Source organism: Stutzerimonas stutzeri SDM-LAC (genome assembly GCF_000235745.1).
Taxonomy (GTDB): Bacteria; Pseudomonadota; Gammaproteobacteria; order Pseudomonadales; family Pseudomonadaceae; genus Stutzerimonas; species Stutzerimonas stutzeri_H.
Genome location: NZ_AGSX01000013.1, coordinates 1 through 56738, shown reverse-complemented (window position 1 = coordinate 56738; position 56738 = coordinate 1). Strand labels below are relative to the sequence as shown.

Sequence of the window (56738 nt, the reverse complement as noted above, 5' to 3'; positions counted from 1 at the left end):
AGGAGACGATACCTTGAGTCAGAAGAACCCGGCGGCCGACCGCGCGCCCAGTTACCTTGCCGACGAGCATGGCCTACGCACCTGGCTGCTGACCACGGACCATAAGCGCATTGCGATCCTCTACCTGATTGGTGTCACGGCATTCTTTTTTCTAGGCAGCCTGGCTGCCGCTCTGGTGCGTATCGAACTGGTGACTCCCGACGGTGATCTGTTGAGTCCCGACGGTTACAACCGCACGTTCACCCTGCACGGTGTGGTCATGGTGTGGTTCTTTCTGATTCCGTCGATCCCGGCGGTCTTCGGCAACTTCCTCATTCCGATCATGATCGGTGCCAAGGACATGGCCTTTCCCAAACTCAACCTGTTCAGCTGGTACCTGCTGGTGGGCGGCGGCATCTTCACGCTGTATTCGCTGCTGGCTGGAGGTGTGGATACGGGCTGGACCTTTTACACACCGCTGTCGACGATGTTCAGCAACGGGCATGTGGTAGCGGTGATCCTAGGTGTATTCATCGTCGGCTTCTCGTCGATCCTGACGGGGCTGAACATCATCGTCACGATTCATACGCTGCGGGCGCCAGGCATGACCTGGTTCCGAATGCCGCTATTCTGTTGGTCGCTGTATGCCACCTCGGTAATTCTGGTGCTGGCTACGCCAGTGCTGGCTATTACGCTGCTGCTGGTGGCGGCGGAGTACCTGTTCGGTATTGGCGTGTTCGATCCCAGCCTGGGGGGCGATCCGCTGCTTTTTCAGCACCTGTTCTGGTTCTACAGCCATCCGGCGGTTTACATCATGATCCTGCCAGCGATGGGGGTAATGAGTGAGCTGATCACCGCAGCGGCGCACAAGCGTATTTTCGGCTATTCGTTCGTGGCGTATTCCAGTTTGGCAATCGCCGTGATCGGCTTCATGGTGTGGGGCCACCACATGTTCGTCGCCGGGCAATCGATGTACGCCAGTATGGTCTTCTCGCTCCTCAGCTTCTTGGTGGCCATTCCTTCGGCGATCAAGGTCTACAACTGGACCGCCACGCTCTACAAAAGCAACCTGACTATCGACGCGCATTTTCTCTATGCGTTGACCTTCATTGGCCTGTTCGTCATCGGCGGGGTCACGGGATTGTTTCTGGCGCTGCTGGCCGCAGATGTCCACGTGCACGACACCTACTTCGTGGTAGCCCATTTTCACTACATCATGGTTGGCGCGGCGGTGGCCGGGTTCTTCGGCGCGCTGCACTTCTGGTGGCCGAAGATAACCGGGCGGATGTATTCACAGCTGTGGGGCAAAATCGCGGCAGTGATGATCTTCTGCGGCTTCAACCTGACGTTTTTCCCGCAGTTCCTGCTCGGTTATCTGGGTATGCCGCGGCGCTACCACAGTTATCCGGAAGACTTTCAGTTCCTTCATGTGCTGTCGTCCGCGGGTGCTGGGGTGCTGGCGGTAGGTTACGTCATGCCGTTCTGCTATTTGTTGTGGTCGTTGCGTTACGGCCCGTTGGCCGATGACGACCCATGGGATGCGGCAGGGTTGGAGTGGCGCACCTCGTCACCGCCGCCCAAGCACAATTTCCTCGAAACCCCGATCGTCGACTTTGAAGCGTACGACTATCCACCTGAGGCAACCCATGGCCGATCGTGACGGGTACCTGGCCGAGCCATACCAGACAGCCGCCCAGCAGCGGGAAGCTAGTTTCTTGGGGATGTGGTTGTTCCTTGCGACCGAGATCATGATGTTCGGTGCGCTGTTTCTGGTCATCTACTACTACCGCCTGCAACACCCCGCGGCAGTCAATGAGGCGGTGCATCATCTGCACTCGATTCTGGCGGGTTTCAACAGCGCGCTGCTGCTCACCGGCAGCCTGTGCATGAGCCTGATGGTGCAGGCTTCGCGCTTGGGTAACTACCGTCGCGTGCAGCAATTTCTCTTGCTCAGCGCGTTCTTCGGTCTGGCATTCCTGGCGGTGAAATTCTTTGAATACGGCTGGGAATACCATGAAGGTTTGCTGCCCGGCATAGGCCACGAATCGCCGCTCGAGGCTCCCGCGGCGCGGCTGTTCATGAATATCTATTTCTTTGCCACCGCGCTGCATGCGGTCCACGTGACCATTGCGGTAGTGATTGTGCTGGGCATGGTGGCGCGTATTCATTTCGGCCATATGAAGTTGCCGGAGCGTGCGATCACCCTGGAAATGGTCGGCTTGTATTGGCACATGGTCGATGTGATCTGGATTTTTCTCTATCCCTCGCTCTATCTGGTGGGGAGGGCAGCATGAAAGCGGGCAAACTGGTGTTGATCTATGCCGGACTGCTGGCGCTACTGGCAATCAGCGTCACGATAGCCATTCAGTTTCCACAATGGGCGATGGTCGCTTTGATCTGTGCAGCCGGGCAGGCCCTGCTGGTGCTGTTTGGCTTGGCCCAGCTCGGCACCCATTCGCCGCTGGTTCGCTTCTTTGCGCTGGGCGCTGGGTTCTGGCTGGTGTTCATGTTCACCCTTTCGATAGCCGATCTGCTAACGCGCGGGGCGAGTTGATCGCCGTGCCGCCTGCGTTGGATCACTGAAAGTCCCGGCTGCGCACGTCGAGCCCGGTGAGCATCGGGGTGAGATCGCTGAGACGCCCGGCGATGACGTGCCGTACACCGTTTGCCGATTCCAGATGCCCATCGATTCGAAGCATCTGCGACTGTATCAGCACACGTCGTTGCCGCTTGGCCAGGTCGTGCCAGACCACTACGTTGATCATGCCGAACTCGTCTTCCAGCGTGACGAAAATGACCCCGCTGGCCGTCTGTGGGCGCTGGCGACCAATGACCAGGCCCGCGACGCTGACAAGGCGACCATGTTCCACCTCGGTCAATTCTCGCGAACTGCGGCAACGTCGGCTCCGGAGCTGATCACGCAGCAAGGCCAGCGGGTGAGGGCCAAGCGTTGTTCCAAGCGTGGCGTAATCGGTCATCAGCTCTTCCCCAACCGATGGCGCCGGCAGGGGCACCGGCGCCTCCTGGGTCGAAATCTGCTCAGCGAACAACGGCAGTTGGGGCTCGAAGCCGGCCACGGCCCAGCGAGCCTGATGTCGATGTCCGACAATCCCTTTCAGCGCTCCGGCGTCGGCCAGCTGTTCACGCGCCCGGGCATCCAGTCGCGCGCGCAGGCATAGATCGTCGATACCGGCGAAGGCTTGCTGCTGACGAGCCGCCTCGATGCGCTTTGCATCCTCCTGACGAAAGCCGCGCACCAGGCGCAGCCCCAGACGGATTGCGGGTTGCTCGGTCTCGGTCGGCTCGAGACTGCAATCCCAGTCGCTGTGGCGAACATCCAGCGCGCGGATTTCGAGGCCGTGACGGCGGGCGTCCTGGAGAATCTGATCGGGATTGTAAAAGCCCATCGGCCAGCTGTTGATCAAGGCACAGGCGAAGGCGGCAGGTTCATGACATTTGAGCCAGCAGCTGGCATAGGTGAGCAGGGCGAAGCTGGCCGCATGTGATTCGGGGAAGCCGTAGCTGCTGAAGCCTTTGATCTGTTCGAAGATTCGTGCCACGAATTCTAGGGTGTAGCCGCGGGCAAGCATGCGTTCACTCAATTTCACGCGGTGCGGCTCAAGACTGCCGTGCCGCTTCCAGGCGGCCATGGCGCGGCGCAGCTTGTCGGCTTCATCGGCGGTGTATTGGGCGGCGACGATTGCCAGCTCCATCACCTGTTCCTGAAACAGGGGTACGCCAAGGGTGCGCTCGAACACCGGCTTCAGCTCTTCGGACGGATACTCCACCGGCTCTTCTTTATTGCGCCGACGCAGGTAGGGGTGAACCATATCGCCCTGAATCGGCCCGGGCCGTACGATGGCTACCTGAATCACCAGATCGTAGAACGTTCTGGGACGAAGCCGCGGCAGCATGGCCATTTGTGCGCGCGACTCGATCTGGAAAACGCCCACGGTGTCGGCGCGGCTGATCATTTCGTAGGTCGGACGGTCTTCCTTGGGCAGTGTGGCAAGGGTCCACTGCGTGCCGCGATAGCGAGCTATCAGATCGAAGGAGCGGCGCAGCGCACTGAGCATGCCGAGCGCCAGCACATCGACTTTGAGCAGGCCGACCACGTCGAGATCGTCTTTGTCCCACTGGATCACGGTACGGTCGGCCATGCTGGCATTTTCGACCGGCACCAGGGTATCCAACGGATACTCGGAAATGACGAAGCCGCCCGGATGCTGTGACAGGTGACGAGGGAAGCCGATCAATTCACTGGTCAGCACCAGGACCCGGCGCAACACCGGGCTGCTGGGATCGAAGCCCGCTTCCTGTAGCCGTGCGTCATCGGGTACATGCTCACTCCAGCGTCCACAGCATTCGGCCAGGGCATTGATCTGATCAGGCGGCAGGCCAAGCGCCTTGGCCACGTCACGCAGTGCGCCAGTGGCGCGGTAGGAACTGGCCACCGCAGTCAGTGCGGCGCGATTGCGGCCGTAGCGGCGAAACACATACTGGATCACTTCCTCACGGCGCTCGTGCTCGAAGTCCACGTCAATGTCCGGTGGCTCATTGCGCTCGCGCGAGAGGAACCGCTCGAACAAAAGCCGGCTATGCGAAGGGTCGAGTTCGGTGATGCCCAGTACGAAACACACCGTCGAGTTGGCTGCCGAACCCCGACCCTGGCACAGGATATGGCGTTCACGGGCGAAGCGGACGATATCGTGGACGGTGAGAAAGTAACTCTCGTAATGCAGCTCTGTAATCAGCTGCAATTCATGCTCAACCAGCGCACGTGATTTTTCCGTCACGCCTGCAGGCCAGCGCCATCTCATTCCGTCTTCTACCAGTTTGCGCAGCCATGAACTGGCATCGTGACCGCTGGGCACCAGCTCGTGTGGGTACTGATACCTGAGCTCGTTGAGGCTGAACTGACAACGCTCGGCGATACGCAGCGTCTCTGCAAGCAACTCTGGCGGATAGAGCTGGGCCAGTTCCTCGCGCCGACGCAGGTGGCGTTCGCCGTTGGGAAACAGGTAACGTCCGGCCTCGGCTACAGGCAGGTGATGGCGGATCGCAGTCATGCAATCCTGCAGAGCGCGCCGGCCGCGGGCGTGCATATGCACATCGCCACAAGCCACCGCGGGTATGCCCACGCGCGCGGCCAGTGCCTGCAATTGATGCCGGTGCGCTTCATCGTTCGGCCCGCGATGCAGTTCGATACCCAACCAGAGGCGTCCTGGAAAGCGTTCGTGCAGCCAGAGACCTTCGGCGTCAGCATCGGGCTCGTGGGTGAGCCAGATGGCCAACAGTCCCTCCAGAGGCTCGTTCAGGTCATCGCCCAGCAGCTGGTATTGGCCTTTTTCGGCGCGACGTCTGGCGCAGGTAATGAGCCGGCACAAGCGCTGATACCCAAGCAGGTTCTCGGCCAGCATGAGCAGCTTCGGACCGTTCTCGATCTGCATCTCACTGCCGACAATCAGCGGCAGGCCTGTTTCCTTGGACGCCTGCCAGGCACGGACGATGCCGGCCAGCGTGCATTCATCGGTGATTGCCAAGGCTTTATAGCCTTGGAGTGCAGCGCGTTCGAACAGCTCTTTGGCACTGGAGGCGCCCCGTTGAAAGCTGAAGTTCGAGAGGCAGTGCAGCTCTGCGTAATCGGGTGTCATCCGAACCAGCCGTGCAACATCAGCGGCCCTCCCGTGACTGAGCGAAAGGCCCATCCGCGTTGGCCCGCCCGGGTTTCCACCAAATAGTAGTCGCGGCGCACATCGCCTCCGTCCCACCAACCCGATTCGATACGCTCAGGCCCTGACAAGATGCGCAATGAGGCTTCGTGGAGCGGTTTCGACTCTGCCAGCAGCCAGCCGGGGCGGGGGCCTCCCGAAAGTGGCGCTTCCAGGTGGGACGCATGCTGCGGTCGCCAGGCGCATTCGGGGCGATGGTCGGCACGAGCAGCAAGCCCCTGTACTGCATCGTCGCCCAATCGGGCTCGCAACCGCTCGCGCAACTGTTCCCATGGTAATGACTGCTGCGGTCGCTCATCGAAGAGTTCGCGATGTTCGGGCACGAATGTCGGCAACTGCTCTGCAATCAACCGTATTGCCAGCACCGGTGCTGGAAGCTGCAAGTGCTCCAGGCGACCGCGAGTCAGCTCGAACAACATGGCCGGGTCTCGCTCCGCGCCGAGCAGGCCGACCGGTAAAAGGCTTTCGGGCAGACTGCGGTGCTCCAGGTGCAAGGTAAAGCGTTGAACCCCGCTGTCGCGGCCCGCGAGGTAGGCGGCGAGATCGACGGTCAGGCGGCGCAGCGGGAATAGCAGCGCCTGGTGGGACTCGACCTCGAAGTTCAGCTCGATACGCGCATCAAAGCGGTCAGGCGGACGATAGAAATTCATGCCCAGCGGGCGATGCTCCAGCAGGGTATCGAGATGTCTGAGCGCCTCTGCGGGAAAGCGCTTCGCCAGTCCGTCCCGAGGCAGTGCCAGCAATTGCTTGAAAGTACGTAGCCCCATTCGCGCCAGGGCACTCGAGACATCGCGGGGCAAGCCGAGACGATCCACCGGAAGGTCAGCCAGTACCTGATGCAGCTTTGGGGTATCCGTTACCGCCAAACCGTCGTGCACGTTGGCCAGTACCCTCGCAGCTGCAGGATTGGGTGCCAGGGTAATGCGATGCCCAAAGCCCAACGCACTCAGCTCTGTCCTCAAGCGCGCTTCAAGACGAGGCCAGGGGCCGAACAGGCCCAGACTCGACTGCACTTCCATAAGTAGACAGCGTGGGTAATGCAGGCTGACCTGCGAACTGAAGCCGTAGGCCCAGGCGGCGAGGAATTGCTGCCAACGTTCGATTGAAGCCAGGTCATATTCGGCCGTCTCGAATCCCCGAGTTAGCGTTTGGGCGGCTATCAAAGATTGCCCTGCCTTTAGCCCCAGTAATCGTGCCGCCGGATTGACAGCCTGTAGCACGCGGCGCTGTGGCGTACCGCTCAGTAGTGCCAGTGGCGCGTCGGCATCGGTGCGGCTACGTAGCACACCGTCCATGGCTAATTGCGGCAGCAGGATGCAGGCCCAGAGCATCGTCACTGCCATCCCACGGCAGAAATCGGCTGGACGGGTGCCAGTCCGCCGCGGCATTTGAGTACACGCACTTGAGCTGGCTGAGCTTCGACTGCCAAGCGCAGTGCCGCTGGAGAGGGATTTACGGCTTCGTGCAAAGAGCGATAGGCGAAGGCCAGTGTCTGTCCGGTCTCGGCGGCCACCTGCAAACGACGCAAGGCACGATCATCGGCTTTCTGAGGCCAGCACAACACAGCACCACAACTCCCTGAACGCAGACATTGTTCCGCCGCCCACAAGGCGTCCCGTCCTTGCGCTTGAACAAGGCTGAGTTGGCGTAGGTCGACGCCAGCAGCGAGCCAGGCATGAGGGAAGGGCAAATGGGGCGGAGCGATCAGTACCACCCGTTCGCCAGCAGCAGTCAGACGTGCCAGGGTGGGCCATAGCAGACGTAACTCGCCAATCCCGGTGGTGGCGATCAGCAGCTCGCTTAGGGCTGCATCCGGCCATCCCCCGCCGGGCAGAGCAGCGTCGAGTGTGGGATGTCCGGTTGGCTGGTTACTAGTCGAGACGACGCTGGGCTGGCCGCGCCATAGGCGGCGTGCATCGAGCAATCGATCAAGGGAGACAACGGAGGACATGATGAACAGCAAATCCAGAATACTGTATATGGATACAGTATTCTGCTTTGCCCGAGTGCGGGTCAAGTCGATGTGATGAACGTCATCGACTCGAGGTCAATACGATCAGCTCACACCAAAACGTTCAGCGCTCCCATCACGCTTAGCGCGGCGCCCATGGGGAGTGCCATGCGCTCACGCCAGGCGAGCATCAGGCCTACCAGTAGCCCAGCGCACATCAGCTGGCCAAAACAGACTATCAGGCCTATCGACACTCCCAGCGCTTCCACATCCAGCATGACTATGACGATCAGCAATGCGCCTGCCAGCAGGCGCAGCCCACGCTGCCGTAGTGGGCTCGGTGCGCGATCGAACAACTGACGATGATGACGAGGCATCGCCAAGCACAGCGCAAGCATGCCCACGTAAGCCAACGCAAATGCGAGTAGCGTCATGGTGAAACCTCCTGCATGCGCCGTTCACGGGCCGACCGCGCCTCGTGCTGAGCAGCAGCTCGCCAGGCACACACCAACCCGACGGTCAGCAATACCAGGTCGATGCCGAAGAGCGTTATATCGCCCCGTGTCAGGCTCGCAACAAGGTTGCCTTGCGGAGCTACGATGCCGTTCAGTGCGGGCAGTCCAAGAGCAAGAATCGCCAGTACTGCAAACAACTGACGGGTGGTCCGTGCTGGTTGGCCAGGCCTGATGCATGCGAAGGCTGCCACTGCCAGCCAGCTCAAGGCGAAGCACCAACCTTCGACTGCCGCCCGGTCGGGCAGGGTGTCCGGCAACAGACGGTTGGCCCAGAGCAGTGTCAGCGATGCGATGGGCAGTCCGAAAAAGACCGCTCCGTTGAGGGCACGAACTACTTTTAGCCCTTTGATCTGCCGAGCTTCACGCTTGCGCAGCCAGACCGCTGAGCCAGCGATCAGCATTGCGCAGCCGGCCAGTCCCATCAGTCCGTAGAACAGTCGAACAATCTGCCCACCGAATTGCGCCATATGCAAACCGACCATCCACATATAAGCCTCGTAGCTGGTGGGTGCCTGCTGTTGCTTGAGCATTTCGCCAGTGGTTGCGTCGTAATTCAGGGTGTCCTGTGGTGAGCCGATGCGTGAAGGGTCAAGCCGGCGAATGCTGACCACTGCCGAGGCGTCGAACGGGTGCTCGACGATCAACCAGCCCGGCTCGCCGCCATTCCAGCGTTGACGGGCATCGTTTATCAAACCATCCAGAGAGGTCAGTTCACCGGCGGGCTTGTCCATCTCGTTGCGGTGAAAGCCACCTTGGACCTCTTCGAAAAAGACCAGCGGGTTACTGTCATAGGCCACCATCGCTCCAGCTGGCATGTAGGTCGCGACAAAAATGGCGACGCCGGTATAGGCCAGTACCAGATGGAAGGGCAGGCCGATCACTCCGAACAGGTTGTGCGCATCGAGCCAGGCACGCTGGCCGTTGGCTTGCGGCCGGAGAGTGAAGAAGTCCTTGAAAATACGCCTGTGAACGATGATTCCTGATACCAGCGCAACGAGCATGAACATGCCGGCCAGGCCGACGATGTACATGCCGATCGTGCCCGCCTGAAGGTTGTAGTGCAGGGTGAAGAAGAACTCACCACCGAGGGTTTCCGGCATGGGTTTGCCGGTGGCGGGGTCGAAGACGGCACGCCCACGTTCGCCCGTACCGTCTTTTTCCCAACCCAGCTTCCAGTAAGGTTCGCGGTCGGTAGGACCGTGCAGCCAGTAGGCATGCAAGGGGCCCTCAACATTGGCATCCAGCCAGCGCCGAACGTTGTCAGCATCGATGCTGCTGGCTGCGGGCACGTGCAACGCCGGACGCATCCAGCGCTCGATTTCCTTGTCGAAACAGGCCAGCGTGCCGGCAAACAGAATCACGAATAGCAACCAGCTGGGCAGCAGCCCGCCCCAGGTATGCAGCCCTGCCATCGATTGACGTAAGGTCACGGTCGGCTCCTCCATTCATCAGGCAGAAAAGCGGCAAGGCAGAGCAGTGCGGTCAGCGCTCCTAGCCACAACCAGGCCCGCAAGGCGCTGCGGGCCGCAAAGGTATAAATGACAGCGGCTACCCAGACGGCAAAACACAGCAGACTGGCAGTGACCACGCGATCCGCTCGTGCCAAGGGCAGGTAGACGGATAGAAAGGCGGTAGAGCCGAACGCCAGCGCATAGCCGCCGAACAGCGCGGCCGTGATGCGGCCGGCCAGGTCTAATGAAAGGAGGGGGTGGTAACGCTTCATGACAGGGACGATCCGCGGATGGTAGGCGCTCATGTTAATGCGAATCTGTGCGATTTGTAATAAGCAAGTGCTCTGCCTGCCTGCCGCTGCGATCCGGTTGACGCATGGGACTTGCTCACCAGCAACCGGCCGTCTTCGCTTGTGCTAGCAAAATCAGTCGATTAGGATTCGCGCCGGGTAAACGGTGCAAGGCGAGTACTCGGTTCGCCGTCCCAATCTATTGAAGCAAAGAAGCCCGGCCTAAAATCGACCGGGCTTCTTTGTTTTCCGGCCTTGATCCAGTACCAAAGCGCTCGTCAGCCAGACCGCTGCTTATCAAAAGAGGTATGCCATGCGTGAACGTTTGTTGGCCGCAGAAAAGGTAAAGGCCATCGAATGGCAGGGCGGACAGTTGCGTTTGCTCGACCAGCGCAAGCTGCCACTGGAACAGCTTTGGCACACCTGTGATTCTGCTGCAGCAGTGGCTACGGCGATCCGGGAAATGATCGTGCGCGGCGCGCCCGCCATCGGTATCAGCGCCGCCTACGGGCTGGTCATGGGACTAAGGGCCCGGCTCGCCGAACGTGAGGACTGGCGTGCGGCACTTGAATCCGACTTCGAACTGCTGGCGGCCGCGCGTCCAACCGCCGTCAATCTGTCTTGGGCGCTGAACCAGATGCGCGAACGCCTCGACCGTCTGAAACCCGGCGAAGATCCGCTGACCGCTGCCGAGGCTCAGGCGGCGTCCATCCATGCCAGTGATCGCGAAGCCAATCTGACCATGGCACAGTTCGGCGTCGACCTGATCCGCAAGCATCAAGGCAATTCGCAGAACCTGCTGACTCATTGCAATACCGGTGCGCTGGCCACTGGAGGTTTCGGCACCGCGCTCGGTGTGATCCGTGCGGCGCACCTCGAAGGCCTGGTCGAGTGCGTCTACGCCGACGAAACCCGCCCCTGGCTGCAAGGCTCCAGGTTGACGGCCTGGGAACTGGCAGGCGAGGGCGTGCCGGTCATGCTGAACGCCGACTCGGCGGCGGCGCATCTGATGAAGACTCGCGGCATCACCTGGGTGATCGTAGGCGCCGACCGGATCACCGCCAATGGCGATGTCGCCAACAAAATCGGTACTTATCAGCTCGCCGTGCTGGCGATGCATCATGGCGTACGGTTCATGGTAGTAGCGTCCAGCTCGAGTATTGATATGGGACTGGAATCAGGTGATGACATTCCCATCGAGGAGCGGGCCGGCCGTGAGCTGCTGGAAGTCAACGGTCAACGGCTCGCGGCTGATGTCGAGGCATTCAACCCGGTGTTCGATGTCACCCCTGCTGACCTGATCGATGCCATCGTGACGGAGAGAGGCGTTGTGGAACGGCCCAACGCCGCGAAACTCGCCGCCTTGATGAGTCGTAAACGGCTGCACTAAATAGCGAAAAGACGAACGGAGCGGCTGGAGACTGAACGCTGGACGAAAAGTGGATCGAGTCACGCTGAGCGGGAAGCGCGAATTCAAGGCTTTCTCGTTAAGCCTCCAAGCTCCAGCGGCGCCTCCGTGTGATACCATTCCGCGCTTAATCGCAGGACCCTGCTGACTACAAGGAACCAGGCTTCCATGGGCGAACTGGCCAAAGAAATCCTCCCGGTCAATATCGAAGACGAACTCAAGCAGTCCTACCTCGACTACGCCATGAGCGTAATCGTCGGTCGAGCGCTGCCGGATGCGCGCGACGGATTGAAGCCTGTTCATCGCCGTGTGCTCTATGCCATGAGCGAGCTGGGTAACGACTGGAACAAGCCGTACAAGAAATCCGCCCGTGTGGTCGGTGACGTGATCGGTAAATACCATCCTCACGGTGACTCGGCGGTTTACGACACCATCGTGCGGATGGCGCAGCCTTTCTCGCTGCGCTATATGCTGGTCGACGGCCAGGGCAACTTCGGATCGGTGGACGGCGACAACGCCGCGGCTATGCGATACACCGAAGTGCGGATGGCCAAGCTGGCGCACGAATTGCTGGCCGATCTGGACAAGGAAACCGTCGACTGGGTGCCCAATTACGATGGCACCGAGCAGATCCCGGCGGTCATGCCGACCAAGATTCCGAACCTGCTGGTCAACGGTTCCAGCGGTATCGCCGTGGGCATGGCAACAAACATCCCACCGCACAACCTCGGTGAAGTCATTGACGGCTGCCTGGCGCTGATCGAAAACGCCGATATCACCATCGATGAACTCATGCAGTACATTCCGGGGCCCGATTTCCCCACCGCTGGCATCATCAACGGCCGTGCCGGCATCGTCGAGGCCTACCGCACCGGTCGCGGACGCATCTATATGCGGGCCCGCTCGACCATCGAAGACATCGACAAGGTGGGTGGCCGTCAGCAGATCGTCATCACCGAACTGCCTTATCAGTTGAACAAGGCGCGGCTGATCGAGAAGATCGCCGAGCTGGTCAAGGAAAAGAAGCTTGAAGGCATCACCGAACTGCGCGACGAGTCCGACAAGGACGGTATGCGCGTGGTCATCGAACTGCGCCGTGGTGAGGTGCCTGAGGTCGTTCTGAACAACCTCTACGCTCAGACCCAGCTGCAAAGCGTGTTCGGCATCAACGTGGTGGCGCTTATCGATGGACAGCCGCGCACGTTGAACCTGAAGGAGCTGCTTGAGGCTTTCGTCCGCCATCGCCGCGAAGTTGTAACCCGCCGGACCGTCTACGAGCTGCGCAAGGCGCGTGAGCGTGGGCATATTCTCGAAGGGCAGGCAGTTGCACTCTCGAACATCGATCCGGTTATTGCGCTGATCAAGGCGTCGCCAACCCCGGCCGAGGCCAAAGAAGCGCTGATCGCCGAAGCCTGGGAGTCCAGCGCCGTCGAGTCGATGGTCGAGCGTGCTGGTGCTGACTCGTGCCGTCCTGAAGGCCTCGATCCGCAGTACGGTCTGCGTGATGGCAAGTATTACCTGTCGCCGGAGCAGGCCCAGGCCATTCTTGACCTGCGCCTGCACCGCTTGACGGGCCTCGAGCATGAGAAACTGCTCAGCGAGTACCAGGAGATTCTCACCCAGATCGGCGAGCTGATCCGCATCCTGACCAATCCGGTGCGCCTGATGGAGGTCATCCGCGAGGAACTCGAAGGCGTCAAGCGCGACTTCGGCGATGCGCGCCGTACCGAGATTCTCGAGGCGCGCCTGGACCTGACCCTGGCGGACTTGATTACCGAAGAAGAGCGCGTCGTTACCATCTCACATGGCGGCTATGCCAAATCGCAGCCGCTGGCGGCCTATCAGGCGCAGCGTCGCGGTGGTCGCGGCAAGGCGGCCACAGGTGTCAAGGAAGAGGATTACGTCGAGCATCTGCTGGTCGCCAATAGCCACACCACCTTGTTGCTATTCTCCAGCAAGGGCAAGGTGTACTGGCTCAAGACCTACGAGATTCCTGAGGCCTCGCGCGCATCACGCGGTCGGCCACTGGTCAACCTGCTGCCGCTGACCGAAGGCGAATACATCACCGCCATGCTGCAAGTGGATATCGAGGCCGCGCGTCAGCAACAGCTGAACGGCGACGACGATGTCGAAGATGCGGAAATCGTCAGCGAAACCGATGAGGCGGAAGAACTCCTCGAGGGCGACGAAACCGACGAGTCAATAGACGAGCCGACCGGCACCTATATCTTCATGGCGACCGCCAAGGGCACCGTGAAGAAGACCCCGCTGTCCCAGTTCAGCCGCCCACGCAGTGTCGGTCTGATCGCGCTCGGCTTGGAAGAGGGCGATACATTGATCGCCGCTGCGGTGACCGACGGCGCGCGTGAAGTCATGCTGTTTTCCGACGGCGGTAAAGTAATCCGCTTTAAAGAGAAGCACGTGCGCACCATGGGCCGCACCGCCCGTGGCGTTCGCGGCATGCGCCTGCCGGAAGGCCAGCGTCTGATCTCCATGCTGATCCCAGAGCCTGATGCGCAGATTCTCACCGCGAGCCTCAATGGCTACGGCAAGCGCACCGTGATCGACGAGTTCCCACGTCGCGGCCGTGGCGGTCAGGGCGTTATCGCCATGGTAACCAACGAGCGCAACGGCCCTCTGGTCGGTGCCGTTCAGGTGCAGCAAGGAGAAGAAATCATGCTGATTTCCGATCAGGGCACGCTCGTTCGCACCCGTGTCGATGAGGTTTCATCACTGGGTCGTAACACTCAGGGTGTCACGCTGATCAAACTGGGCAAGAACGAGCATCTGGTTGGCCTCGAAAGGGTTCAGGAACCCTCCGAGGAGGACGTCCTGGACGATATCGAAGCGGTTATCGACGAGGATGCCCTGGATAAGGAAATGCCCGTTGTCAGCACCGAGCCAAGCGAAGATGACTTGCTCGGCGGCGGGGGAGACGTTCCGCCAGACGTAGTGCCTACCGACGACGACAACTGATCAAACGACGGCGCAGCCCCTAAAGGCTTCGCCGTCGTTTCGTTGCAGGCCCTGCTGCAGATGAAGGAATGGCAAGCCCTGGACCTGGCCTTAGGCCGCGGACGGAGCGAGCAAGGTATCGACCGTTTTGAGAGAACGAAGATGAGCAAACGCGCCTTTAATTTCTGCGCCGGCCCGGCCGCGCTTCCCGAGGCGGTGCTGCAGCGCGCCCAGGCTGAACTCCTCGATTGGCAAGGCCGCGGCTTGTCCGTGATGGAAATGAGCCATCGCAGCGACGAATACACGGCGATCGCCGAGAAGGCTGAGCAGGATTTACGCGATCTGCTGAGCATTCCCTCTAATTACAAGGTGCTGTTTCTGCAGGGTGGCGCCAGCCAGCAGTTTGCCGAGATCCCGTTGAATCTGCTGCCCGAGGGCGGCGTCGCGGATTACATCGACACGGGCATTTGGTCACGCAAGAGTATTGAAGAGGCCAAGCGTTTCGGCCATATCAATGTCGCTGCCAGCGCCAAGCCTTACGATTACTTTGCGATTCCCGGCCAGAACGAGTGGGCGCTCAGCGACAGTGCGGCCTACCTGCACTACGCCAGCAACGAAACCATTGGCGGTTTGCAGTTCGACTGGATACCGGAGCTTGGCGACACGCCGCTGGTAGTCGACATGTCTTCTGACATCCTCTCGCGTCAGCTGGATGTTTCCCGGTTCGGCCTGATCTATGCGGGCGCGCAGAAGAACATCGGCCCATCGGGCCTGGTGGTAGTGATCGTTCGCGAGGACCTGCTCGGTCGTGCACGCTCCAGCTGCCCGACCATGCTTGATTACAAGGTCGCCGCCGACAACGGCTCCATGTACAACACGCCTGCGACCTTCTCTTGGTATCTCTCCGGCCTAGTATTTGAATGGCTGAAAGAGCAGGGTGGCGTTGAAGCGATGGAGCAGCGCAATCGCGCCAAAAAGGAGCTGCTCTACGGGGTAATCGATTCAAGCGACTTCTATTCCAATCCGATCTCCACTAACGCTCGCTCCTGGATGAATGTGCCGTTCAGGCTGGCCGACGAGCAATTGGACAAAGCATTTCTGGCTGGGGCAGAGGCCCGGGGGTTGCTCAACCTGAAAGGTCATCGCTCGGTCGGCGGCATGCGCGCCTCCATCTACAACGCGGTGGGCCTGGATGCCGTCGAGGCGCTGGTGGCCTATATGCGCGAATTCGAGAAGGAGCGCGGCTGATGAGCGATGTCGACCGGCTGAAGGCGCTGCGCGTACGCATCGACAGTCTCGACGAGAAGATTCTCGAGCTGATCAGCGAGCGCGCCCGTTGTGCTCAGGATGTGGCTCGGGTCAAGACCGCATCACTGGCCGATGGTGAGGAGGCGGTGTTCTATCGCCCCGAGCGCGAAGCCTGGGTGCTCAAGCACATCATGGAGCTGAACAAGGGGCCGCTTGATAACGAGGAGATGGCGCGCCTGTTCCGCGAGATCATGTCGTCCTGCCTGGCCCTGGAACAGCCGCTGCGCGTCGCCTACCTGGGGCCGGAAGGTACCTTTTCCCAGGCGGCAGCCCTTAAGCACTTCGGTCAGGCTGTGATCAGCAAGCCGATGGCAGCGATCGACGAGGTGTTCCGTGAGGTAGTCGCCGGTGCAGTCAATTTCGGCGTGGTGCCGGTGGAAAACTCCACCGAGGGTGCGGTCAACCACACCCTCGACAGTTTTCTAGAGCACGACATCGTTATCTGCGGCGAAGTCGAGTTGCGTATTCATCATCATCTGCTGGTGGGCGAAACGACCAAGACCGACCGGATTACCCGCATTTATTCCCATGCCCAATCGCTGGCGCAGTGCCGCAAGTGGCTGGACGCGCACTATCCGAACGTCGAACGGGTCGCTGTTTCCAGCAATGCCGATGCGGCGAAGCGCGTCAAAAGCGAATGGAACTCCGCAGCGATCGCAGGCGATATGGCGGCGCAGCTTTACGGCTTGACCAAGATTGCCGAGAAGATCGAGGATCGTCCGGACAACTCCACGCGCTTCCTCATCATTGGCAGCCAGGAAGTCCCGCCTACTGGCGATGATAAGACCTCGATCATCGTTTCCATGCGCAACAAGCCGGGCGCGTTGCATGAGTTGCTGATGCCGTTTCATTCCAATGGTATCGATCTCACGCGGATCGAGACCCGTCCTTCTCGCAGCGGTAAATGGACCTACGTTTTCTTCATCGACTGCATTGGCCATCACCAGGACCCGCTAATAAAAGATGTTCTGGAGAAGATCGGCCGCGAAGCCGTCGCGCTGAAGGTGCTGGGTTCCTATCCGAAAGCGGTACTTTAAAAAGCAGCTGGAAGCCGGAAGCTGGAAACTGCAAGCCATGAGCAACGCCGAGTGCTTCAGGTTTCAGGTTCGGGCTCAGGCTTTCAGCTCCAGCGGAGCTGAACATGTCCTGTGATTTCCTCGCCCTGGCTCAGCCAGGTGTGCAAAAGCTGTCGCCTTACGTGCCGGGCAAACCGGTGGATGAATTGGCACGTGAGCTTGATCTCGATCCCGCGACGATCGTCAAACTGGCGAGCAATGAAAATCCCTTGGGTCCGAGCCCTAAAGCCATCGAGGCGATCAGGGCGCAACTCGACGAGCTGACGCGCTACCCCGATGGCAACGGTTTCGTGCTCAAGCAGAAGCTGGCCGAGCGATATGATGTCGGTATCGAACAGGTAACGCTCGGCAATGGTTCTAACGACATTCTCGAGCTGGTCGCGCGCGCCTACCTCGCGCCCGGCCTGAACGCGGTGTTCAGCGAACATGCTTTCGCGGTTTATCCAATTGCGACTCAGGCGGTGGGCGCTCAAGCCAGGGCTGTCCCAGCGCGGCAGTGGGGGCACGATCTCAACGCCATGCTGGCTGCGATCGATGAGAATACCCGCGTCGTGTTCCTTGCCAATCCAAACAATCCCACCGGTACCTGGTTTGGTGCCGATGCGCTCGACAGCTTTTTGAGTCGCGTCCCGGAAAAGGTTCTGGTTGTGCTTGACGAGGCCTACATCGAGTACGCCGAGGGCGGCGAACTGCCCGATGGCATGGCGTTCCTGGCGGCCCATCCCAATCTGCTGGTGTCCCGAACCTTCTCCAAGGCGTATGGGTTGGCGGCGTTGCGTGTGGGTTATTCGGTCTGTTCGGCAGAGATTGCAGGCGTGCTGAACCGAGTGCGTCAGCCGTTCAACGTCAACAGCCTTGCGCTAGCGGCGGCCTGTGCTGCGCTCGATGATCACCGCTTCCTGTGCGAGAGCCGGGCCTGCAACGCAGCCGGTATGCTTCAGCTCGAAGCGGGCTTCAGACAATTGGGGCTGGAGTGGATTCCGTCGAAAGGCAACTTCATTGCAGTGGATATGGGGCGTGATGCGGCACCGGTCAACCAGGCGCTGCTGCGCGACGGTGTGATCGTCCGTCCGGTGGCCGGCTATGGCATGCCGACCTTTCTACGGGTTTCGATCGGTACGCAAGCGGAGAATGCCCGCTTTCTGGTTGCCTTGCGCAAGGCGCTTGGACATTGAGCAGAAACGTGAGGCCACTCCCTGACGGGCCGTTGGTGGAACGACTGGCGGTCATCGGCCTGGGGCTGATTGGCGGGTCTTTCGCCAAGGGCCTGCGTGAGGTCGGCGCGTGCGGCGAGGTGGTCGGGTTCGACCTGGATCCGCGTTCTCGAGAGCTGGCCGTCGAGCTTGGCGTCGTGGATCGCTGTGCTGACAATCTCGAGGAGGCCTGTCGGGGCGCGGACGTGATTCAACTAGCCGTGCCGATTCTGGCGATGGAGCGTTTGCTGGCTGAGCTAGCCACACTTGACCTTGGCGAGGCCGTGTTGACCGATGTCGGCAGTGCGAAGGGCAACGTGGTGCGCCGCAGCCGCGAGCTGTTCGGTGCAATGCCGCCGCGTTTCGTGCCTGGCCATCCGATAGCCGGCTCGGAACAGAGCGGCGTGACGGCTGCCCAAAGCACGCTTTTTCGCCGGCACAAGGTCATCCTGACGCCGCTAGAAGACACCGACCCCGCTGCATTGTCGCTGGTGGATCGGCTGTGGCGCGCATTAGGGGCCGATGTCGAGCACATGGATGTCCAGCATCATGATTCAGTCCTCGCTGCTACCAGTCATCTGCCGCACCTGTTGGCATTCGGTTTGGTGGACTCGCTGGCCAAACGCAACGAGAATCTTGAGATTTTCCGCTATGCGGCGGGCGGGTTTCGCGATTTCACCCGCATCGCGGGCAGCGATCCGGTGATGTGGCATGACATCTTTCTCGCCAATCGCGAGGCGGTGCTGCAGACCCTGGACGATTTTCGTGCCGACCTCGACGCGCTTCGCGCCGCGGTCGATGAAGGAGACGGGCGTACCATGTTGGGCGTGTTCACGCGCGCCAAGGCTGCCCGCGAACATTTCAGCAAAATACTGGCTCGCAGAGCCTATGTGGACGTTATGCATTCCAAAGACCTTATCTTCCTCGCCAACCCGGGCGGTAGCCTCAGCGGCCAACTTCGTGTACCCGGCGACAAGTCCATTTCCCACCGTTCGATCATGCTCGGCTCGCTCGCCGAAGGCACTACCGAAGTGGAGGGGTTTCTCGAAGGCGAGGATGCCCTGGCAACCATCCAGGCATTTCGCGACATGGGCGTGGTCATCGAAGGGCCGAATCAGGGGCGCGTTACCGTCCATGGCGTTGGCCTGCACGGCCTGAAGCCGCCACCAGGCCCGATCTACCTCGGCAATTCCGGTACCTCGATGCGCCTGCTGTCCGGGCTGCTGGCTGCTCAGTCCTTCGATACCACTCTGACGGGGGACGCTTCGCTGTCCAAGCGACCGATGAATCGCGTGGCCAAGCCTTTGCGCGACATGGGGGCAGTGATCGAGACAGCGGCCGAAGGGCGCCCGCCGCTGACCATTCGCGGCGGCCAGACACTGTCCGGCATGCATTACGAAATGCCGATGGCCAGCGCCCAGGTTAAATCCTGTCTGCTCCTGGCCGGCCTTTATGCCGCAGAAAAAACGTCGGTTACCGAACCGGCACCAACCAGGGATCATACCGAGCGGATGCTGCAAGGCTTCGGCTACCCGGTGAAGGTCGAAGGCAGCACCGCCACGGTCGAACCCGGCCACACGCTGAGCTCGACGCAGATCGAAGTGCCCGCCGATATCTCTTCCTCTGCGTTTTTCATGGTTGCCGCCAGCATCGCGCCGGGCTCTGACATTATGCTCGAGCACGTCGGGGTCAACCCAACTCGGACCGGTGTTATCGACATCCTTCAACTGATGGGGGCCGATATCCAGCTGACCAATCTGCGTGAGGTAGGCGGTGAGCCGGTTGCGGATATCCGGGTGCGCGCCGCTCAACTCCGGGGCATCGATATACCTGAAGACCTCGTCCCGCTCGCAATCGACGAATTCCCGGTGCTATTCGTCGCGGCGGCCTGCGCTGAAGGGCGGACGACATTGCGCGGCGCCGAGGAACTGCGGGTCAAGGAGTCCGATCGTATCCAGGTGATGGCCGATGGTCTGCAAACACTTGGGGTGAAGGCCGAGCCGACCCCTGACGGGATTATCATTGAGGGCGGTGCAGCCTTTGGTGGCGGCGAGGTCTGGGCCCACGGCGATCATCGCATCGCGATGTCCTTTAGTGTCGCTGCGCTCCGAGCCAGTGCGCCGATCCGCATCCACGATTGCGCCAACGTGGCTACATCGTTCCCAAACTTTCTTGCACTGGCCGAGCGGGCTGGGATGCGTGTAGGTGTGGAGGGTAATTCATGATCAGCCAGGTCCCGGTCATAACCATTGACGGCCCGAGCGGCTCCGGCAAGGGCACAGTTGCGGCGCTGCTGGCGGCCAGGCTGGGATGGAATTTTCTCGATTCCGGTGCACTTTACCGTTTGCTTGCCTTCGCTGCGCGCAACCATGGTGTCGACCTAACCAACGAGGAATCGCTCAAGGTTCTGGCCGCTCATCTGGATGTGCAATTCGGTGCGGATAAAAGCGGTCATGGAATGCGGATCGTACTTGAAGGTGAGGAGGTCACCCAGGCGATTCGTAACGAACAGGTTGGCGCCGGGGCTTCGCAGGTCGCGGCGTTGCCTGCTGTGCGCGAGGCGCTGTTGCAGCGTCAAAAGGCGTTCCGCGAACCGCCTGGACTTGTTGCTGATGGCCGAGACATGGGGACCGTGGTTTTTCCTGACGCGCCCTTGAAGATATTCCTCACCGCCAGTGCGGAGGAAAGGGCGCGCCGACGCTTCCTGCAGTTGAAGGCCAAGGGTGATGATGTTAATCTCGCGAGTCTTCTCGATGAGATACGGGCGCGTGATGAGCGTGATACCCAGCGTGAAGTGGCTCCGCTGAAGCCGGCAGACGATGCCGTACAGCTGGATTCGACCGAGCTATCCATCGAGCAGGTGCTAGGACAGATTCTGAGCGAAGTCGCCAAACGCGATTTCGCCTGAAGAGCGACCGCCGAGAGGCGGCCTGACGGTCTCTCGATTTCGAGGGCCGTTAACAAGGAGGCATGTGGGAGACCAGAGCTAGTCCCGCAGGCCTTTTTTTATATGAATGAACCCACGTTATCTGGGATGTGGAGATTGGGCGGATCGTCGCCCGAAAAACAGCAGGAATACACATGAGCGAAAGCTTTGCAGAACTTTTTGAAGAAAGCCTAAAAACCCTCGACATGCAGCCGGGTGCGATCATCACCGGCATCGTGGTCGACATCGACGGTGACTGGGTCACTGTTCATGCCGGTCTGAAGTCCGAGGGCGTCATCCCGGTCGAGCAGTTCTACAACGAGCAGGGCGAGCTGACCATCAGCGTGGGTGACGAAGTTCACGTTGCGCTGGACGCGGTTGAAGATGGCTTCGGTGAAACCAAGCTGTCCCGCGAAAAAGCCAAGCGTGCCGAGTGCTGGATTGTTCTGGAAGCGGCTTTCGCAGCTGAGGAAGTGGTCAAGGGCGTTATCAACGGTAAGGTTAAAGGCGGCTTCACTGTCGACGTTAACGGCATCCGTGCGTTCCTGCCAGGTTCCCTGGTTGATGTCCGTCCAGTGCGTGATACCACTCACCTGGAAGGCAAAGAACTCGAGTTCAAGGTCATCAAGCTGGACCAGAAGCGCAACAACGTTGTGGTTTCACGTCGTAGCGTCCTGGAAGCCGAGAACAGCGCCGAGCGCGAAGCGCTGCTGGAATCGCTTCAGGAAGGCCAGCAGGTCAAGGGTATCGTCAAGAATCTCACCGACTACGGCGCATTCGTCGACCTGGGTGGCGTGGACGGCCTGCTGCACATCACCGATATGGCCTGGAAGCGCATCAAGCATCCTTCCGAGATCGTCAATGTTGGCGACGAGATCGACGTCAAGGTGCTGAAGTTCGACCGCGAGCGCAACCGCGTCTCCTTGGGTCTGAAGCAACTGGGCGAAGATCCATGGGTTGCCATCAAGGCCCGTTACCCGGAGAACACTCGCGTAATGGCGCGTGTTACCAACCTCACCGACTACGGCTGCTTCGCCGAGCTGGAAGAGGGCGTTGAAGGTCTGGTACACGTTTCCGAAATGGATTGGACCAACAAGAACATCCACCCGTCGAAGGTCGTACAGGTCGGCGACGAAGTGGAAGTCATGGTTCTGGACATCGACGAAGAGCGTCGTCGTATCTCCCTGGGCATCAAGCAGTGCAAGTCCAACCCGTGGGAAGACTTCTCTGGCCAGTTCAACAAGGGCGACCGCATCTCCGGCACCATCAAGTCGATCACCGATTTCGGTATCTTCATTGGTCTGGACGGCGGCATCGACGGTCTGGTTCATCTGTCCGACATCTCCTGGAACGAAGCTGGCGAAGAAGCCGTACGTCGCTTTAAGAAGGGCGACGAGCTGGACACCGTCATCCTGTCGGTCGATCCGGAGCGCGAGCGCATCTCCCTGGGTATCAAGCAGCTGGAAGACGATCCGTTCTCCAACTACGCCGCCGTCAATGACAAGGGCAGCATCGTTCGTGGCACCGTGAAAGAAGTTGACGCCAAAGGCGCCATCATCGATCTGGGCAACGACATCGAAGCGACCCTGAAAGCGTCCGAAATCAGCCGTGACCGCGTTGAAGATGCGCGCAACGTGCTGAAGGAAGGCGAAGAAGTCGAAGCCAAGATCATCAGCATCGACCGCAAGAGCCGCGTTATCAGCCTCTCCATCAAGTCGAAAGACGTTGAGGACGAGAAGGACGCGATGAAGGAACTGCGTACCAAGCAGGACGTAGAACCAGCTGCCGGCCCGACCACCATCGGTGATCTGATCCGCGCGCAAATGGAAAACCAGAACTAAGTTCTGTAATCCAGTTGAAAAAGGGCGACTTCGGTCGCCCTTTTTTGTGCCCGTGTCCCGTCCTGAATAAGGTTTACACCTTCGCCTTAATTTCATCGGAGAAAGCTTGTGGCAGAAGGTGCGCGACATCATCAGAGAGGCTGATTAGTCTCGAGCAGCACCGCCTGCCAGCGCCTGGTTCACCTCTAGCCAACCGGCTACTGCTTCCTCTCCCGCTTGCTTGAATGCCCGTTCGAGGAGGCGTACCTGCTCCCGCCTAAGTGCCTGCTCCAGCTTGGCGCCTTCGGCTGTGAAGCGCAGCATGCGCTTGCGCTTGTCGTCATCGGCCGTCCTGCTTTCTACCAAGTGCATTTCGATCAGCTGTCGTAACGGTATATTCAATGCCTGCTTGCTGACCCCAAGATAGCCGAGTAGCTCCTTGACGCTGAGGTCTGGATAGCCTGCGATGAAAAACAGGATCCTGTGATGCACCCGGGACAGTCCGCGTCGAGCAAGCATCTCGTCCGGCCTAGCCGTAAAGGCCTGATAGCCGAGAAAGAAGCTCTCCATGATCTGGCGCTGAATTGTGCTTTTTTTTAGGTCAGGCATATTGACGTATTCACGATCGGAGGCGTAATTTCGGTCAAGTAGTTTGACTTATATTTCTTATCCCTGCATCTGGTGTCCCATGGCTTTCTCCGAACGCGTCGACCGCCTGAAAAGCTCGCTGATCCGTGAAATTCTTGCCGCTGCGCAGCGCCCGGAGGTGATGTCGTTTGCCGGAGGACTGCCGGCTGAATCGATGTTGCCGAAGCTCGATTGGGCACAGATGCCGGCGAGCATGGGTCAGTACGGCATGAGCGAAGGCGAGCCTGCATTGCGTGAAGCCATCGCCGCGGAAGCGCGTGCGCTCGGCATCGCCTGTTCTGCCAGCCAGGTGTTGATTGTCAGCGGCTCCCAGCAAACCCTGGACCTGGCGTCCAAGCTATTCATTGACCGCGGCACCGAAGTGCTGCTTGAGGCGCCGACTTACCTGGCTGCGCTACAGGTATTTCAGTTGTTCGGTGCCGATTGCCTGGCTGTACCGCAGGAAGCCGATGGACCATCGTTGGTCGCGCTGCGCCAGCGGCTGGAGCAGCACAAACCTGCCTTTGCCTACCTGATCCCGACGTTCCAGAATCCCTCGGCGGTTCGCTATAGCGAAGAAAAGCGCGACGCGGTAGCGGCGCTCCTCGATGAGTTCAATGTGACTCTGATTGAAGATGAGCCCTATCGCGAGCTGGTCTTCGACGACGGCAACGCTCGGCCCATCGTCAGTCGCATGCGTAAGGCAAGTTGGATATATACCGGGACGGTTTCCAAGACACTGCTACCGGGGCTGCGTGTTGGCTATCTGATAGCAACGCCAGACCTGTTTCCTTATCTCTTACGTCTGAAGCAGTCAGCCGACCTGCATACCAATCGCGTCGGTCAATGGCAGGCGCTGCAGTGGCTCGGCAGCGATCAATATCGGTTGCATCTGGCTGAGCTGCGTAGTTTCTACCGGCTGCGCCGTGATGCGATGCAGGCCGCGCTGACCGAGCATTTCGCCGATCTTGCCGATTGGCTGATTCCGCAGGGTGGACTGTTTTTCTGGCTGCAGCTGAAACAACCGATCGACACCCGAACGCTGCTCGATTCCGCACTGGCGCAAGACGTGGTGTTCATGCCTGGCGAGCCATTCTTCGTCGACCCCGTGCAAAATCTCGGATATCTGCGACTCAACTTCAGTCATGTTGCGCCAGAGCGCCTTGATGAAGGTCTCCGCCGCCTGGCGTGTGTGATCCGCGAGGCGCTGTTGGTCGAAGCGGCATAGTTCAGGTGCGGTGGTGCACCGCTGGAGGCAAAGATGACATACAAGGTGTACGGCGACCTACGGTCCGGCAATTGCTACAAGGTGAAGCTGATGCTGCACTTGCTGGGCCGAGCGTATGAGTGGATTCCCGTGGATATCCTGCGCGGTGAAAGCCGCGAACCTGCGTTTCTGAAAAAGAATCCCAACGGCAAGATACCGGTCCTCGAACTGCAAGACGGAACCTGTCTATGGGAATCGAATGCGATTCTCAACTTCCTTGCCGATGGAAGTGAGTTTTTGCCAACCGATGCTCGGTTGCGGACTCAAGTCTTGCAGTGGCAATTCTTTGAGCAGTACAGCCATGAACCCTTCATTGCTGTCGCGCGCTTCATCAAGGTCTATCTGGGATTGCCCGATGATCGCCTTGATGAATATGCGGCCAAGCAGTTGGACGGCCATCACGCACTCGATGTAATGGAGCAACAACTGCTACGCACGCCATATCTGGTCGGCGAGCACTACTCGATTGCTGATGTCGCACTCTATGCGTATACCCATGTAGCTGGGGAGGGTGGCTTCAGCCTGGAGCGGTACCCCGCCATCAATGCCTGGCTACAGCGTGTGGCTGGTCATCCACGCCATGTCGGGATGTTTGAATAAAGCAAAGACGAAAAGCGGCTGAGTGGCTGGAGGTCGGACGAAAAAGCAGCAGCAATAGCATCGCAGGCACCTGGAATGCACATGCTGCTCGCCTCTCGCCTCTCGCCCTTTTTATCTGACTAGACCGAGAAATTCGCCACGGGTAGCTGCATTTTCGCGGAATTGCCCAAGCATGACCGAAGTGACCATCGAAGAGTTCTGCTTCTCGACGCCGCGCATCATCATGCACATGTGCTGCGCTTCGATGACGACCGCCACGCCCCAGGCGCCGGTAACCGTCTGAATCGCCTCGGCGATTTCTCGTGTGAGGTTTTCTTGAATCTGCAGGCGGCGGGCGTACATGTCGACGATCCGGGCGACTTTCGACAGGCCGAGCACTTTACCGTTTGGCAAATAGGCGACATGGGCCTTGCCGATAAAGGGCAGCATATGGTGTTCGCACAACGAGTAGAGTTCGATGTTCTTCACCAGCACCATTTCGCTGTTGTCGGAGCTGAACAGCGCACCGTTGGTGACTTCTTCCAGTGTTTGCTGGTAGCCCTTGCACAGGTACTGCATGGCCTTGGCAGCGCGTTTGGGCGTATCGAGCAGGCCCTCACGGTTGACGTCCTCACCCAGCTGGCTGAGGATTTCGGTGTAATGTGTTTCCAGAGACATTTGACTACCTGTCAGGCTTGCAAATAAGCGCGAGTGCGAAGGTTAGGGGCTCGACGGCTGGGCTGCAAGCAGTACGGGTCGCGGTGAGGCTGGTCGAGGGAGACAGCGGCGCCGGGTTACTCGTCGCGACCTTCGAGCATGGTTCGCTTGAGGATCACATACACCGCGCCGGTTCCGCCATGTCTCGGTACGCAAGAGGCGAAGCCCAACACCTGAGGGTGCTGGCGTAACCAGGTATTGACGTGGCTTTTGATCAGCGGACGCTTGCCGTCTTTTCGCGCGGCCTTGCCATGGGTCACGCGCGCGCAGCGAACCTCAAGCCTGCACGCTTCGGCGAGAAAATCCCAAAGCAACTCGCGGGCTTTCTCGACGCTTAGCCCATGCAAGTCCAGGCTGCCCTCGAACGGAATTTGGCCGGCTTTGAGCTTGCGCATCTGACTCTCCTGGACGCCATCGCGCACCCAGTACAGTTCATCTTCAGCCGCTACATCAATTACAAACTGGTCTGAAAGCCCGTCGATCCGGGTTTCGCCGGCGCTGATCGAGGCATTGGCACGCAGCGTGGCGATCTGCGCTCTGTTGCCGCGTGGTTTGCCAGTCTCAGCCCGATCATGCTCAATCGGCTTGACGCCACGCACAGCTGATCTGAACAGGGAAAAATCATCTTCTTGCATGAGGCCTCCGCATTAGCCGGCCATGTTATCGCAAAGCTTCTGTCATGAGCCGCTTCCCTTCTCCGCCGCGGTAGGGGAGGGAGGTCTTTGCACTTCAACGTCTTTTTTTCAGACGCGGCGACAGGCTCAACCCGCTCGGTCCCTGCATGCGTCGACGAGCTCGGTATCGGATGAATGCTCCAAGCAGCAGCAGAACCACGCCTAACGTCGTTAGTGTCACTGCGGCTTCTTTATCCAAGGACATGCTGGCAAAGAGTTCAATACCGCTAAACAGTGACGCAACGCCAGTGGCGGTGATAAGCACGCCAGAGATGGTCAGTAGCAGACCGAGTGCTGCGCCAAGGCGCGATCCCCAGCTTCGATGTTGGCGAGGGCGAAGGCGGCGAGCATCGAATCCATCGGTTCGTTTCATTCCGGTTAGCTCCTCAAAAACGGCTGTCTGGCCGTTACAAACATAGGCGAGGCTGGCAAGGCGAAAGCAGCCGAAGAAGCGGAGTCCAGCTGTACTGCATGATCATTCTGCAATTCTTAAACGACCCGCTTGCCAAGGCAGGTCGTATCACAAACTGCCTGTCCAGCCTGGTACGTCCGGCCAGTCTATTCAGTGTCAGCGAAACGCTTTTCGGTTGGGCTGTGGGTTACACCAATGCGCTGGCATCAGCCACGCAAACCGCGAAGTTGTCAGCGAGGATGGTCATCTCCATCCGGTGCACCTCTGCGGCTGCGATGGTCCCGTCACCCATGGGTAAATCGCGGGTGGCACAGGCGTTGTCAACGAGCGTGCAGCGATACCCATAGTCCTTCGCCGCACGCACAGTCGTGCTCACGCTTGAGTGGGTCATGAATCCGCAAACAATAAGGTCGAGGCGACCATGCTGCTGCAGCAGTTCGTGTAGTTCGGTGCCGGCAAATGCGTTGGGCAGCGTCTTGCCAATTACGGTTTCGCCTGGAAGCGGCGCTGCTTCCGGCATGATCTGGCCGCGCAAGCCCTGTGGGTCGAACAGTCCGCCTGGAATGCCCAGGTGGTGGACATGCACGATGGGCGCACCGGCCGTACGGGCTGCTGTCACCAATTTGCTGATCTGCTCAAGCGCCGAACCCAGATTCGGTAATGCCAGTGTCCCTGTCCGGTACTCTTCCTGAACGTCGATGACGACAAGGGTCGCATTGGCCAGAGTTGCCGGTGCATAACTGCGGCCACTGAGCTGAAGCATGGTCTGTGGCTTGGACATGACTGACTCCTTGTTCTGAGAGGGGCATGATTGTGGCGCCAGTCGCGCGAGATGTGAACAGCCAATAGATGATGAATTGGTCATATAGATCGGTGTTCTGGGCGTTATGCCACCACAGTAACCCTTCAAAGCCCGCCAAACGAGGGTCCCTATAAGCTAGACTTTCGCCCCCTTTTAGAGGAGATGCCCCGTGACTGCTTCGCCTTCCCGTCTGCGTACCTTGCGTGATCATATTCGCTGGGCTGTCAGCCGCTTCCATGCCGAACACCTGTTTTTCGGCCACGGCACGGACAACGCTTGGGATGAGGCGCGTCAACTAGTACTCGGCGCCCTGTGCTTGCCGTGGGAAATGGCCGACAGCTATCTCGATTGCCGGCTCGAAGACGATGAGCGCGAGCACTTGCAGGCTTTGCTGCGCAGACGGATCGAACAACGCGTACCGACCGCCTATCTGCTTGGGCAGGCTTGGTTCTGCGGGCTGCCATTCATCGTCAATGACAACGTGTTGATTCCGCGCTCGCCGATCGGGCAGTTGATCGAGCGGCGCTTCGAACCTTGGTTGGCGAATGAGCCGGCACGAATTCTAGACCTGTGTACCGGCTCCGGTTGCATCGGCATTGCCTGTGCCTATGAATTCCTCGACGCCGAAGTGCTGCTGGCTGACCTGTCTTTCGAAGCGCTCGAAGTCGCCAACTGCAATATCGAACAGCATGGTCTGGAGGATCGGGTCTACACCGTACACAGCGACGGATTCGATGGTTTACCTAAGCAGCGCTTCGACCTGATCGTTTCCAATCCGCCCTATGTCGACGCCGAAGACTTCGCCGATATGCCCGCCGAGTTCCATCATGAGCCGGCGCTGGGATTGGCCTGCGGCGACGATGGACTCGATCTTGTACGGAGAATGTTGGCGGAAGCGGCAGACCATCTGACGGAGACCGGTACTCTCGTCGTCGAGGTCGGCAACAGCCAGGTGCATGTCGAAGCGCTTTATCCGGAAGTCGACTTTACCTGGCTCGAATTTACTGAGGGCGGGCATGGCGTATTTCTGCTCTCCGCGAGTCAGTGCCGGGACCATCAGGCGCTGTTCCGCGAGCGGCTTGTACGGTAGAAGGTGGCCGAACGGGTCAGCAGCGTCAGCGGGTTGCGATCCAGATCAGCAACCCGGCCTGAAACAGTGAGAACACGATGAGGCAGGCGATGGTGAAGCGGAGAGTGCCGTCCTCGCGGCGCAGCTTGTTCAGGCGCTCATGAGTATCGCGGATCCGATTTTCCTGTTCGAGTAGATTGCGGTCAGCCTGCTCGAGCATCGCTGCGGCATCTTGCAACTCGATAATTTGCACCTTTTCGGTATTCCAGTCAGGCCGTAGTGCACTGACCCTGGGTGCGCTATAGGTTGCCTTGAGTTGTTGAGGTTCGGCGTACAGGACGTCAAACCCCTGACTCAGCAGGCAATGGTCGCGCCGCAAACGAGCGTCTTCGCCGGTTACATCCTTGACTGGCAGGGCACCGCCCTCTACCAGATAGTGCGCCCACCGCTTCTGAGCCCACAGCACGCCCTGCGCCAGCAGAAAACGCCCGAGGCCGCGGTTTGCCGGTTCCACCCGCAGGCCGGAATCAGGTCCGAAGCGCAGCTCCTTGGCGCGATGGTCCGCCCATATCTCCAACACATTGTGTTGCTTCGCGGTCAGTTGGCCCGGTTGACGTACAAAAAGCTTTAACAAGCTCTGTTGTTGCGTGTGCCGCTCGACTTGAGCCAACTCTACGAACCTAAGCGGGCGCGCCCCTGTGTCGCGATCAGTCGGCAGTGGGGACAGGCGAAGCAGTCGGAAACGATCCGGCGCCAGCTCGACCCAGGGGTGCGGCTGTGGCGAAGCGGGCGCCTGGCCCTCGTTGTCATTGGTTGCGGTTGGGCTGTCGGTCATCTCGGTGTCCATGGGCCTGAGCGGTAGACGTTGCAGCAGGCAAGGAGCGTATCGGCCGAAGAGCGATTAGCTGGAGGGTGGCAATATGCCATGCACCTGCAGGAACGTCGTGATCTGCTCCGGCAGTTCATTAGCGATAGGCAATTCAGGTTGGTTGTAAGTGCCGGTCTGCGCCGCGCGCTCCGGCGGCGTGATGCGCAACACGTGCCCCATGCCGTTGATCAGCGCCAGCTCGGCATCTGCTCTGGCCCGTTTCAATGCGTGCGCATCTTCGCGGTTGACCTGGATGTCATGGGTGCCCTGAACAATCAAGGCAGGTGCTCTGGTATTGGCAAATGCAGCGGCAGGATCTTTCTGGAACAGAGAGATCAGGTAGGGTTGAACGCTCAAGCGAAAAAGCACCTGCAGCGGGTCAGGCACCTGTCGGTGGATTCTTCCGGCGTTCAGTTCATCGATCAGGTAGTTCGCGCTTGCCAGAAGCGCCGGTGGCAGACGGCCCTGCAACTGCTCTCGCAGCAGTGTATCGATGGGGCGGCCGCTGCCTGCGAGGCTGATCAACGCGGCAGGTTTCGTGGCCGGCTCGGCCAGGCTGGCAATCAACGCGCCTTCGCTATGGCCAATCAGCACGAGCGCTGAAAACCGTGGATCGGCTTGTAACAATCGTGACCAGGCCACTGCATCGTCCACATAGTCTTCGACCTTCAACTGGCTTTCGTCCGGTGCTACCGGTTGGCTTTGGCCGACTCCACGCTTGTCGTAGCGCACACTGGCGATGCCGCGTTTGGCCAATGCTTGTGCCAGCCGCTTGAGGCTGTCGTTGTGACCCAGAGGGTTGTTACCGTTGCGGTCGGTCGGCCCCGATCCGGCTATCAACAACGCAACCGGCAAGGATGCGTCGGTCTTTGGCAATAGCAGGCTGCCATAAAGACGGCCGCCGGAAACCTGCACGGTCATCCGCTGATTCAGCAGCGTCTGGGCGTGGACAAAGGATGGGAGCATGACAAAAAACGCGAGCAGTAGAAGGAAGCGCATAGGCAAAAAACATCGGCGAAACGAGTCGGATACGTAGCGAGCCCGCGAGCGAGCGGGGTCGCAGTATGCGCCGCCTCCTCAGGCAGCGAAACCTGCAGCGGCTCGGGTATACTTCCGCCCCCTCTTAAGGTCTATTGCGGAGCGCCCTGCATGTCCGGCAATACATACGGCAAGCTGTTCACCGTCACCACCGCTGGCGAAAGCCATGGACCGGCACTGGTCGCGATCGTCGACGGCTGTCCGCCAGGCTTGGAGCTAAGTGCCGCTGACCTGCAGCACGACCTCGACCGACGCAAGCCTGGCACCAGCCGGCACACCACTCAACGCCAGGAGGCCGACGAGGTCGAGATTCTTTCTGGCGTGTTCGAAGGGCGGACCACCGGTTGCCCGATCGGTCTGTTGATCCGCAACACCGATCAGAAATCCAAGGATTACTCGGCCATCAAGGACCAGTTCCGTCCCGCTCATGCCGACTACAGCTATCACCATAAATATGGCCTGCGTGATTATCGTGGAGGTGGTCGCAGCTCAGCACGCGAAACAGCCATGCGCGTCGCAGCCGGTGCCATCGCCAAGAAATACCTGGCGACACTCGGCATTCAGGTGCGCGGCTACATGAGTCAGTTGGGCCCGATCGAAATCCCTTTCAAGACCTGGGACAGCGTGGAGCAGAACGCTTTTTTCAGCCCAGACCCGGATAAGGTCCCGGAACTGGAGGCTTACATGGATCAGTTGCGTCGTGATCAGGATTCGGTTGGCGCGAAGATCAGTGTCGTCGCTGAAGGCGTTCCGCCGGGGCTTGGGGAGCCGATTTTCGACCGTCTCGATGCTGAGCTGGCACATGCCCTGATGAGCATCAACGCAGTGAAAGGCGTGGAGATCGGCGCCGGCTTTGCCAGTGTGGCCCAGCGCGGTACCGAGCACCGTGACGAAATGACGCCAGACGGCTTCCTGTCGAACCATGCAGGTGGTGTTCTGGGAGGCATTTCGTCCGGCCAGCCGATCATCGCGCATCTGGCGCTCAAGCCTACGTCGAGCATCACCACGCCAGGACGCTCCATTGACGTTGACGGCAATCCGGTTGAGGTCATCACCAAGGGTCGCCATGATCCATGCGTAGGTATCCGAGCCACGCCCATCGCCGAAGCGATGATGGCCATCGTTTTGCTGGACCATCTGCTGCGTCATCGCGGGCAGAACGCCGATGTGCTGGTGGGTACGCCGGTGTTGGGGCAGCTCTGAGCCTGCCGCTGGAGGCCTGAAGCCCAAGAGCGAGCCGAGTGCTCGCTCTGGCGTCATGTTTTCCAACTGCTGGCTTGTTGCTTATGGCGGCTTCCATTCCCTACTGGCGTTTGTCCGGGTTCTATTTCTTCTACTTTGCGCTGCTCGGTTCGGCGGCGCCGTTTCTCGGTCTCTATTTCGACCACCTCGGCTTTTCTGCCGAGCGCATTGGCGAGCTGGTCGCGATTCCCATGCTGATGCGTTGTCTGGCGCCGAACCTGTGGGGTTGGCTGGGCGATGTCACAGGTCGACGTCTGGCGATTGTTAGGATTGGCGCGCTCTGTACCCTGATTTCGTTCAGCTTGATCTTCTACAGCAAGAGTTACGCATGGCTGGCGCTGGTGATGGCGCTGCATGCGTTCTTCTGGCATGCAGTGTTACCGCAGTTCGAGGTGATCACTCTGGCCCACTTGGGGGCGCAAACCGCTCGCTACAGCCAGATCCGCCTGTGGGGAAGCATTGGTTTTATCGCCGCTGTGGTGGGGCTTGGCGCGCTGTTCGAACATCTGAGTCTCGATATTTACCCAATAGCGGTTCTGACAATCATGATCGGGATCGTGATGAGCAGCGCTTGGGTGCCCAATGCGGCGCCGGCGGAGCATCCTGAGCTGGACGGGCAGGGTGGCTTTTTTCGCCAGCTCTGCCGTCCGGGTGTATTGGCGTTCTTCGTATGCGTCGGCCTGATGCAAGTCAGCCATGGCCCGTACTACACTTTTTTCACCATTCATCTCGAAGCGCTCGGCTATGGCCGAGGCACCATCGGTCTGCTTTGGGCGCTGGGCGTTGTGGCAGAAATCCTGATCTTTCTGGTGATGGCACGGCTGTTGGCGCGCTTTTCGTTGCGCCAGGTTCTCGCCGCGAGCTTCGTGCTGGCTGCGCTACGCTGGCTGCTGCTGGGTACGCTGGCCGATCATCTGGGGGTGCTGCTGATTGCGCAGCTGATGCACGCGGCGACCTTTGGCAGTTTTCACGCAGCGGCCATTCATTTCGTCCAGCGCAGTTTCGGCCATCGCCAGCAAGGGCAGGGGCAAGCGCTCTACGCGACCCTTGCAGGCGTTGGCGGTGCGCTGGGTGCGCTGTACTCCGGTTACAGTTGGGCCAGTCTCGGCCCCCTTTGGACCTTTGCTATTGCTAGCCTGGCCGCGCTGGTTGCGGCCGTTATCATCGCCATTCCAAACAGGAACCCGGCATGACGGCTATCCGTGGATGCCTGGTCCAAACCATTATCGATGCAGAGCATGTAGCCGGATTCATTTTTACGTCCCACCTGACCGTACATTCCTGACAACCCCGGGGTAGCCATCCCGACCGGAGAGAACAGCATGAGCATCCTTAGCGTCTATCAGGACACTGCGCCCGAGCAGCCACTTAAAGTGCTCACGCACCTAGAGGACATTGCCGCCATCCTGGCCGACGTCGGCGTGGGTCTGGAGCGCTGGGATGCCAGCGCCCCCATTAGCGCGGGTGCAAGTTCAGAGGAAGTAATTGCTGCCTACCGTCCGCAGATCGATCGGCTGATGAGCGAGCGCGGCTACGTTACGGTCGACGTCATCAGCCAGACCAGCAACCACCCGCAGAAGGCAGAAATTCGCGCCAAGTTCCTTCAAGAACACCAGCATGCCGAGGATGAGGTGCGTTTCTTTGTTGCCGGCCGCGGGCTGTTCACGCTGCATATTGGGGACATGGTCTATGCCGTGCTGTGCGAGAAAAACGACCTGATCTCGATACCCGCCGGAACCCGACACTGGTTCGACATGGGCGAGCACCCGCACTTTATCGCCATACGCCTGTTCAACAACCCCGCAGGATGGGTCGCAGAGTACACCGGCGAAGACATCGCTAGCCGCTTCCCGCAACTGGACGACTGAGCGTGTCGGTCAAGGCCATTCTCATTGACATCGAAAGGACCATCACCGCGGTGAGTTCGTGTGGCGGGCGGCGACCTGGCGCCACGCGAGATTTTCTTTCCTCTGTGGTGGGAAAGTTGAATGCCGCGCATCAGGCTTGCATGCACACTGTTGGTGGGTACTGAACCCTCAAACCCGCCTGGCATCCTAATTACGAACTCACTGTAATTTGGAGTCTTGCCATGACCGATGCCTTCGGCGGTATTTTCGGCCTGCTTATCCTGGCGTTGGATATCTGGGCCATCGTCAGTGTGGTGCGTAGCGATAGCAGCACTGGCAAAAAGGCAATGTGGGTGCTGTTGATCGTCATCCTCCCAGTATTGGGCCTGATCATCTGGGGCATCATGGGGCCGCGTGGCAACCGACCGGATGAGCGCAACCTGAGGCCCTGACGCGTGGAAGCCTGGAGTACGCTGCTGGCATTGACGGTGTTGGTGGGCGATGTGGTAGCCATTGTGCAAATCTGGCGAAGTCGTATCGAGGTTGGCCGCAAGATCATCTGGAGTCTTGTCGTCGTCCTGTTGCCAGTCGTCGGGCTGATCATGTGGTTCGTTGCCGCCGGGCATTTAGCCAAAGTCAGGTTGTAGATGCGCGTTGTGATCGAGTGCCGTTTCGGCACGGCGGTGCGTGGAGCTTCAACGAAACGCTTGAGTTGCGCTGCGTCAGGCCGAGCTGTTCGGCTCCTGCGTGACGACTCAGTACGCGCAACAGGGCGATCCGACGGGCTTCGTGTGGAGCACTTCACGGCTACCGCGATCACTGATCAGCGCCCCGTCTCTGTTACTGGTGAGGCTTTCACCGACTTGGCTTGCCCTGAGGCCGCCGTATAGCTCTCCCAAATATGCACAGCGGCGTAGGCCCGCAAGGGTCGCCAGGCTTGCGACCGGGCGAGCAACTCTTTGGCTGTGATTCCAGCGCTTCCCCATACGGGCGATTTCAGCAGGCCAAGGTCTGCGGCTGGAAAGGCGTCTTTCTCCCCGAATCCCCTCAATGCAATGTATTCAGCGGTCCATGGGCCAATACCAGGAAGCAGGCATAGTTGGCTGACCAGTGCGTTTGCACCGTCATCGACACGTAACTCAAGCGCACCGTTAGCCACCGCAGCGGACAGTTGTTGCAGTGCCGCCACTCGCTTGCCTGGCATGCCGATGTTTTCCAGTGCCGCGTTGGCTAGTGTTTGTGGGCTGGGAAACAGCGTGGTCAACGCCTCATCTCGATCGGCAATCAGGCAAGGCCATTCATCGCCAAGCCGCTCCACCAGGCGGCGGGTAATGGTCACGGCCGCCTTGACGGTAACCTGTTGGCCGACGATGGCTCGCACGGCTTGTTCGAACGGATCGAAGGCGCTGGGCAGGCGCAATCCTGGGTTCGCAGCGACCAGTGGCTCGAGCTGTGGGTCGCCTGCAAAATGTCGCGTTATGGCTGCTGGGTCGCTATCAAGATCAAACATCTTTCGAACACGTACCGCCAACGCCGCGGCGTGTTTTGCCATCGAATCGCTGATGCTCAGCTCAAGAGCAGGTTGTGCCGACAACGGTCGTATGCTGAGCCATCCGACATCGTCCCCGATGCGTACTGTGCGGCTGTAACGCTCAGGTTCCAACGCCTCGACACCGGGGAGCAGGCGCAGGGCAAAGTGCTGATGAAACTGGGACCAGCTCCATGGAGCGATGTAGCGAAGATGGATTGAGATCATCGTTTGACGATAGCCAGCACTGATGGGGCTGTCTTCACCAAACGTGCTTTCAAAGCGATATGTTCCACCTGCCATAAGACCAAAGTAGAATGCGCCTCTTTGTCACTGGGCCGCCTGTGAGGCCTGTCTGTTAAGCCATCCATCCAGGAGACACCCATGAGCGACTATCAGGAAACTCTCTACGAGGGATACGGCCAGCGCTTCAGCATTGACAAGATGCTGCACGACGAGCGCACCGAGCATCAGCACCTGGTTATCTTCGAGAACGCCCGTATGGGGCGTGTGATGGCACTCGATGGAGTCATCCAGACCACCGAGGCAGACGAATTCATCTATCACGAGATGCTCGCGCATGTACCAATCCTGGCTCATGGCCTGGCGCGGCGGGTGCTGATTATCGGCGGTGGGGATGGCGGCATGCTGCGTGAGGTGGCCAAGCACCGGGATGTCGAGAGTATCACCATGGTCGAATTCGACGGCTCCCTGGTGGACTTGTGCAAGGAGTTTTTGCCGGAGCACTCCAAGGGAGCGTTCGATGATTCCCGGTTGAATCTGGTGATCGATGACGGGATGCACTTCGTGGCGACCACCGACGAGAAGTTCGACGTGATCATCTGCGACTCGACCCATCCCGTTGGGCAACGCGAGGCTCTGTTCTCGGAAAGTTTCTATCAGGCGTGCCGTCGCTGCCTCAACGAGGGCGGCATTCTGGTTACGCAGAACGGCACGCCATTCATGCAGTTGGCTGAGGTGCAGGCCACCGCCAAGGGGATGGCGGGCCTGTTTCCTGACTGGCATTTCTACCAGGCTGCGGTACCTGCCTATATCGGTGGCGCCATGACGTTCGCCTGGGGTGCCTGCGATGTAGATAGCCGCAAGCTGTCGCTGGAAACCCTGTCTCAGCGTTTCGCTGGCAGTGGAATCGTGACCCGTTATTACAACCCGCACATCCATATCGGCGCGTTCGCGCTGCCACAGTACGTGTTGCAGGCTATCAGCAAGCCTAGCAACGACTGAATCAATCCGGGCACTGCGCAGTTTTTTTGCAGCGCCCTGATTGGCTCCGCTCAGGCCAGCCGTAATCGCGTGGTTTCAGTCTCCCGTTGCGGACGCGGTTTATACGTCGTATGTTCCAGTGGCAGCCTATGTCACGGCGGTCACTTGTGGCATAGGCCGCTAAATCGTGCCTTTTATGACGTTACGGTGAGGGCCGTCCAACCGTTGGATCGAACTCCCAGCCATTACCGAGGCCTATTGGAAACACCGCACGGTTTCTCTTCCCGATCAACCAGGCAACTCGCGACCGGCGCTGCCCGGCCGTTGCGCAACGAGGTAGACAAGGGCTTTCCATTCCTGAAATCGTCATCCATGAGTGAGAGGAGGTTGTTTTATGAGTGCCACCTTCCATGAGGATGTAAGCAGCAATGTACTTCTGAGGATGAAGGAGGGCGGTTTCGACTTTGCCCGCGTTCATCCAATCGAGTTCTACGCTGTGTTTCCCGATCGTGAACGTGCCAGTGCCGCGGCCAGTAATTTCCGTGGCGAGTGCGTCAATACACAAATAGCTCCCCGCGACGATGGCGCCTGGGATCTCCAGGTCAGCAAAGTCATGTACGCCACTTTCGATGGCATCGGCGACTTCGAGCAGGACCTGGAGAACCTGGTCGAGCCGCTAGGTGGTGTGCTGGATGGGTGGGGCGTGACCCAGGAGCTTTCCGGGTGCGCTGTCTGACGTAGCTGCCTCAAGCAAAGGCAAGTCCGCTTTGCAGTGCCTGGTCCCATGGCGGGACCGGGCCGAAGCGACCCTTCAAGAACTCCAGCAATAATCGACTGCGTGAATCGGCTTCGCGGGTCAGGCGCAAGGCATAAATCCCGCTAGGTTCAGGTTCTGGCAGACCATGCTCACAGAACAGCGGCAGCAGATCGCCACGCAGTAACTGGTCGCTGATCAACCAGGTTGGTAGATGGGCGATTCCCAATCCCGCCAACGTAGCGGTAAGCAACGCCTCTGCGTTGTTTGCCACCATACGAAGACGCTTCGGCCTTAGCAGCTGTCGTTTGCCTTCATGCTCGAATCGCCATGCATGAGGTGGCGCCAGCGCGTCCCAATCGAGCCCGTCATGTGTCGGCAGTTCCGCCACCGTTTGCGGTACGCCTCGCCGTTGCAGGTAGGTTGGGCTTGCACAAACGATGCGCATCATCGGCGCCAAAGGCGTGGCAACGAGGCGCGTGTCGGCAAGCGGGCCGATACGTAGCACCAGATCGACCTCTCCCAGATGGTCTCCTTGCATATCGATAAAGCTGTCGATCAGGCGCAGTTGGATATCCACGCCAGGGTAAGCCTGCAAAAAATCGGCAAGAGCCGGGGCCAGGTGCCTGCGCCCGAAAGGTGCTGGAGCATCAATGCGGATGCGGCCTTCCGGTGCGCTTTGTAGCGAAGTCATCTCGGCCCGTGCCAGCTGCAATTCCTGAACGATACGTCTGGCGCGCTCGGCAAACGCCTGCCCGGCGGCTGTTGGCTTGATCGCATGACTGCTGCGACTGACAAGTTGGCATCCAAGCGAACGCTCCAACGCGTCCACGCGTCGCGAAACAGACGAGGGCGCGAGTGCATGCAGGCGACCCGCCGCAGAAAAGCTGCCCGTATCGATTACATCGAGGAAAAGCTTGAATTGATCGGTGAGCGCGGTGGCATCCATGGGTATTTGCTTCGCTTTGCAGATTACGCAAAGCCATTGTGCATTCTCGTGCATATGCCTGCCAGAGCACGCTGGGTAGCATTGCGGCTTTCATAGGAGGCGTCATGGACCTGGTCGGCTTCGTTTTGAATGTGCTGTTGGGTTTGACGCTGGGGGCGTTGGGTGGCCTGTTTGGCATAGGCGGAGGGCTGATAGCGATTCCGGTATTGGGTGTGCTGTTCGATCTGGATCAACAGGTCGCTCAGGGCACCGCCTTGGTCATGGTTGTGCCAAACGTGCTGCTGGCCATCTGGCGCTACCACCAACGCAATCGCATCGACGTGCGCCATGCGGCAGCGTTGGGCATTACCAGTTTCTGCTTCGCCATTGCCGGCGCCGCATTCGCCGTATCGCTGGATGCTGAGCGCATGCGCATCGCTTTTGTTGGTTTTCTCGTCGCTTTGGCTGTCCACACCTTGTCACGGGTATTCTTTCGGCCGCCATCCGGTGGCGCCGAATTGCGCCATCCCTGGCCGTGGTTAGGCGTGCTGGGCGCTGGCGCCGGCGGGCTGGGCGGCTTGTTTGGCGTGGGGGGTGCAGTGCTTGCCACGCCGATACTCACAGCGGTATTCGGAACATCACAGGTTGTGGCGCAAGGCCTTTCACTGTCATTGGCTGCGCCAAGCACCGCCGTTACGCTGGTCACTTACGCCACCCATGGCCAGGTGGATTGGATGCTGGGATTACCGCTTGCGATAGGCGGATTGATCAGCATCAGTCTCGGCGTGAAGTTGGCGCATGCGCTCCCGGAGCGGATGTTGCGTCTGCTCTTCAGCGGCTTCCTGCTGCTGAGTGCTGCCATGCTGGCCCTGGAGGTCTGAACAACCTGTACCAGCTAATCGTCAGGCTGTCGCCTGGTTTGGTTCTCGACGAATTTCGCGACGGGCGCTGCGCATCAGGCGAATGGTCAGCAGTAACGCGGCGCAGCTCAGGCCTGCGATCAGGCCCTGCCAGAGCCCGGCCGGCCCGCTGGGTTCGCCGAATCTATCGGTAAGGCCGAGCAGGTAACCCACCGGCAGGCCAATGCCCCAGTAGGCGAAAAGCGTGAATATCATCGTCATGCGTGTGTCCTGGTAGCCCCGCAATGCGCCTGCTGCGGTCACCTGCACCACGTCCGAGAACTGAAACAGCGCGGCATAGAAGAACAAGCTGGCAGCCACGGCAATCACGGCCGGGTCTGTCGTATAGATGCGTGCGATCTGCTCGCTGAACAACAGCATGCCACCCGCCGAGAAGCAGGCGTAGACCAGGCTCGATAGGACTCCCAAGCCGGCAACGAAGCGCGCGTCACGCGGTGCGCCTCGCCCCAGCGCCTGGCCGATGCGGATGGTGATGGCCATGCCCAATGACAGCGGAATCATGAAGATCAGCGAGGTGAAATTCAGCGCGATCTGATGCCCCGCCACCACGGTCGCGCCGAGGCCGCCGATCAGAAGCGCGATGACCGAAAAGATGCTGGCCTCGGCAAACACTGCAATGCCAATTGGTACACCGACCGATAGCAAGCGGCTCAGCGCTGACCATTCCGGCCACTCGAAATGGCTAAACAACAGGCTTGGCTGGTAATACTCGGCGCGGCGCACCCAGAACAGCATTGCCAGCAGCATGAAAACCATGACCACGGCAGTTGCCCAGCCACAGCCGACGCCACCCATGGCGGGCAGACCCAACTTGCCGTAGATAAAGATGTAGTTGAGCGGAATGTTCAGCATCAGCGCAAGAATGCCGACCACCATGCTGGGCCGGGTGTGGCCGAGCCCATCGCTGTAACACCGCAGTACTTGATACAGGGCAACTGCGGGGAAGCCACAGGCGACTGCACGCAAATAGGCCATGGTCGGGTCAATCAGCGCCGGTTCGACTTCCATCAGATGCAGCAGTGGTTCGGCGTTCCACATCAGCAACGCGAACAGCGACCCTACACCAAGTCCCATCCACAGGGCCTGGCGAACCAGCGGCCCAATTCGTTCGTGCTGGTCGCGGCCGAAGTGCTGAGCGACGTTGGGAGTGGTCGCCAGCACGACCCCTGTTACAAGAAGAAATACCGGCACCCAGATCGAGTTGCCCAAGGCTACTGCAGCGAGGTCTTCCGGACTGACGCGGCCGGCCATCAGGGTGTCGACAAAGCCCATGGCGGTGTTTGCCAGTTGAGCAACCATCATTGGAAGGGCGAGGGCGAAGAGGGTGCGCAGTTCGACGCGAACCCGTCTGAGTTTCAACTCAGTGGGCATTGCAGATATCCGGATTGTATACACAAGCCGCCTAGTCTACGCCGCGAGCCGCGCACACGGGAAGCCAGCAGAGCGGACCAACGCGGTCTAGAATGGGCAATCAATGACGGAGCCTGACGATGCGTATCCTTGCCGATGAAAACATTCCCTTGGTCGACGCTTTTTTCGCTGAGTTCGGCGAGATACGACGCATGCCAGGACGAAGTATTAACAGGGCCGCAGTCGAGCAAGCCGACGTGCTTCTGGTTCGGTCTGTCACCCGGGTAGACCGCGAGCTACTCGAAGGAAGCGCAGTTCGCTTCGTGGGTACTTGCACAATCGGAACCGACCACCTCGACGTTGATTACTTCGAGGAGGCAGGAATCAGCTGGGCCAGTGCACCGGGTTGCAACGCTCGGGGCGTCGTTGACTATGTGCTCGGCAGCCTTCTGGCCTTGGCCGAAGGTGAGGGCGTCGAGCTGGCTGATCGGTGTTATGGCGTAGTCGGTGCCGGCGAGGTCGGCGGCAGGCTGGTAGAGGTTCTGCGTGGTCTGGGCTGGGATGTGCGTGTCTGTGATCCGCCGCGCCAGGCGCGTGAAGTGGGTGAGTTCGTCACGCTTGATGAAATTCTTGCAGAGTGCGATGTCATCAGCCTGCATACCCCGTTAACGCTGGAAGGCGAGCACTCGACGTTTCACCTGTTGGACCGGTCCCGTCTGGAGCAACTGCGGCCAGGCGCCTGGCTGATCAATGCTGCCCGTGGTGCCGTGGTCGACAATGCCGCCTTGCGCACGCAGCTGGCCAGGCGGACAGATATTCAGGCAGTGCTCGATGTCTGGGAGGGCGAACCGCAGGTCGATGTCGAGCTGGCCGAACTGTGCTGGATCGCGACCCCGCATATCGCCGGCTATAGCCTGGACGGGAAATTGCGCGGAACGGCGCAAATCTATCAGGCGTTTTGCGCGAGCAGGGGGCTGGAGCCAAAAGTTGAACTGGCGGACCTGATGCCGCCAGCGTCGCTGCGAGGCTTGGTCTTCGATGCTTCCGCTGGGACCGCTGAGCTGCTGGCGACAATCTGTCGGGCCGTTTACGACCCGCGACGTGACGACGCTGCATTTCGCCGCAACCTGTGCAAAGACGAGGCCCAGCGTGCGGTCGGCTTCGATCAGTTGCGCAAGCAGTACCCACCGCGTCGTGAAATAGACGGCCTGCAGATCGAGATCAACAGCGCTCAACCGCAGCTGGAGCAAATCGTGCGGGCCTTGGGCGCAACCGTTAAGCACTAGCCAGCCCGTGCCGATCACGAGCTGCAGTGGCCGCGCCGGTATCAGGCCGGATGCAATTTGCAGCCTGCTCCGCTAGCATTACCCGTTCTCTGCTTTATCCCGCGATGGTGTTATGAGTTATCAGGTACTAGCCCGCAAGTGGCGTCCGCGCTCGTTCCGCGAATTGGTCGGCCAGACGCACGTGCTCAAGGCTTTGATCAACGCATTGGACAGCCAGCGCCTGCATCATGCCTATCTGTTCACGGGCACCCGTGGAGTTGGCAAGACCACCATCGCGCGGATCATCGCCAAGTGCCTCAATTGCGAGACGGGCATCAGTTCCACGCCTTGTGGAGAATGCTCGGTTTGCCGCGAAATCGATGAGGGCCGGTTCGTCGACCTGATCGAAGTGGACGCCGCGAGCCGCACCAAGGTCGAAGATACCCGCGAACTGCTGGATAACGTGCAGTACGCCCCCAGCCGTGGGCGCTACAAGGTCTACCTGATCGACGAAGTGCACATGCTCTCGTCGCACTCGTTCAACGCCTTGCTTAAAACGCTTGAAGAGCCACCGCCCTACGTCAAGTTTCTACTGGCGACTACCGATCCGCAGAAGCTGCCGGTGACCATCCTGTCCCGCTGCCTGCAGTTCTCGCTTAAGAACATGCCGCCCGAGCGCGTAGTCGAGCACCTGACCCATGTGCTCGCCGTCGAGCAGGTCCCGTTCGAGGAAGATGCGCTCTGGTTGCTCGGCCGCGCCGCAGATGGCTCGATGCGCGATGCCATGAGTCTCACCGATCAGGCGATCTCCTTTGGTGAAGGTAAAGTGCTCGCGGCTGATGTTCGCAGCATGCTCGGCACGCTGGATCATGGTCAGGTCTATGGCGTGCTGCAGTCGCTGTTGGAAGGCGATGCCCGTGCGCTGCTCGAAGCGGTGCGTCATCTGGCAGAGCAAGGCCCCGATTGGGGAGGTGTGCTTGCCGAAATGCTCAATGTTCTGCACCGCATCGCTGTTGCTCAGGCATTGCCGGATGCAGTGGATAACGGTCAGGGCGATCGTGATCGCGTGCTGGCGCTGGCCCAGGCGTTACCTGCTGAGGATGTCCAGTTCTATTACCAGATGGGCCTGATCGGCCGGCGTGATCTGCCGTTGGCCCCCGATCCGCGAAGCGGTTTCGAGATGGTGCTGTTGCGCATGCTCGCGTTTCGGCCCGCCGACGATGAAGGTGCGCCGCGAACGCCACTAAAGACATCAGGAGTCAGTCAGGCCACGACTGATTCCAGCACAACGAACGTGGCCGGTTCAGCAGGCCCGGCTGCACCGGTTCGCGATCCGGTTGAGGCGCCGGTGGCTTCGGCACAGTCGGCTCCGCCAATCGCCACAACTGCGCACCGGTCGAACCCTGCGTCTGCTCCGACGGATGTGATTGCCGAACAGGCGACAGCGACAGCGCGTGCGCCCGCCGCGAGCGTTTCGTCGCCGGAAACGGTGGCAGTCGTAGGTGCTGTGCATGCTCCTGCTGTGCCCGAGCCCGCAAAAGCTGAACCCGCGCTCCCAGTGGTTGATCTGCCCTGGAATGAGCCGCCTGACACGCCGCCAGTAGCGGTGGAGAGCGGGGTGCTGGAGCAAAAGACCGAGCCTCTGGGCGAACCAGCGCATCACGCTGCGGTGGTTGAGGTTAACGAGCCGGACGATGATGAGCCGCCGCTTACCGACGAAGACTACTTTGAAGTCGAAACCCAGGCCGAGGCCTACCTTGGCGGGCTTGACGATTTCGCGATCGATCCGCAACCGTCCGAGCCGACGCTTGCAGTCGAGCCGGCAACCGGCTTGGCCGCGGAGTGGCTGGATATTTATCTGAAGCTGGGGCTGGGTGGGCTGACCGGTAGCATCGCAGCAAATTGCACATTGATCGCCGTGGAAGATGACCGCTGGCTCATGCACCTGGACCCAGCGCAAAGTGCGCTGTTCAACGCCACTCAGCATCGACGTCTGAACGATGCGCTGAACCAATACCACGGGCGTACCCTGCAGCTGGACATCGAGTTGCAGACACCGCAGCAGGAAACGCCGGCACAAGCTGCCGCGCGGCGCCGTGGCGAGCGACAGCGGGCAGCAGAGCAGTCGATCCAGGCAGATCCTGTGGTCCAACAGTTGATGCAACAGTTCGCTGCCGTCATTCGCGACGGTACTATCGAACCCGTAGAACACTCTGAACCCTGATCCGAGGTAATTCCCATGATGAAAGGTGGCATGGCCGGCCTGATGAAGCAGGCGCAGCAGATGCAGGAAAAGATGCAGAAAATGCAGGAGGAACTGGCCAACGCAGAAGTGACCGGTCAGTCCGGTGCTGGCTTGGTGAGCGTTGTGATGAATGGCCGGCACGACGTCAAACGTGTCAGCCTTGATGACAGCCTGATGCAGGAAGACAAGGAAATTCTCGAGGACCTGATAGCCGCTGCGGTAAATGACGCAGTGCGCAAGATCGAGCAGAACAGCAAGGAAAAAATGTCCGGTATGACCGACGGTATGCAGTTGCCACCGGGTTTCAAAATGCCCTTCTGATGGCGCTCGGATGCCGTTCCCGGCATCTAGCCAGCGCGGCCTGCCGGCGCCGTGAGAGACGCTCTAGCCAAGCGAAATCACGGCACGGTCCCTGGCGCCGCCCTCTGTAAAAACAGTCCCCATTGCTTCTCAACCTGGTGAGTCCATGTCTTTCAGCCCGCTTATTCGCCAACTCATCGATGCATTGCGCATTCTCCCAGGCGTAGGGCAAAAAACCGCCCAACGCATGGCTTTGCAGATGCTTGAGCGTGATCGCAGCGGTGGGCAGAGATTGGCTCAGGCACTTGCGCGTGCAATGGAAGAGGTGGGCTATTGCCGCCAGTGCCGCACGTTGTGCGAGGAAGAACTTTGCCCGCAGTGCGCTGATCCGAGGCGGGACGATGCCTTGCTCTGTATCGTGCAGAGCCCGGTGGATGTGTTCGCCGTAGAGCAGACGGGATTCCGGGGTCGCTACTTCGTGCTCAAGGGGCACCTTTCTCCCCTTGATGGCCTGGGGCCGGAGGCCATAGGCATTCCCGAATTGCTCGGGCGAGTGGCCGAGGGCAATTTCAGCGAAGCGATACTGGCCACCAACCCCACCGTCGAAGGCGAGGCTACTGCGCATTACATTGCGCAACTGTTAATTCCGAAAGGGCTGACGCTCAGCCGCATCGCGCACGGTGTCCCGCTTGGCGGAGAGCTAGATCTCGTCGATGGCGGCACGCTTGCCCACGCACTGGCCGGTCGGAAGACGATCACACTCTGACTCGTCCAAGAGGTTGCGCGAGGGTCGTCAGCTTATAACTTCCGGTTTAATGCTTATGGCGGTTAGGTAGTGCCGCGCGGTCCAGACTTCATGTAAAGTTCTAAGCCATACCCCACTAATAACTAGATGAACTTATCTGCTTTCGTCTAGTTATATGTATGGCGCTGCCTATCTACATGAGGTCGACAATGAAGGCAAAACACTGGTTGGTTCCCGCACTGCTGCTGCTGAGCGCATTCGCGCAGGCGCAGGAGAAGTTCAAAGTCGGCTATATCCGTGTGATGGATGATGCTCAGGCGATGGTTGCCCACGAGGGCGGCTTCTATAAGAAACACGGTCTCGACGTCGAGCTGGTTGAGTTCAGTTCCGGCACGGATCTGATCAAGGCCATTATTGGCGGCCAGTTGGATACCGGAGTTCTGGGCTTCACCAACGCGGTTGCCTGGGCATCCAAGGGCGCTGATCTGAAGGTTGTCGGTGGCGCTCAGCAAGGCTATCACTCTATCGTGGCCCGCGAAGGAACCGGTATCGAGAAGGTCGCTGACCTGAAAGGCAAGATTCTCGCGTCGCAGAAAGAAGGCAGTACCGCCGATGCGGTATTGCGTGGCGTTACCTTGAAAGCCGCCGATCTGGCACCCAGCGACGTCAATATCATGGGCACCAGCCCGGCCGTCGCCGTTCAGTCGCTCGTATCCGGACGCACCGATGCTGCGTTTCTCTTCGAGCCCTACGATCGGATCGCTCAGCTCGTGGCGCCCGTCAAGCAGATCTATGAGATTGGCGAGGTCTGGCCATTCCCTTGCATGGTGGTGATCACTGCCGGGGAAACTCTGGAAAAGCGCAAGGAGGCGGTTTGGAAGTCGCTTGATGCCCAACGTGATGCAATCGAGCTGCTGGAGAATCAACCAGCAGAAGCAGCCAAGCTGATCGCCGATTACTTTATTGCCGAACCGACGTTGAAGACGCTCAATCGTGGCGAGCTGCCCCGTGAAGTTGTGATTGAGGAGGCTATTTCCACTCAGACCTTCGACGCCAAGCTTGGCACTGATGATCTGGCACGTATCCAGGAACTCGCCGATATCCTCCAGGAACTCGGCTCGCTCAAGACGCGCGATGGCAAACCATTCGATACCAGCAGCCTTCTCGACCTGTCCTGGCAACAAGCACGCGAGCTCTAGGCTACGGCAGATCGTTCCACACTGCCCGGCCATAGCGCCGGGCAGTGTCATTTAGCCCGCTGATCGGGCAGTTTTTTGAGGTCTTCAAAGCGATATGCAACTCAGGTTTGAAGAAGTAGACAAGCATTTTGGCCAGTTGGAAGTCATCAAGGGCTTCAGTGGCGAGTTCGCCCAGGGCGAGCTGGTCGCTCTGGTTGGGCCGTCCGGTTGCGGGAAATCGACGTTACTGCATCTGGTTGCCGGACTTGAAAAGCCGACCGCAGGGCGTGTACTCGCCGATGGCGAGAAGATTCCTGGGCCGAGTCCCCGGCGCACGCTGGTTTTCCAGGAGCACGCGCTGTACCCCTGGCTTTCGTTACAGGCCAATGTGGCGATGGCTCTTGAGCTGCAGGGAGTCGCCAAGGCCGATGCCTTCGAGCAGGCAAAGGTCTGGCTCGCTCGGGTCAGCCTGGACGGTTTCGAACATTACTATCCGCACCAGGTGTCGGGCGGTATGCGGCAGCGCACTGCCTTGGCGCGGGCGTTTATTGCCAAGCCGGAAGTGTTGCTGCTCGATGAGCCTTTCGGCGCGCTTGATGCGCTTACTCGTATGGCGTTGCAAGACGTCCTGCGTGAGCTGATCGACGAGCACCAACCGACCGTGCTGCTGGTCACCCATGACGTTGATGAAGCCCTGTATCTGGCCGACCACGTGCTGGTGTTCAGCGGACGTCCAGCCAGGGTGCTGAAGACATTCAATTTCATCCATTGCGAGAAAAGCCACGATCTTTCCGAGTTCGCTGCGGAGCGGCGTGAAATCCTTCGCTTGTTGGGTATCAAGACGGAGGTAGGGCACTGATGAGCCAGGGACGTCGTCTGACCGGTCCGAAGAAATACCTCGCCGTGGTGTTGGCGGTTCTGTTCATCCTGCTGATCTGGCAGATCGCCGCTTGGAGTCTTCCTGCGTTTTTGATGCCGGGTATTCCCGTGGTGTTCGAGCGGCTGTTGACCACTGTTTACGAACCTGAGTTTCGCGAAGGGCTTTACGGCAGCATGAGCCGGCTGGGGAGTGGCTATAGCTTCGCAATGCTGTTTGGTATCGGCTTCGGGTTGCTGGGCGGGGTGCTGTTCTTCTTTCGCGAGATTCTTCGTTCGGCCATCGTGATTCTTCAGTCAATCCCATCGATCGCCTGGGTGCCGCTATTTCTGATTGTGATGGGCTTCGGTAATCTGCCAATCATCGTCGTGGTCGCACTGGCGGCATTCTTCCCGATGGCGCTGTCGGTTATGAATGCCACCGAAAGCGTGCAGCCGGTCCAGGTTGCGGCTGCTCGGGTAATGGGCGCATCGCGCTGGCAACTGGTGCGGCGCGTCTATCTACCGGCGGTAATGCCTGAACTGATTACCGGCGCGCAACTGGCCTTCGGCAATGCATGGCGAGCGCTGATCTCCGCAGAGATGCTGATCGGTTTCGGTCAGGGATTGGGGCGCTCGCTTGCCTACTCCGGCGAAATCGCCGACATGGCTGGTGTAATGATGAATATTCTGGTCATCGCTATCCTCGCGACGCTGATCGATCAGGTTGTACTGGAGAAATTCAAGCAGCGGATGCTGCGTTACCAGTACGTCTGAGTGGGCCCCGTGAAAACAGGCCTGTTGCGGTTCGTGTTCACGCTGATGGTGCCGGTTGGCATCCAGGCTGCGACGCTCGAGGCGGTTCCGGTTGATGCCTACCGTCCGCTCAAGGCGGCGGAGGCTGAGTTACTCGGAGAGGGTTTCGAGGCCGCTTGGCTTGCTCGTTTGGGCGAAGCCTTGGGCAGCGATATTTCGCTCCTTGATGCGCCGGAAAGCGGGCAGCTTCGCTTCGGTAAGCTTGGTTCCGGCGCGGCTTATTATTCCAGCGAGATCGCTGCCCTGGTGGCAAGCAAAGCAGGGCCGACCGACTGGGCGGGCCTTGCTGGCAAGCCATTCTGCTCTACTACAGGGAGCCCGCATGCAGAAGTGATAGCGGCCCGCTTCGGTGGTGTCGCTCGAATCTATCCCAGCGCGGCACAGGCGCTGATCGGGCTCAAACTCGGTGAATGCCAAGCGGTTGTGGGCGAGCGAATTTTACTGCAGCAGATCGCCGAACTGCCTGAGTGGCGTCGCTATGATCGATTGCTGCCAGCATTGGAATATCCGCGACTGACACTGCGGGTCGCAGCAGCCGATGCGGCGCTGCAACAGCGCATCGAGGAAATCGTCGCCAGCCCGGAAGGGCAGAATACGCTGGCTGAGGTCACGCAACACTGGATCGACGAAGTCGCCTTCCAGGCGTATGTGCTCGCTGATACGCTTGATTGTCACTAGGGCGTTTCTGCAGCAAGCAGCATCATCTCGCTTCGATTAGCTGGGGCAAGGCGTTGCGTAGCCCCTCCAGCTTTAAAGGGGCTCGGATATGCCCGCGCAATGTCCCATCGGGAGCGACGATAGCGAGATTGCCACTGTGGCTGACTTCGTAGTCGCCCTCCGTGTTCGCGGTCGTTACGAAAGGCAGCCCAAGTGCTTTAGACATCTTCTGCAACTCTGGAAGCTCGCCAGTCAATCCTTTGAAGCCTGCCCGGTAATAACTCAGGTAGGTACGCAGCGCCTCAGGCGTGTCGCGTGCTGGGTCCGCGGTAATCAAGACGACTTGCAGCTGGTCCCGCACCGTGGGGGGTAGCTGGCTGAGTAGGCGGCGCATGTCGCTCAGCGTTGTTGGACAGATGTCCGGGCACGCAATGAACCCGAAAAACATCAGATGCCAGCGATCACGTAGTGCATCAGTGGTAAAAGTCTGGCCTTTTTCGTCAACGAGCTCGACGGCAGGCAATTGCCGCTCCCGCGGAAGCACCAACAGGTTCGCCTCATCAAGCAGGGCTTCGCGGTCGAGTGCAAAGGACGCTGGACAGAATGCGAGGAGGCCGAGCAGCGCCCCGCAGTGCAGGGCTGACACCCATCTGGTGCTCAAGTCTAGCGCTCGTTCAGTTCGAATGCAGTCAGAGTGAAGGTGGGGATGCCCATGTCCTGCAACTTGCGTGAACCTCCGAGTTCAGGGAGGTCGATAATCGCAGCAGCTTCATGGATCTGCGCGCCCATGCGGCGAACCAGTTGAGCCGCCGCGACCAGCGTCCCGCCGGTGGCAATCAGATCATCCAGCAACAATACCGAATCACCCTCACAGAGGCTGTCTGCGTGCACTTCAAGGTAGGCCTCACCGTACTCGGTGCTATAAGACGCCGCCAACACATCGGCTGGAAGCTTGCCTTTCTTGCGGAACAGAATTAGCGGCCGGTTCAGCTCATAGGCGATGATCGAGCCGATGATGAAACCGCGGGCGTCCAGCGCACCGACATGGCTGAAACCGCTTTCGACATAACGCTGTATCAGGCTGTCAGCCACCATGCGAAGTGCTTTCGGTGACTGTAGCAGCGGGGTGATGTCGCGGAAGATCACGCCAGCTTTCGGAAAATCCGGAACCGGTCGGATCAAGGTCTTGATCGAGAATTCGTCGAAAATCATGCGAGCTCCGTTAGGCGTCCATGTTTCCGCCCGCCAGGGCGCACAAGCGAATGGAATCGAGGATCCGCACCTCCTTACCCTCGGCTTCCAGCAGGCCACTCGCCTGGCAGCGCGTGAATACCCGCGAGACGGTTTCGACCGCAAGACCCAGATAGTTACCGATCTCGTTGCGTGACATGGGCAGTCGGAACTGGTTGGCGGAGAAGCCGCGCGCACTGAATCGGGCCGACAGGTTGATGAGGAAGGTTGCGATTCGCTCGTCTGCAGTCTTCTTCGACAACAGCATCATCATCTGCTGATCATCGCGAATCTCGCGGCTCATGATGCGCATCAGCTGGCGACGCAGCTGTGGCAGCAACACGCTGAGTTCATCGAGACGGTCGAAGGGGATTTCACATACTGAGGTGGTCTCAAGCGCCTGGGCCGATACCGGATACGTTTCGGTGTCCATACCTGACAGACCCACCAGCTCGCTCGGCAGGTGGAAGCCGGTAATCTGCTCCTCGCCGGCATCCGTGACGCTAAAGGTGCGCAGGGCACCGGAGCGGATGGCGAATACGGAACTGAACGCATCGCCCTGGCGGAACAAGGTCTCGCCTTTCTTCAAGGGGCGTCCGCGCTTGACGATATCGTCCAGCGATTGCATGTCCTGCATGTTCAACGAAAGCGGCAGGCAGAGGCCAGAGAGGCTGCAATCTTTGCAATTAGCCTGTGGCTGCTTGCGGACCTTGATGAGCTCGGACATTGCGAGATCCTGATAAACCGTACGATGCGCAAGATTAACTCAGGCAGGCACCTTAGGCCAATTGGTCCAAGGGTCGCAGCGGGGGCGAACGCTCCAGCGGTCACTCACATAGCTTGGGGAAATCGCGAGGCGGGACGGGGCGGCAAGCAGTGGTCGAACTGCATGCACACTGCATAAGCGAGCAGGCGTCCGGCCGGCAAAATGGTCATCGCGTCCGCGTTCAGCTGAATCAGACCATCGGCAGCCATCTGCTCGAGAGCGGGCCAGGTTTGCTGGAAATAGGTCTTGAAGCTGACGCCGAAGATGCTTTCGATCTCATCGAAGCGTAGTTCCGAATCGCAGAGCAGCGCTTGGATGGTGTAGCGTCGGATCTCATCGTCCTGGTTGCATCGCAGGCCACGGATAGTGGCGAGCTGGCCTTGTCCCAGTGACTGTTGGTAAAGGGTGATGTCGTTGTTGTTCTGGCAGTACAGATCGCCGATCTGGCTGATCGCCGAAACGCCGAGGCCAACCAGGTCGCAATGCCCATGAGTCGTATAGCCATGGAAGCCGCGTTGAATAGCCCCGTCCTCCTGGGCTACAGCGAGCTCATCGTCAGGCAGGGCGAAAAGATCCATGCCAATATATCGATAGCCGGCGCGAGTCAGCTGTTCCACGCTGTGTTGCAGCATCGCGAGCTTGTCCACCCGGGTTGGTAGCTCTGCCGCGTTGATCTTGCGCTGCGCCATGTACCGTTCGGGTTGATGCGTATAGCTGGAAATCGACACACGCTCCGGCTGCAGCGCAATCACAGTGGTGATCGTGTTTGCAAAGCGTTCGGGGGTTTGCCGTGGTAAGCCGTAGGTCAGATCAATCTGTATCGAACGGAACTGCAGGGTTCGTGCAGCCTCGATAACCGTCTGGGTCTGTTGTAGCGTCTGCCTGCGGTTGATTGCGTGCTGCACATCCGAGTCCAGGTCCGGCATGCCTATACTGATGCGGTTGAAGCCAAGCTCACGCAGTAAACCCATCGTCGGCCAGTCCGCTTCGCGCGGGTCAATATCGATGCTGAAATCGCCATGATCGTCGTTCTGTAGGCTGAAGCGCTTACGCAGATGACTCATCAATCCACGTAGCTCGGTATGCCCGAGAAATGTCGGCGTGCCGCCGCCCAAATGCAGCTGCTCCACCACCTGTTCCTGGCCCACGTGGCAGCCGATCAGCTCGATTTCCTTTTCCAACCGTGCTAGGTACGGCAACGCACGCCCGCGGTCTGTGCAGATGACCTTGTTGCGCTGGCAGTGATAGCAGATGTCTGTACAGAATGGCAGGTGAACGTACAGAGACAGTGGTCTGGCCGCTTGACGGCTGCCGCGTAGCGCATGCAGCAGATCGAACGATCCCACGTTGCTGTTGAACTGATGGGGCGTCGGATAGAGGGTATAGCGCGGCCCATCCTGATCGTAACGATGAATCAGGTCGGCATCCCAACGAATGGCGTCGAGCATCTTACGGTCTCGGGTTGACTGCGGTGCCAGGATTCTAGGGCGGGCGACACTGCATAGACTTGACCTGTATCAAGCGAGTCCAGACCCTGCCACGGAGTCCGGTGCCGACGGTAAGCAGAGGAGATTTATTGGCTGAATTATGGTCGGATTAGCTACTGCCGTTTTCTAACCTTATCCATTGCAAGGAGAAACCCATGCATCATCGTCAGCAAGAAATCGCTGCTGCGCTTAACGTTTGCGCCCCATTTGATGGGCCGGCAGCTATACAGGCCGAAATCGACCGGCGAATCGCTTTCATTCAAAAATGCCTGCGCGAGTCTGGGCTCAAGACGTTGGTGCTGGGAATTAGCGGGGGTGTCGATTCGACCGCCGCCGGGTTGCTCGCGCAGCGTGCAGTCGAAGGTATGCGCGAAGCCGGGGAGGGCGACGACTACCGATTCATTGCGGTCCGGCTGCCTTATCAAGTTCAGCATGACGAAGACGAAGCGCAGCTTGCGGTCGATTCGATCAATCCGGACGAGTGCCATACGGTCAACATCGGCGCCGCGGTGCAGGGCTTGACGCGAGCGACAGAGGCGCTTGAAGACCTGACGTTGGAGAAGCGCGATTTCGTGGTCGGCAATACCAAGGCGCGGATGCGCATGGTCGCGCAGTACACCATTGCCAACGCGCGGCAGGGGCTGGTGATCGGCACCGATCATGCCGCCGAAGCGGTTATGGGGTTCTTTACCAAGTTTGGCGACGGGGCTTGCGACCTGACGCCCCTGGCCGGCCTGGTCAAGCATCAGGTCCGTGAGTTGGCTGCTGCGTTAGGCGCCCCTGAACAACTGGTGAAGAAAATCCCCACTGCCGATCTTGAAGAGCTGTCACCCGGCAAGCCGGACGAAGATGCTCATGGTGTGAGCTATCAGAATATCGACGCGTTCCTGCAAGGTCGCGCGGTCCCAGACGAGGCGGCTCGTATCATCATCGACACCTACGACAAGTCAGCGCACAAGCGTCAGTTGCCGAAAGAGCCCTGAGCAAAACGTCGGCGATGCCAGGCGCGGTGCTATGCCAGCACTTCGGCTCGCTCTCCCGGTCAGTGACGTTTCAATGATGAATGTGCTTGGGCGCTTGCTGCACGGACGCACTGCCTGCATGGTCATGACCCATCAGCCATTGCTGATGCGGACCTGGCAGCGTCCAAAGGCCGAAGAGGATTACCGTGGCACCGCCGACCATTCGCACGCCGCGTTTACGAAGCACTGCGGTAAGTCGTTCGGCGGCCAGGCCGGTCGCCAGAAGCACCGGCCAGGTACCGATACCGAACGCGAACATCAGCAGGGCGCTGTCCAGCGCATCGCCCTGACTGGCCGCCCACAGCAACGTGCTGTAGACCAAGCCACACGGCAGCCAACCCCATAAAGCGCCAAGCAGCAGCGCTCGTGGCACGCTCTTGACGGGCATCAGCCTGCTTGCGAACGGTTGGATATGCCGCCACAGCCCCCTTCCGATCGCTTCGACACGCGTCAGACCGGTCCACCAGCCCGCCAGATACAAACCCATGCCGATCAGCAGCAGTGCGGCGACAATCCGCAACGCCATCGCGGCAGGGCTGTTAGCAACGGCCCAGCCGGCCAGCCCGATGAGCAATCCAGCGCTGGCGTAGCTGAGGACCCGGCCCAGGTTATAAGCCACGAGCAGGCGCAGGCGCTTGCCACGTTGCTCGGCGGGAATAGCCATGGTCAGTGCGCCCATCAAACCACCGCACATGCCCAGGCAGTGGCCTCCGCCAAGCAGGCCGAGCACCAAGGCCGATAACAGCAGAGGCAACAGCTCATTCACGTTCGGACTTCCCTGGGTCGCGACCTTTGTCTGCCTGCTCAATGCCTGCTCTGTGCTTGGGGTCTTCTTCATCGAAAAGAATGCTGTGGGCCGGGCCGTCCAGATCATCGTACTGGCCACTGTCGACAGCCCAGAAAAAGACCCAGATGGCCAACGCGACCAGAACCACGGCGACCGGAATCAAGATGTAAAGTGCGGCCAAGAGAGCCTCCAGAAGTGGTGGGTAACGGCAAGCCTGGGCAGGCGCGCCATCTATGCTACGCCGGTCGGAGAAGACAGCCAGTCAAGGCAGGCTGGCGGGTTGCTGCTGATTAGGCGCACGGCTCAGCCGCAATGCATTGAGCACCACCAGCAGCGAGCTGGCAGACATGCCCAGCGCCGCCCATAGCGGAGTTACCCAGCCTATCGCAGCAAACGGAAGGATCAAGCCGTTGTACAGGCTCGCCCACGTCAGATTCTCAATGATGATATAGCGGCTGCGGCGTGCCACGCTGAAAGCCTGCACCAGGCTGTCGAGACGATTGCTGAGCAGGACGGCGTCAGCGCTGGTCTTGGCAAGATCGGTCGCTGAACCCATGGCCACGCTGATATCGGCGGCTGCAAGGACCGGCGCATCGTTGACACCGTCGCCGAGCATCAGCACGCGATGGCCTTTGGCTTGCAGGTGCTGCAGGTGAGCGAGCTTGTCGGTTGGGGTCATGCCGGCGTGCGCATCCTCGATGCCGAGCTGTCGAGCGATCGCGCCTACCATTGGCGAGCTGTCACCCGACAACAGGACCGTATTCCAGCCACGGGATTTGCACGCCTGAAGCAAAGCCGGCGCGTCATCGCGCAGGCGATCGTTAAGCACCAGCCACGCCAGAGGTCCCTGAGTATCGCCCAACAGCAACCATTGGCCCTCGTTACCGGGTATCTCCGGCGCTGCGCCGGCATAGCCAGTCGCGACGAAATCAGGTTGACCAATACGCAGGGTACGTTCGCCAATCGATCCTTGGAGACCAAGGCCGGGAAAGCTGCTCACTGCATCGGCTGCTTGAGGTGCTCGACCGAATGCTCTGGCAATCGGATGCTCGGATCGGCTTTCCAGGGCGGCGGCCAGCTCCAGGCAGGCATTGGCATCCAGCTCCGCCAGTGGTCGAACTTCGCTCAGCGTCAGACGTCCTTCGGTCAAGGTTCCGGTCTTGTCGAAAATCACCGTGTCGATGTGATTGAGGCCCTCCAGTACATGCCCCCGCGTAAGCAGCAGACCCAGTTTGTGCAGCGTGCCTGTGGCGGTAGTCAAGGCCGTCGGTGTAGCCAAGGACAATGCACAGGGGCAGGTCGCTACCAGCAGGGCAAGAACGATCCAGAATGCGCGCTGCGGGTCGATCTGCCACCAGACGATGCCAACCACAGCGGAAGTCAGCAGCACGATCAGCAGGAACCATTGCGAAACACGGTCGGCCAGCTCGGCCAGGCGCGGCTTGTCAGACTGGGCACGCTCGAGCAGGCCGACAATCGCGGAAAGCCGAGTGTTGTCGCCCAGCGCTTGAACCTCGATGACCAGGGCGCCCTCTACGTTGAGAGTACCGGCAGTGACGGTATCGCCAACGATCCGAGCCTGCGGTAGGTATTCTCCGGTGAGAACCGATTCGTCAACGCTCGACTGTCCACTGAGGATGCGGCCATCGGCTGGAATCAGCGCGCCGGGCTGAATCAGCACCTGATCGCCGAGTTGCAACTCTCGAAGCAGAATGCGTGAAGTCTGGCCGTCCTCGGCCAATTTCAGGCAAGAAGCCGGCAGCAGATTGACCAACTGAGCTGTCGCTGCGGCGGTTCGCTCCCGCGCACGGCGCTCTAGAAAACGTCCAGCCAGAAGAAACAAGGCGAACATGCCGACGGCATCGAAATAAAGCTCGCCCTGGCCGGTGACTGTCGACCATATACCGGCAACATAGGCGCCACCGATCGCCAGCGAAACAGAGACGTCCATGGTCAAATGCCGGGTGCGTAGGTCACGCAGCGCACCTTTGAAGAAGTCGGTGCAGCAATAGAAAACGATCGGCGTGGTCAACAGCAGAGCAGTCCACCGAAGGATGCTGGCCATACCTGGCGAGAGGTCGATGTTGAACTCGGGCCAAGTCGCCATCGTCGCCATCATCACCTGCATCCAGAGCAAACCGGCTACACCCAGCTGGCGCATGCTGCGGCGGTTCTCTTTAGCAAGCCGTTCCGCAGCCTGGTCCGCTTGGTAGGGGTGGGCCGCGTAACCGATGCGACGAAGCTCTGCGAGCAGTTCGCTCAGCGGCAGCGAGGCATCATCCCAGCGCACCCGCAGGCGATGGTTCGATAAGTTCAGGCTGGCCTCGGAAACCGCGTCCAGCCGACGCAGGTGTTTCTCGATCAGCCAGCCGCAAGCAGCACAACTGATGCCTTCGATCATCAACGAAGTGTCGGCCAGCTCATCTTCATGATGTACGAATGGCGCTTGCACATCTTTGCGATCGTAGAGTTCCAGCTCTTCGGTGAGCGCTTTCGGAAGCGTGTCAGGATTGATTGAAGCATCGCTGCGATGCGAATAGTAGCTTTCCAGACCGCCCAGGACGATTGCCTCCGCGACCGCCTGACAGCCCGGACAGCATAGCGCCCGCTGCTCGTTCAGCACACGGGCGTGGTAAGCGCTGCCAGCAGGAACCGGCAGCCCGCAGTGGTAGCAAGGAACGGGGCTCGCCATCGTCCGGTCAATAGCTCAGGTTGATAGGCTGACCGCTAGCGATTTCCTTTTCCTCGAACAATCGCCAATCCTGATTGCCCTCACGGCCAAGCAGCTCGACGAAACGCCTTCCTGTGACTGGCTCCTGCATCTGTCCCTGATAGAAACCATCGCCCTGGGGCTGCAGAACGATACGACGATCGCGTTCTGGCTGCGTAGGGGAGAGCAGGTTGAGTATTACTTGTTGCGGGCGGCTCGCACCGC

General features: G+C 59.7%; 55 protein-coding genes and 1 pseudogene (1 of these 56 running past the window's edge). 32 read left to right on the top strand and 24 right to left on the bottom strand.

What is annotated here, in order from left to right; genetic code table 11:
- The 4 genes in view from coxB to PSTU_RS0101825 are tightly spaced (each overlapping or abutting the next) and all read left to right on the top strand, a layout consistent with a single transcriptional unit that may run on beyond the window.
- On the top strand, window positions 1-17 hold the 3' portion of the coding sequence (gene coxB / locus PSTU_RS0101840; RefSeq protein WP_019339348.1) for a cytochrome c oxidase subunit II. 988 nt of this gene lie to the left of the window's left edge; the window shows 17 of its 1005 coding nt (coding positions 989-1005); its start codon lies beyond the left edge, outside the window; it ends in the stop codon at window positions 15-17.
- Window positions 14-1639, top strand: a complete 1626-nt coding sequence (locus PSTU_RS0101835; RefSeq protein WP_019339347.1) for a cbb3-type cytochrome c oxidase subunit I — start codon at window positions 14-16, stop codon at window positions 1637-1639. The genes coxB and PSTU_RS0101835 overlap by 4 nt, the downstream gene beginning before the upstream one ends.
- Window positions 1626-2273 (top strand): cytochrome c oxidase subunit 3, encoded by a 648-nt coding sequence (locus PSTU_RS0101830; protein ID WP_019339346.1) that lies wholly within the window; start codon window positions 1626-1628, stop codon window positions 2271-2273. Before PSTU_RS0101835 ends, PSTU_RS0101830 begins: the two co-directional genes overlap by 14 nt.
- Entirely contained in the window at window positions 2270-2533 is a 264-nt protein-coding gene (locus tag PSTU_RS0101825; protein ID WP_019339345.1) for a hypothetical protein, read from the top strand. Before PSTU_RS0101830 ends, PSTU_RS0101825 begins: the two co-directional genes overlap by 4 nt.
- A 22-nt stretch (window positions 2534-2555) precedes the next feature.
- On the opposite strand, the gene PSTU_RS0101820 is transcribed toward PSTU_RS0101825, so the two are convergent.
- The 7 genes and pseudogenes from PSTU_RS0101820 to PSTU_RS0101795 form a co-directional block, all read right to left on the bottom strand.
- Window positions 2556-5633: an error-prone DNA polymerase gene (locus PSTU_RS0101820; protein ID WP_019339344.1), complete on the bottom strand. Its 3078-nt coding sequence runs from the start codon at window positions 5631-5633 to the stop codon at window positions 2556-2558.
- Window positions 5630-7042 carry a Y-family DNA polymerase gene (locus PSTU_RS0101815; RefSeq protein ID WP_019339343.1) on the bottom strand — a complete coding sequence of 471 codons (1413 nt, stop codon included), beginning with the start codon at window positions 7040-7042 and terminating at the stop codon, window positions 5630-5632. Before PSTU_RS0101815 ends, PSTU_RS0101820 begins: the two co-directional genes overlap by 4 nt.
- 2 nt (window positions 7043-7044) lie before the next feature.
- Window positions 7045-7662 (bottom strand): translesion DNA synthesis-associated protein ImuA, encoded by a 618-nt coding sequence (gene imuA, locus PSTU_RS0101810; protein WP_029404566.1) that lies wholly within the window; start codon window positions 7660-7662, stop codon window positions 7045-7047.
- Between the two features lie 110 nt (window positions 7663-7772).
- Window positions 7773-8096, bottom strand: coding sequence for a DUF3325 domain-containing protein (locus tag PSTU_RS0101805; RefSeq protein WP_019339341.1), 324 nt, complete (start codon window positions 8094-8096; stop codon window positions 7773-7775).
- Window positions 8093-9589 (bottom strand): PepSY-associated TM helix domain-containing protein, encoded by a 1497-nt coding sequence (locus PSTU_RS0101800; protein WP_019339340.1) that lies wholly within the window; start codon window positions 9587-9589, stop codon window positions 8093-8095. The genes PSTU_RS0101805 and PSTU_RS0101800 overlap by 4 nt, the downstream gene beginning before the upstream one ends.
- Window positions 9564-9626: pseudogene (locus PSTU_RS22240) on the bottom strand (hypothetical protein); the annotation flags it as partial. The pseudogene PSTU_RS22240 and the gene PSTU_RS0101800, both read right to left, overlap by 26 nt.
- On the bottom strand, window positions 9604-9900 hold the full coding sequence (locus PSTU_RS0101795; RefSeq protein ID WP_019339339.1) for a hypothetical protein: 297 nt from the start codon (window positions 9898-9900) through the stop codon (window positions 9604-9606). The gene PSTU_RS0101795 and the pseudogene PSTU_RS22240, both read right to left, overlap by 23 nt.
- A 331-nt stretch (window positions 9901-10231) precedes the next feature.
- On the opposite strand from PSTU_RS0101795, the gene mtnA reads away from it, so the two are divergent.
- The 8 genes from mtnA to rpsA all read left to right on the top strand — a co-directional run bounded on the left by mtnA (window position 10232) and on the right by rpsA (window position 22625).
- Window positions 10232-11308 carry an S-methyl-5-thioribose-1-phosphate isomerase gene (gene mtnA / locus PSTU_RS0101790; RefSeq protein WP_019339338.1) on the top strand — a complete coding sequence of 359 codons (1077 nt, stop codon included), beginning with the start codon at window positions 10232-10234 and terminating at the stop codon, window positions 11306-11308.
- Window positions 11309-11494: 186 nt separating this feature from the next.
- The gene (gene gyrA / locus PSTU_RS0101785; protein WP_019339337.1) at window positions 11495-14302 is read left to right on the top strand and encodes a DNA gyrase subunit A; all 2808 of its coding nucleotides are present in this window, start codon (window positions 11495-11497) and stop codon (window positions 14300-14302) included.
- Window positions 14303-14443: 141 nt separating this feature from the next.
- Window positions 14444-15529, top strand: coding sequence for a 3-phosphoserine/phosphohydroxythreonine transaminase (gene serC / locus PSTU_RS0101780; protein WP_029404564.1), 1086 nt, complete (start codon window positions 14444-14446; stop codon window positions 15527-15529).
- Window positions 15529-16626 (top strand): prephenate dehydratase, encoded by a 1098-nt coding sequence (pheA, locus tag PSTU_RS0101775; protein ID WP_019339335.1) that lies wholly within the window; start codon window positions 15529-15531, stop codon window positions 16624-16626. The genes serC and pheA overlap by 1 nt, the downstream gene beginning before the upstream one ends.
- 104 nt (window positions 16627-16730) lie before the next feature.
- Complete coding sequence (hisC, locus tag PSTU_RS0101770; protein ID WP_019339334.1) at window positions 16731-17840, top strand: histidinol-phosphate transaminase; 1110 nt, start codon at window positions 16731-16733, stop codon at window positions 17838-17840.
- Window positions 17841-17848: 8 nt separating this feature from the next.
- The gene (locus PSTU_RS0101765) at window positions 17849-20083 is read left to right on the top strand and encodes a bifunctional prephenate dehydrogenase/3-phosphoshikimate 1-carboxyvinyltransferase (protein WP_019339333.1); all 2235 of its coding nucleotides are present in this window, start codon (window positions 17849-17851) and stop codon (window positions 20081-20083) included.
- Window positions 20080-20766, top strand: a complete 687-nt coding sequence (gene cmk / locus PSTU_RS0101760) for a (d)CMP kinase (RefSeq protein ID WP_019339332.1) — start codon at window positions 20080-20082, stop codon at window positions 20764-20766. The genes PSTU_RS0101765 and cmk overlap by 4 nt, the downstream gene beginning before the upstream one ends.
- Window positions 20767-20939: 173 nt before the next feature.
- On the top strand, window positions 20940-22625 hold the full coding sequence (gene rpsA / locus PSTU_RS0101755; protein ID WP_019339331.1) for a 30S ribosomal protein S1: 1686 nt from the start codon (window positions 20940-20942) through the stop codon (window positions 22623-22625).
- 144 nt (window positions 22626-22769) lie between these two features.
- On the opposite strand, the gene PSTU_RS0101750 is transcribed toward rpsA, so the two are convergent.
- Window positions 22770-23213: a MarR family winged helix-turn-helix transcriptional regulator gene (locus tag PSTU_RS0101750; RefSeq protein ID WP_019339330.1), complete on the bottom strand. Its 444-nt coding sequence runs from the start codon at window positions 23211-23213 to the stop codon at window positions 22770-22772.
- Window positions 23214-23292: 79 nt separating this feature from the next.
- On the opposite strand from PSTU_RS0101750, the gene PSTU_RS0101745 reads away from it, so the two are divergent.
- Window positions 23293-24459 (top strand): PLP-dependent aminotransferase family protein, encoded by a 1167-nt coding sequence (locus PSTU_RS0101745; protein ID WP_019339329.1) that lies wholly within the window; start codon window positions 23293-23295, stop codon window positions 24457-24459.
- Between the two features lie 33 nt (window positions 24460-24492).
- On the top strand, window positions 24493-25098 hold the full coding sequence (locus PSTU_RS0101740) for a glutathione S-transferase family protein (protein WP_019339328.1): 606 nt from the start codon (window positions 24493-24495) through the stop codon (window positions 25096-25098).
- 111 nt (window positions 25099-25209) lie between these two features.
- Here the strand turns inward: PSTU_RS0101740 and folE are convergent, their stop codons facing one another.
- The 3 genes from folE to PSTU_RS0101720 form a co-directional block, all read right to left on the bottom strand.
- Window positions 25210-25755 (bottom strand): GTP cyclohydrolase I FolE, encoded by a 546-nt coding sequence (gene folE / locus PSTU_RS0101735; RefSeq protein WP_019339327.1) that lies wholly within the window; start codon window positions 25753-25755, stop codon window positions 25210-25212.
- A gap of 116 nt (window positions 25756-25871) precedes the next feature.
- A complete protein-coding gene (locus tag PSTU_RS0101730) occupies window positions 25872-26429 on the bottom strand; it encodes a Smr/MutS family protein (RefSeq protein ID WP_019339326.1) in 558 nt (185 codons plus the stop codon).
- Between the two features lie 638 nt (window positions 26430-27067).
- Entirely contained in the window at window positions 27068-27661 is a 594-nt protein-coding gene (locus PSTU_RS0101720; RefSeq protein ID WP_019339325.1) for a cysteine hydrolase family protein, read from the bottom strand.
- Between the two features lie 190 nt (window positions 27662-27851).
- Between PSTU_RS0101720 and prmB the strand changes: the two genes are divergently transcribed.
- A complete protein-coding gene (gene prmB, locus PSTU_RS0101715; RefSeq protein WP_019339324.1) occupies window positions 27852-28772 on the top strand; it encodes a 50S ribosomal protein L3 N(5)-glutamine methyltransferase in 921 nt (306 codons plus the stop codon).
- Window positions 28773-28797: 25 nt separating this feature from the next.
- Here the strand turns inward: prmB and PSTU_RS0101710 are convergent, their stop codons facing one another.
- Window positions 28798-29586, bottom strand: a complete 789-nt coding sequence (locus PSTU_RS0101710; protein ID WP_029404562.1) for a hypothetical protein — start codon at window positions 29584-29586, stop codon at window positions 28798-28800.
- 66 nt (window positions 29587-29652) lie between these two features.
- Window positions 29653-30618, bottom strand: coding sequence for an alpha/beta hydrolase (locus PSTU_RS0101705; protein WP_019339322.1), 966 nt, complete (start codon window positions 30616-30618; stop codon window positions 29653-29655).
- A gap of 150 nt (window positions 30619-30768) precedes the next feature.
- On the opposite strand from PSTU_RS0101705, the gene aroC reads away from it, so the two are divergent.
- The 5 genes from aroC (at window position 30769) to PSTU_RS0101680 (ending at window position 34393) form a co-directional block, all read left to right on the top strand.
- Window positions 30769-31860 carry a chorismate synthase gene (aroC, locus tag PSTU_RS0101700; RefSeq protein WP_019339321.1) on the top strand — a complete coding sequence of 364 codons (1092 nt, stop codon included), beginning with the start codon at window positions 30769-30771 and terminating at the stop codon, window positions 31858-31860.
- A gap of 83 nt (window positions 31861-31943) precedes the next feature.
- Window positions 31944-33092, top strand: a complete 1149-nt coding sequence (locus PSTU_RS0101695; RefSeq protein WP_019339320.1) for an MFS transporter — start codon at window positions 31944-31946, stop codon at window positions 33090-33092.
- A gap of 129 nt (window positions 33093-33221) precedes the next feature.
- Window positions 33222-33767 (top strand): 1,2-dihydroxy-3-keto-5-methylthiopentene dioxygenase, encoded by a 546-nt coding sequence (locus PSTU_RS0101690; protein ID WP_019339319.1) that lies wholly within the window; start codon window positions 33222-33224, stop codon window positions 33765-33767.
- 221 nt (window positions 33768-33988) lie between these two features.
- Window positions 33989-34198, top strand: coding sequence for a PLD nuclease N-terminal domain-containing protein (locus PSTU_RS0101685; protein WP_019339318.1), 210 nt, complete (start codon window positions 33989-33991; stop codon window positions 34196-34198).
- Window positions 34199-34201: 3 nt separating this feature from the next.
- On the top strand, window positions 34202-34393 hold the full coding sequence (locus tag PSTU_RS0101680) for a PLDc N-terminal domain-containing protein (RefSeq protein WP_019339317.1): 192 nt from the start codon (window positions 34202-34204) through the stop codon (window positions 34391-34393).
- Window positions 34394-34569: 176 nt separating this feature from the next.
- Here PSTU_RS0101680 and PSTU_RS20275 read toward each other — a convergent pair whose 3' ends face one another.
- A complete protein-coding gene (locus PSTU_RS20275; protein ID WP_100206759.1) occupies window positions 34570-35502 on the bottom strand; it encodes a DNA-3-methyladenine glycosylase family protein in 933 nt (310 codons plus the stop codon).
- 156 nt (window positions 35503-35658) lie between these two features.
- Between PSTU_RS20275 and speE the strand changes: the two genes are divergently transcribed.
- Together speE and PSTU_RS0101665 are read left to right on the top strand one after the other, a co-directional pair.
- Complete coding sequence (speE, locus tag PSTU_RS0101670) at window positions 35659-36519, top strand: polyamine aminopropyltransferase (protein ID WP_019339315.1); 861 nt, start codon at window positions 35659-35661, stop codon at window positions 36517-36519.
- A 373-nt stretch (window positions 36520-36892) separates the two neighbouring features.
- Entirely contained in the window at window positions 36893-37234 is a 342-nt protein-coding gene (locus PSTU_RS0101665; protein WP_019339314.1) for a ribonuclease E inhibitor RraB, read from the top strand.
- Between the two features lie 10 nt (window positions 37235-37244).
- Here PSTU_RS0101665 and PSTU_RS0101660 read toward each other — a convergent pair whose 3' ends face one another.
- Window positions 37245-38201, bottom strand: coding sequence for a LysR family transcriptional regulator (locus tag PSTU_RS0101660; RefSeq protein WP_019339313.1), 957 nt, complete (start codon window positions 38199-38201; stop codon window positions 37245-37247).
- A 104-nt stretch (window positions 38202-38305) separates the two neighbouring features.
- Here PSTU_RS0101660 and PSTU_RS0101655 point away from each other — a divergent pair, with 104 nt between their 5' ends.
- Window positions 38306-39061 (top strand): sulfite exporter TauE/SafE family protein, encoded by a 756-nt coding sequence (locus PSTU_RS0101655; protein ID WP_019339312.1) that lies wholly within the window; start codon window positions 38306-38308, stop codon window positions 39059-39061.
- A gap of 21 nt (window positions 39062-39082) precedes the next feature.
- Here PSTU_RS0101655 and PSTU_RS0101650 read toward each other — a convergent pair whose 3' ends face one another.
- A complete protein-coding gene (locus PSTU_RS0101650; RefSeq protein ID WP_019339311.1) occupies window positions 39083-40471 on the bottom strand; it encodes an MATE family efflux transporter in 1389 nt (462 codons plus the stop codon).
- A gap of 119 nt (window positions 40472-40590) precedes the next feature.
- Here PSTU_RS0101650 and pdxB point away from each other — a divergent pair, with 119 nt between their 5' ends.
- From pdxB to PSTU_RS0101610, 8 genes are all read left to right on the top strand, one after another.
- The gene (gene pdxB / locus PSTU_RS0101645; RefSeq protein WP_019339310.1) at window positions 40591-41736 is read left to right on the top strand and encodes a 4-phosphoerythronate dehydrogenase PdxB; all 1146 of its coding nucleotides are present in this window, start codon (window positions 40591-40593) and stop codon (window positions 41734-41736) included.
- A gap of 112 nt (window positions 41737-41848) precedes the next feature.
- Window positions 41849-43939: a DNA polymerase III subunit gamma/tau gene (gene dnaX, locus PSTU_RS0101640; protein ID WP_019339309.1), complete on the top strand. Its 2091-nt coding sequence runs from the start codon at window positions 41849-41851 to the stop codon at window positions 43937-43939.
- A 15-nt stretch (window positions 43940-43954) separates the two neighbouring features.
- Window positions 43955-44281 carry a YbaB/EbfC family nucleoid-associated protein gene (locus PSTU_RS0101635; protein ID WP_019339308.1) on the top strand — a complete coding sequence of 109 codons (327 nt, stop codon included), beginning with the start codon at window positions 43955-43957 and terminating at the stop codon, window positions 44279-44281.
- Between the two features lie 145 nt (window positions 44282-44426).
- A complete protein-coding gene (gene recR, locus PSTU_RS0101630; protein ID WP_019339307.1) occupies window positions 44427-45026 on the top strand; it encodes a recombination mediator RecR in 600 nt (199 codons plus the stop codon).
- A 188-nt stretch (window positions 45027-45214) separates the two neighbouring features.
- Window positions 45215-46204, top strand: coding sequence for an ABC transporter substrate-binding protein (locus PSTU_RS0101625; RefSeq protein WP_019339306.1), 990 nt, complete (start codon window positions 45215-45217; stop codon window positions 46202-46204).
- 94 nt (window positions 46205-46298) lie between these two features.
- Window positions 46299-47042, top strand: a complete 744-nt coding sequence (locus PSTU_RS0101620; RefSeq protein ID WP_019339305.1) for an ABC transporter ATP-binding protein — start codon at window positions 46299-46301, stop codon at window positions 47040-47042.
- Entirely contained in the window at window positions 47042-47815 is a 774-nt protein-coding gene (locus tag PSTU_RS0101615; RefSeq protein ID WP_019339304.1) for an ABC transporter permease, read from the top strand. Before PSTU_RS0101620 ends, PSTU_RS0101615 begins: the two co-directional genes overlap by 1 nt.
- A 9-nt stretch (window positions 47816-47824) precedes the next feature.
- Window positions 47825-48532, top strand: coding sequence for a transporter substrate-binding domain-containing protein (locus PSTU_RS0101610; protein ID WP_019339303.1), 708 nt, complete (start codon window positions 47825-47827; stop codon window positions 48530-48532).
- Between the two features lie 22 nt (window positions 48533-48554).
- On the opposite strand, the gene PSTU_RS0101605 is transcribed toward PSTU_RS0101610, so the two are convergent.
- The 4 genes from PSTU_RS0101605 to hemN form a co-directional block, all read right to left on the bottom strand.
- The gene (locus tag PSTU_RS0101605; protein WP_019339302.1) at window positions 48555-49172 is read right to left on the bottom strand and encodes an SCO family protein; all 618 of its coding nucleotides are present in this window, start codon (window positions 49170-49172) and stop codon (window positions 48555-48557) included.
- Between the two features lie 2 nt (window positions 49173-49174).
- On the bottom strand, window positions 49175-49723 hold the full coding sequence (locus tag PSTU_RS0101600) for an adenine phosphoribosyltransferase (RefSeq protein ID WP_019339301.1): 549 nt from the start codon (window positions 49721-49723) through the stop codon (window positions 49175-49177).
- Between the two features lie 10 nt (window positions 49724-49733).
- The gene (fnr, locus tag PSTU_RS0101595) at window positions 49734-50468 is read right to left on the bottom strand and encodes a fumarate/nitrate reduction transcriptional regulator Fnr (protein ID WP_019339300.1); all 735 of its coding nucleotides are present in this window, start codon (window positions 50466-50468) and stop codon (window positions 49734-49736) included.
- Between the two features lie 104 nt (window positions 50469-50572).
- Window positions 50573-51955 (bottom strand): oxygen-independent coproporphyrinogen III oxidase, encoded by a 1383-nt coding sequence (hemN, locus tag PSTU_RS0101590; RefSeq protein ID WP_019339299.1) that lies wholly within the window; start codon window positions 51953-51955, stop codon window positions 50573-50575.
- A 194-nt stretch (window positions 51956-52149) separates the two neighbouring features.
- Here hemN and nadE point away from each other — a divergent pair, with 194 nt between their 5' ends.
- Window positions 52150-52977, top strand: coding sequence for an ammonia-dependent NAD(+) synthetase (nadE, locus tag PSTU_RS0101585; RefSeq protein WP_019339298.1), 828 nt, complete (start codon window positions 52150-52152; stop codon window positions 52975-52977).
- A 70-nt stretch (window positions 52978-53047) separates the two neighbouring features.
- On the opposite strand, the gene PSTU_RS0101580 is transcribed toward nadE, so the two are convergent.
- The 4 genes from PSTU_RS0101580 to PSTU_RS0101565 form a co-directional block, all read right to left on the bottom strand.
- On the bottom strand, window positions 53048-53782 hold the full coding sequence (locus tag PSTU_RS0101580; protein ID WP_019339297.1) for a sulfite exporter TauE/SafE family protein: 735 nt from the start codon (window positions 53780-53782) through the stop codon (window positions 53048-53050).
- Window positions 53775-53984, bottom strand: a complete 210-nt coding sequence (gene ccoS / locus PSTU_RS0101575) for a cbb3-type cytochrome oxidase assembly protein CcoS (protein ID WP_019339296.1) — start codon at window positions 53982-53984, stop codon at window positions 53775-53777. Before ccoS ends, PSTU_RS0101580 begins: the two co-directional genes overlap by 8 nt.
- A gap of 81 nt (window positions 53985-54065) precedes the next feature.
- Window positions 54066-56495, bottom strand: coding sequence for a heavy metal translocating P-type ATPase (locus PSTU_RS0101570; RefSeq protein ID WP_019339295.1), 2430 nt, complete (start codon window positions 56493-56495; stop codon window positions 54066-54068).
- A gap of 7 nt (window positions 56496-56502) precedes the next feature.
- The coding region (locus PSTU_RS0101565) for a FixH family protein (RefSeq protein ID WP_019339294.1) at window positions 56503-56738 on the bottom strand (236 nt) is incomplete at its 5' end.

Coding starts and splice junctions, on each gene's coding strand:
- PSTU_RS0101830 (WP_019339346.1), top strand. CDS start 1,626: ATGGCCGATCGTGACGGGTACCTGGCCGAGCCATACCAGACAGCCGCC.
- PSTU_RS0101825 (WP_019339345.1), top strand. CDS start 2,270: ATGAAAGCGGGCAAACTGGTGTTGATCTATGCCGGACTGCTGGCGCTA.
- PSTU_RS0101820 (WP_019339344.1), bottom strand. CDS start 5,633: ATGACACCCGATTACGCAGAGCTGCACTGCCTCTCGAACTTCAGCTTT.
- PSTU_RS0101815 (WP_019339343.1), bottom strand. CDS start 7,042: ATGCTCTGGGCCTGCATCCTGCTGCCGCAATTAGCCATGGACGGTGTG.
- imuA (WP_029404566.1), bottom strand. CDS start 7,662: ATGTCCTCCGTTGTCTCCCTTGATCGATTGCTCGATGCACGCCGCCTA.
- PSTU_RS0101805 (WP_019339341.1), bottom strand. CDS start 8,096: ATGACGCTACTCGCATTTGCGTTGGCTTACGTGGGCATGCTTGCGCTG.
- PSTU_RS0101800 (WP_019339340.1), bottom strand. CDS start 9,589: ATGGCAGGGCTGCATACCTGGGGCGGGCTGCTGCCCAGCTGGTTGCTA.
- PSTU_RS0101795 (WP_019339339.1), bottom strand. CDS start 9,900: ATGAAGCGTTACCACCCCCTCCTTTCATTAGACCTGGCCGGCCGCATC.
- mtnA (WP_019339338.1), top strand. CDS start 10,232: ATGCGTGAACGTTTGTTGGCCGCAGAAAAGGTAAAGGCCATCGAATGG.
- gyrA (WP_019339337.1), top strand. CDS start 11,495: ATGGGCGAACTGGCCAAAGAAATCCTCCCGGTCAATATCGAAGACGAA.
- serC (WP_029404564.1), top strand. CDS start 14,444: ATGAGCAAACGCGCCTTTAATTTCTGCGCCGGCCCGGCCGCGCTTCCC.
- pheA (WP_019339335.1), top strand. CDS start 15,529: ATGAGCGATGTCGACCGGCTGAAGGCGCTGCGCGTACGCATCGACAGT.
- hisC (WP_019339334.1), top strand. CDS start 16,731: ATGTCCTGTGATTTCCTCGCCCTGGCTCAGCCAGGTGTGCAAAAGCTG.
- cmk (WP_019339332.1), top strand. CDS start 20,080: ATGATCAGCCAGGTCCCGGTCATAACCATTGACGGCCCGAGCGGCTCC.
- rpsA (WP_019339331.1), top strand. CDS start 20,940: ATGAGCGAAAGCTTTGCAGAACTTTTTGAAGAAAGCCTAAAAACCCTC.
- PSTU_RS0101750 (WP_019339330.1), bottom strand. CDS start 23,213: ATGCCTGACCTAAAAAAAAGCACAATTCAGCGCCAGATCATGGAGAGC.
- PSTU_RS0101745 (WP_019339329.1), top strand. CDS start 23,293: ATGGCTTTCTCCGAACGCGTCGACCGCCTGAAAAGCTCGCTGATCCGT.
- PSTU_RS0101740 (WP_019339328.1), top strand. CDS start 24,493: ATGACATACAAGGTGTACGGCGACCTACGGTCCGGCAATTGCTACAAG.
- folE (WP_019339327.1), bottom strand. CDS start 25,755: ATGTCTCTGGAAACACATTACACCGAAATCCTCAGCCAGCTGGGTGAG.
- PSTU_RS0101730 (WP_019339326.1), bottom strand. CDS start 26,429: ATGCAAGAAGATGATTTTTCCCTGTTCAGATCAGCTGTGCGTGGCGTC.
- PSTU_RS0101720 (WP_019339325.1), bottom strand. CDS start 27,661: ATGTCCAAGCCACAGACCATGCTTCAGCTCAGTGGCCGCAGTTATGCA.
- PSTU_RS0101710 (WP_029404562.1), bottom strand. CDS start 29,586: ATGACCGACAGCCCAACCGCAACCAATGACAACGAGGGCCAGGCGCCC.
- PSTU_RS0101705 (WP_019339322.1), bottom strand. CDS start 30,618: ATGCGCTTCCTTCTACTGCTCGCGTTTTTTGTCATGCTCCCATCCTTT.
- aroC (WP_019339321.1), top strand. CDS start 30,769: ATGTCCGGCAATACATACGGCAAGCTGTTCACCGTCACCACCGCTGGC.
- PSTU_RS0101695 (WP_019339320.1), top strand. CDS start 31,944: ATGGCGGCTTCCATTCCCTACTGGCGTTTGTCCGGGTTCTATTTCTTC.
- PSTU_RS0101690 (WP_019339319.1), top strand. CDS start 33,222: ATGAGCATCCTTAGCGTCTATCAGGACACTGCGCCCGAGCAGCCACTT.
- PSTU_RS0101685 (WP_019339318.1), top strand. CDS start 33,989: ATGACCGATGCCTTCGGCGGTATTTTCGGCCTGCTTATCCTGGCGTTG.
- PSTU_RS20275 (WP_100206759.1), bottom strand. CDS start 35,502: ATGATCTCAATCCATCTTCGCTACATCGCTCCATGGAGCTGGTCCCAG.
- speE (WP_019339315.1), top strand. CDS start 35,659: ATGAGCGACTATCAGGAAACTCTCTACGAGGGATACGGCCAGCGCTTC.
- PSTU_RS0101665 (WP_019339314.1), top strand. CDS start 36,893: ATGAGTGCCACCTTCCATGAGGATGTAAGCAGCAATGTACTTCTGAGG.
- PSTU_RS0101660 (WP_019339313.1), bottom strand. CDS start 38,201: ATGGATGCCACCGCGCTCACCGATCAATTCAAGCTTTTCCTCGATGTA.
- PSTU_RS0101655 (WP_019339312.1), top strand. CDS start 38,306: ATGGACCTGGTCGGCTTCGTTTTGAATGTGCTGTTGGGTTTGACGCTG.
- PSTU_RS0101650 (WP_019339311.1), bottom strand. CDS start 40,471: ATGCCCACTGAGTTGAAACTCAGACGGGTTCGCGTCGAACTGCGCACC.
- pdxB (WP_019339310.1), top strand. CDS start 40,591: ATGCGTATCCTTGCCGATGAAAACATTCCCTTGGTCGACGCTTTTTTC.
- dnaX (WP_019339309.1), top strand. CDS start 41,849: ATGAGTTATCAGGTACTAGCCCGCAAGTGGCGTCCGCGCTCGTTCCGC.
- PSTU_RS0101635 (WP_019339308.1), top strand. CDS start 43,955: ATGATGAAAGGTGGCATGGCCGGCCTGATGAAGCAGGCGCAGCAGATG.
- recR (WP_019339307.1), top strand. CDS start 44,427: ATGTCTTTCAGCCCGCTTATTCGCCAACTCATCGATGCATTGCGCATT.
- PSTU_RS0101625 (WP_019339306.1), top strand. CDS start 45,215: ATGAAGGCAAAACACTGGTTGGTTCCCGCACTGCTGCTGCTGAGCGCA.
- PSTU_RS0101620 (WP_019339305.1), top strand. CDS start 46,299: ATGCAACTCAGGTTTGAAGAAGTAGACAAGCATTTTGGCCAGTTGGAA.
- PSTU_RS0101615 (WP_019339304.1), top strand. CDS start 47,042: ATGAGCCAGGGACGTCGTCTGACCGGTCCGAAGAAATACCTCGCCGTG.
- PSTU_RS0101600 (WP_019339301.1), bottom strand. CDS start 49,723: ATGATTTTCGACGAATTCTCGATCAAGACCTTGATCCGACCGGTTCCG.
- fnr (WP_019339300.1), bottom strand. CDS start 50,468: ATGTCCGAGCTCATCAAGGTCCGCAAGCAGCCACAGGCTAATTGCAAA.
- hemN (WP_019339299.1), bottom strand. CDS start 51,955: ATGCTCGACGCCATTCGTTGGGATGCCGACCTGATTCATCGTTACGAT.
- nadE (WP_019339298.1), top strand. CDS start 52,150: ATGCATCATCGTCAGCAAGAAATCGCTGCTGCGCTTAACGTTTGCGCC.
- PSTU_RS0101570 (WP_019339295.1), bottom strand. CDS start 56,495: ATGGCGAGCCCCGTTCCTTGCTACCACTGCGGGCTGCCGGTTCCTGCT.